Below are 57,671 nucleotides of genomic sequence, written 5' to 3'. Positions count from 1 at the left end.
ATGGAACCCGGTGGAATGAATTCCTTTATGAGCTTCTCCGCCAAAAAGGGATTCACGTTGTCACCGAACAGGTTTATGAAGACGAACTTCTTTCCTCTGAAGAATCTGGTCACATAGTTTAAAAGGTCCATTCTGACCCTATCCACTTCCTCCCTGAAGAAGATCGTTTCATCCGGGTAATCGAAGAACCTCAGATCTTTGATCAAAACGTGTTCCATACTCCTCCCCCTTCAAGGGTTTTTCAAGAAGATTTAAGAAGTTCTTCTCTGGTGATTCAAGCTGGCGTTACAGCGATAAGTTAAATTCTGAATTGCGTGTCCCTCATCCCCCCGATCCCCCCTAGACCCGATCAAGACAAAAGGAAGTATGGGAGGGACGATCGTCCCTCCTTTGTTTTTATCTTGGTATGTAGAGGTTCAGATCTTCCGCTATGTTCTCAAGGCGAGTTTGAGTGACCTGCACGATCTTCGTGGGATGATGGGAGGTTCCTACGCCGAAGACAAGCAAAAAGACTCTCTTTGGGATGCCAACAATCAGTGTTGCATCTCTGGGAATTATAATGTCGTACTCCGTAGCGATTTTTGGTTCCTTGTAGTAGAAGAACCTGTAAGGAGAAAGTCCGGGCTTTACGTCCCTCGAGAAGATGATCTTTTCTCCATCCTTGATGGTGATCCATACGGGGTCGTTTCCCACAACAAAGATGCGGATGTAGCCGGTTGTCGGATCGTCCTCTATCTCGGAGAAAATCCTCTCGAAGTCCACACTGGATTTTTCAAAGTACTCGTAGGCAGTGATGTAACGACTGATTATGGAGTTCGGTTTCAACAACTCCTCCAGCGTCTTCAACCGGTTTTCATAACTGTTGAATCTCGACTGAAACTTCCTTTCAAGCTCTGAGACCCGAGCATCCAATTTTTTGAGAAAAAAGAAGTTGAAAACCGAAAGAACGAAGAAGAGTAAAATAGCCACTACGATCAGAGAAGCAAAAAAAGAGACGAGAAAATCTTTCTTCATCATATCACCCTAGTTCGGAAATCATTCTCTTCACCTTTTGAATCGTATTGTCTACCTTCTTCGGTGAAACCCGAAGTTCCTTTGCTATCTCTTTGTAGGAGTACCCGTCCAGCCATTTGAGAAAGATACTTCTTTCCAACTCTTTCAAATCCTCCAGAACCTTCTCTAGAATTATATCAGAAAAAGCACTCTGAGCGATATCTCGTTCAGTATCTGGTACTTCGAACGGTGAATCGTCCTCTTCCTTTTCCATCGCCTCCACCTTCACAGCATCGGAGAGCATCTTATTTTTCTTCCTGTTCATGTAGGTGAGAAAGGATTTTATTTCAGATTCCACACTTCTCCAGGCAAAAGATGTGAAAGAGCTCTTAGAGCTGTCGTAATAGAAAATGGCCTTTATAAGACCCACCAACCCGTTTTGTATCACATCTTCCTGTTCTGCCCAGCTGGCGAAGTATCGGGAAGATATCTTCACAACCATGGGGTAGTACTTTTCAATGATGAGATCTATCGCCTCTTTGAACCCTGCTTGTGCGTACTCCACCAGCTCTTCCACCCTTTTTCCCCTCAACCTGTACTTCAACATCCTATCCGAGAGACCTCGGATCCAGAGCGTCTCTCAAAGCGTCTCCAACGAAGTTGAACGAGAGTACCGTGATGAAGATGAACAGACCTGGTATGAGGAGCCATGGGTACTTAGTCATGTAGGTGACATTCTGCGCCTGGGCGAGCATCAATCCCCAGCTTGCATCGGGTTCCCTTATACCGAGTCCCAGAAAACTGAGAGCCGCTTCTCCCAGTATGTAACCGGGTATCGCCAGCGTGGCGGCGACTATCAAATAACTCGTCGTGTTGGGTAGAACGTGTCGAAAGAGAATTCTCGTGTCCGGGAAGCCTAGGGCTCTTGCTGCTTCCACGAATTCCCGTTGCTTTATAGAAAGCACCATTCCCCTTATTACCCTGGCTCTGCCTGCCCACCCGATGAAGGAGAGTATGAAAACAAGCAGTATATAGACCTGAGTAGATGGAATGTCCAGAGGAAGCAAAGATCTCAGGAGAATCAGGAGGTAAAAGCCCGGAAGCGACATAATGATCTCGGAGAACCTCATCATGAGTTCGTCAACGAGTCCCCCGTAGTACCCGGATATCCCACCAAAGATCAACGAAAGCACAAAGGTGATGAACATTCCTATGAAGCCGATGGAAAGCGAAATTCTGGAGGCAAACACGAGCCTGCTCCAGATGTCTCTACCGTACTGATCCGCACCCATCAGGTAGAACCTTACATATTCGTTGTTATCGTAGTTGTCCACGCCAAAAAGGTGATACTTGAATGGTATGAGCCAAAAGAGGTAGCCGAGCCTGTGCTTTTTGTCTCCACCCCACGATTCGATGAACCACTTTATCGGGTATATCTTGTAGTCGTAATCGAGAATTTTTCCCATGACCATCTCAATGCCTTCTCCTTTTTTCACGAGCACGGTATTGATCTTTTCTTTGATCACAACCTTCTCTATGTCATCAGAAGAGGACAGTCCCAATCTGAAGCCATATTTCCCAAAGTAGGTGTCCTTTGCAACCGCCGAAGTGGTTTCTATCTCTGCTTCACCCCTCGTTAAGACATCGTCGTCGTATCCGAAAAGGAAGTAATCCACTACCTTAGTGGTGGAGCCAGCGTATTTTCTGGTGCCATCTTTCAAAACAAGATAGTACTCTTCATCCACCATGAAAGAAAAGCCGGTGACACCATCCTTTCCTATCTCGTAACTGATCTGCGATCCAAAAACATCCAGAACGACCCTCTTTGGAAAAAGCATCTCGTAGAACTTTCTTTCGAAAGTGGCTTTGTCCACATAACTTACAGTCGGAAGCACATAAGCCCCAACGCGTTTTCCTTTGTACTCCCTGTGCACCTTGGTCAGCGGGGCAAAGGAATGCTTCAGTGACTGCTCATAGGGGTGGTAAGGAGAGAGAAAATCGGCAAACAAAGCCATGAGGTAGAGAGCTATAAGGACGTAGAGTCCAAACATACCGAGTCTGTTTCTTTTGAAAGCCCTCCAGATGAGCTCTCTTCTGGTCAGTACTTTTTCCTTAAACTCTATTTCACTGTTTTCAACAGGGATCGCTTTCTCTTCGGCCATGACGATTCCTCCTTCACTCGAATCTAACTCTTGGATCCACCGCGGCAAGAAGTATGTCGGCGATGAGATTTCCCACGACCAGCATGATAGCACTGATCACAGCAGATGCCATGACTATGTAGATATCCTGCTGAAGAAGAGCCTGATAGATGAGCCTACCCATACCGGGCCATGCAAATATGTTCTCTATGATGACCGCTCCTCCAAGGACGTTGGAAATACTGAAACCAAGAAAGGTGATCATAGGGTTGATGGCGTTCCTCAAGGCGTGCTTGTATATGACCACACGTTCTGGCATTCCTTTCGCACGGGCAAATTCCACGTAGTCTTCGTTCAACACGTCTAGGAGACTTCCTCTCATGTACCTCATCAAAGAAGCAAAACCACCAAAACCAAGGGCGATCGTAGGAAGTACCAGGTGCGATGCGATATCTTTGAATCTTTCCCAAGTTGTCATCTCGCTGTGGTTCACCGACACCATACCGGCGATCGGGAACCACCCTGTCTTCGCTGCTATGTAGAGAAGGAGTATGGCAAGAAAGAACCCAGGAAGAGCGATTCCACTGAAGGCAATAACGGTGAGAATCTTGTCCCAGATGGAGTATTTCTTCAACGCAGAAAAAACACCAACTATTATACCCAGCACCCACTGGAAGGCAAGCGAAGAAACAGACAGTATTACCGTGGCAAAGACCCTCTCCCAGATCAGAGTAGAAACGGGTCTTCTGTAGTAAAAGGAATATCCAAAGTCACCTTTCAGAACATTCTTCAACCATATCCCGTACTGAACGATCCAAGGTTTGTCCAGACCAAGCTCTTTTTCCATCTTCTCAAGGAACTGTTGCGAGACGGAAGGATCCAGACGATACATGTCTAAGAAGTTTCCCGGTGCCGCCTGCATGATGATGAAGACGAGAAAGGAAATGATCAGAAGCTCCGGTAACATGATGATCAATCTGCGAGCGATGTACTTGAGCAAGCAAGATCACCTCTTCGCCCGGGATTTGGAAAAGGAGGGGGAACCCCCTCCGCAACAGATCACTGTTCTTTCCAGATACAATCGTGGTTCCAACCCCACATTCCACCGAATGCGGTGGGTTCGAGGTTGTGAAGCTTGTTGCTGTACGCATACAGATATAGCTGCTGGGTGGTGTAGATGAGCGGCAGGTGTTCAGAAACCAGTCTCTGGAACTCCCTGAACATGTCCACAACTTTCTGCTGGTCGAGGACTTTCACATTCTCCTCGAAGATCCTGTCGATTTCCTTTTCCCAATCGGGCAAGTAATAGTCGTTCGGATCTACGAAGTTTTTGACATCGGGATGGTAGTTCCAGAAGTGAAGCGCTCCCTTTATTTTCCACACGTTTGCTCCGCTCTGTGGTTCGTCAGATCCCGTGAGTCCTATTATGACGGCCTCCCAATCACCGTTCACAACGAGTTTCTGAACGAGTGTGTTGAAGTCTATAGGAGCAAACGTCACATCCATTCCGAGTTTCTTAAGCGCTTCTGTTATGATGTTGCCCATTCCCTCGCGGATCTGGTTTCCGGCGTTAGTCATGATGATGAACTTCACTGGATTTCCTTCGCTGTCAAGGAGCTGGCCGTTTTCGTCCCACTTGAATCCACCGAGTTTGAGCATCGTTCTTGCAAGATCGAGGTTGTACGGATACTTTCTGAGAACGGACTCATCGTAGTAGACGGTTGCCGCCTGGCTGATCGGGCCCCACTGCTCAACGGCGAGGCCGTTGTAGAGCGTGTCAATCATAGATTGTTTGTCGATGGCGTAAGCCACTGCCCTTCTGAAAAACTCGTTTCTGAACCACTTTCTCTTCACGGGATCTGGAGTGTTCCAGTTGAAGGTAATGAAGGTGGTACCGAAGTTGGGACCTCCTACACCAACAACCCAACCTTTCTCCTGGGCCATGGCCTTGAGTTCGGCGTACTCCGTTCCGCGCGGGCCATACACGTCGACTTCTCCATTCTCGAATGCAAGTCTCTGAGCATCCTGAGTTGGGATGATCTTGAAGATGATACCGTCGAGGTACGGAAGCTGCTTTCCATCTTTGTCGTGTTTCCAATAATAGGGGTTCTTCACGAATTTTACGTACTGATCTGGTACATATTCAACCGGGATGAACGGACCGAGTCCCACGATTTCCCCCTTGTTTATAGCATCAACTGTCCAGAACTCTTTGAACTTTCCTTCCTTCACATAAGATTCTGCGAGGTGTTTTGGGAAAATGGGTATTCCTCCAATGTACCTCACGGCAAGTCTATATGGTTCTTTTAGAGTTGTTTTTACCGTGTAATCATCAATTTTTTCTGCAACGGGCCAGTTATCGCCAAAAGCGTCTTGTGTGTCGTTTGGAATATCTGGGTTGAAATATATGTCGTTGATTGTAAACACCACATCTTCTGCTGTGAACGGTGTTCCGTCGCTCCATTTGACCCCTTTTCTCAGATGCCAGATGATTTCCATGCTACCGTCTTCATTTTGCTTGAGCTCCCAGCTTTCTGCAAGAGCAGGATGTATCCTCGCGTGGTTGTCGAGTTCTATCATGGAAGCCATGAATCTTCCAATAACATCTGTGGAACTTGTCTCCTGCGCTACCACATCGTTACACGTTCTGGGACCGGAGAGTGTTGGCACGACGAGAAATCCCCCGTACTGTCCTGTGGCTTCTGCTCCAATGTAGGTTTCGAACTGAGCGAACGGCGAAAGTTTTGCAAACAGTGCAACAGCAAAAATCAGCACGAAAACACCAAAGAGTTTACGCATGTACACACACCTCCTTTATGATGAGTGTAAATGACAAGCTACCCAGTGGTTCGGTGAGACCTCTTTCATGACAGGATACTCTCTTTCGCACACAGGCATCTTGTAAGGGCACCTTGGATGGAAGAAGCATCCCGTAGGTCTGTTTATGGGACTGGGTACGCTTCCCCTGAGTATGATTCGTTTTCTTGTGCGCTCGACCTTTGGATCTGGTACCGGAACAGCAGATAACAGTGCCTGGGTATAAGGATGCAGGGGATTGTCGAAGATTTCGTCCGTGTCACCCATTTCCACGATCCTTCCAAGGTACATGATACCCACTTCGTGGCTTATGAATCTCACAAGTCCAAGGTCGTGTGATATGAAGAGGTAGGTAAAGCCGTTCTCGTCCTGGAGCTTGAGAAACAAGTTTATGACCTGTGCCTGAACGGAAACGTCCAGAGAGGCTGTTGGTTCGTCGAGAATCACTATTTCTGGGTTTATAGAGATAGCCCTCGCGATGGCGATCCTCTGTCTCTGCCCGCCGCTGAACTGGTGAGGATACCTTTCCAGATGGTAGTCCTTGAGGCCGACACTGAGAAGAAGTTCTCTTGCCATGTCAATGGCTTCTTCGCGTGTCTTCGCAAGACCGTGGAAGAGGATGGGTTCTGTCAGTATGTCTCCAACCGTCATCCTGGGATTCAAAGAGCTCATGGGATCCTGAAAGACGATCTGTATCTTCCTTCTGAATTTCATTCTCTTCTCCTCTAGGTCTTCGAGCAGGGCTCGATAAAATCTATTCTCGTCTTCTTTTGCCTTTTTGAAAAAGATCTCCGCATACCTTTTGTCAACATCCTCCAGAGTGTTTATTATCTCATCGGGCGAAAGGGAAATTTTCATCTTACGAAATATATCGACGTAGGTCGTCTTCAAATAAGAAATTGCCTCTTTCGTGTTCATGAAGTAGTAAGTGGTATCATCACCGTCGACGATAACACGACCGGCGGTTGGATTTGTGAGACGGAGCACCGTCTTTGCGGTGGTTGTCTTTCCACAGCCAGACTCACCAACAAGGGCGAAGGTCTTTCCTTTCTCTACGGCAAAAGAAACATCATCAACCGCCTTCACATAGTTGACGATTCTTTTCACTAAAAAACCCTTTCTGATCGGGAAATATTTCTTCAAGCTCAACACTTCCAGTGTTTTCACCTTGAACAACTCCTTTTCACACGATGAGTGTATAGCCCAAACTGTCAACCACCGCTTTTATCTGTTCCTTGGAAATCGTTTCATCATCGTAATCCACACCAACAACCTCAGCCGCCATCTCGTAATCTACTTTGAACACTCCGTCGAGCTCTTCGATGGCGTTCTTTACTTTTCTGTAGTCCTCTTCTGTCCTTGCTCCTTTCAGCATGAAGTAATTCAATCTTCTCAACTCCCATACCTCCCTTCCAGCTTCATACCTTCCTCTATCAACCTTCCGTTCTTGAGTTCCCAGAAAGTGAGTTTCCTTTTCCCGGGAAGTTGCAGGTACTTTACCTTCACTCTTCCCCTGGCGGTTCCTATCCAGGCACCTTCTCTATCTATATAGTGTATCAAACCTGGTTCATCATCCGAACAATCTACAGCCATCGCTCCAAATAATTTTACTTCTTTTTCATTCAAAAAAGCCCTTGCCCCGGGTTTGGAATCGTATGCTCTGATCTTGTTTTTCACCATTTCGGCATCCTTTGAAAAATCGATAACCAGGTCTTCTTTCTTTATGAGAGGAGCGTAGGTTGCCCGTACGTGATCCTGTTCTTTCAGATCTACTTTGCCCTTTTCTAGCTTTTCGAGAAACTCGAGCACCATCTCTTTCGAAAGCTCTATCAGCTTCTTCTCCAGTTGGTCGAACGTTTCAAAAGGATCTATGTCCACTTCCCTCTGAAGAGCTATGGGACCTGCGTCGAGTTCTTTCACCATTCTGTAGATGGTAACACCTGTTTTCTTTTCACCGTTTTCGAGAACTCTCTGTATCGGAGAAGCTCCCCTGTACTTTGGTAGAAGAGAGGGATGAACGTTGTAGCAACCGCGTTTTGGTAGCGAAAGCACCCTCCCACCCAGCATCTTCCCGTAGGAAGCGACCACCAGGACATCCGGATTCACAGAGCGGAGAAACTCCAGAGATTCTTCTCTGTTTATCGACTCCGGCTGAATGCAAGGAAGCTCCAGCTTTTTCGCAGCGACCTTAACCGGGGTGGGAAGTGTTTTTCTTCCACGCCCTTTCGGTTTGTCTGGTTGTGTTATGACACCGACGATGTTAATGCCACTCTCCACCATGTGTTTCAAGATCTCCGCTGCGAATTCCGGTGTCCCTACGAAAACCACCTTCAAGATGCCACCTTCCCTTTCAACAGCTCAAGGATTTCTTTGTCGGCTTTCACTGTGACAAGAACGTACTCATCCCGATAGTCCTCGCCCAATATCTCCAATCTATCCTTCAGGGCGTAAACCAGTCCTATCTTTTCTATGGGAATTTTCAGGGTCTCTTGAACATCTCTCTGACTCAAGATCTCCTCCAGCTTCTCCAAAAGATGATCGAGTCCTGCTTTTTTCTCTGCCGAGATGAACAGGGCCTCAGGATGTTTCCTTTTCAACATTTCTATTCTGTCTCTGGGACAAAGATCGATCTTGTTGAAAGCAAGGATCCTCGGCATTCTGTCTGCTCCGATCTCTTCCAGCACTTTCTCTGAGGCCTTCATTTTCTCTTCGGCATACGGATCGGATGCGTCTACAAGGTGTACCAGAACATCCGAGTATTTCACCTCTTCCAGAGTTGCCCTGAACGCGCTCACAATTGTGTGGGGAAGTTTCTTTATGAATCCCACAGTGTCACTCATCAGGATGAGTCTTCCACTTTTCAGTCTCAAACGTCTCGTCACCGGTTCGAGTGTAGCAAAGAGCTTGTCCGCAATGTAGACATCGCTCTCTGTGAGTGATTTGAGGAGGGTGGATTTTCCCGCGTTGGTGTAACCTACAATGGACACGTGGGGAATTTTCTTTTCCAGTCTCTGTTTTCTTTGAATCTCCCTCTCTTTTTCTATCTCCCTCAGTCTCTTTCTCAGCTGTGAAATGCGGTTTTTAATGTGTCTTCTCAAAACTTCGAGCAAGGGTTCACCGGGACCCCTCGTTCCAATACCACCACCAAGTCTCGAGAGTTCCTCACCTTTCCCAACCAGTCTTGGTAACTCGTAGAGAAGACTTGCCATCTCCACTTGAAGCTTTCCTTCCTCGCTGGTTGCATGACGTGCGAAGATCTCGAGGATCACCTGGGTTCTATCCAGCACTTCCATTTCCAAGTATTCCCGTACGTTTTTCGACTGAACCGGCGTGATCTCATCGTCTACCACAACGAGATCTGCCTCACAAAACTTCATTATCTCTTTGAGTTTCCGCAATTTTCCCTTCCCAAAGTAGGTGGCAGGGTCAGGTTTTGCTCTCTTTTGCCACAACCATTCGACAACCTCCACTCCAAGAGTGCGGCACAACCCTTTCATTTCTTCGAGGGATTCTTTTATTCTCTCCTCGTCCCTCCCAACGGCAACGACGATCGCTTTTTTTCCTTCAAGATCCCTGGTTTTCAGAGGTTTCAGCCTCCTTCGTTGGTTCCTGTTTTCTGGGCATCAACATAACATAGGATGAAGGTATGATAGTACTGATGGCATGTTTGTAGATGAGACTCTGCTGGTTTCCACTCTCCAGAAGAACCGTGTAGCTGTCAAAAGATCTGATGAACCCCTTTGTTTGAAAACCGTTCACCAAGTATACCTTCACCTCGATTTTGTTGACCCTGAGGTGGTTCAGAAATCTGTCTTGAAGGTTGAACTTTTCTGCCAAGGTGAACTCCCCCCTCAATGTGAGATTCAAATATAGATTATTATAGATTATACCGAAAAGTTCTTCATTATCAGCTCTTTGAGAGTCCTCTTTAACTCTTCTCTGTTCATGAAAGTTAAATTGTACCACACGGCACTTTCGTACCTCTTAAACCAGATAATCTGTCTTCTTGCAAAATGCCTCGTGTTCCTCTTTATAAGATGAACCATCTTTTCGAAATCGTACTTTCCCTCCAGGTATTCGATCACCTCTTTGTAGCCTATGGTCTTCATCGAATTGAGGTTCTTCGAGTATCCCATTTCCAGAAGTTTCTTCACCTCGTCTATGAAACCTATTTCAATCATCTTGTCCACCCTTTTGTTTATCCTGTCGTAAAGATCGTATCTTTCCCTTGTCAACACTATTATGAAGAACCTGTCGTCTCCCCTCGCCTCTTTTTGAAGCTCGGATATCCTCTTTCCCGTTTTCATGTAAACCTCGAGCGCTCTGATGGTCCTTTTGAGATCGTTCGGATGAATGCGCGTTGCCGCTTCCGGGTCGAATTCTTCGAGCATCTTCCTCAGGATCCCTGGTTCTCTCTTTTCAAGCTCCCTCAGTTCCTTTCTTATGTTCTCGTCTGCAGGCACCCCTTCGAATATACCCCTCACGAGGGCATCTGCATAAAGCCCCGTCCCACCCACGTAGACAGGTATCTTTCCACGCCTGAGGATATCCTCCACAGTTTTCAACGAGTCTTCTCTGTAAAGAAACGCGTTGTAGTACTTATCGGGATCCAGTATGTCGATCATGTGGTGATGTACCCTTTCTCTCTGCTCCGGTGTTGGCTTGGCCGTTCCTATGTCCATGTAGCGGTAGATTTGCCTTGAGTCCATCGATACAATCTCCGCGTTTATCTCCTCACACACTTCTACCATAAGGTCCGTTTTCCCAACGGCGGTGGGGCCTCCTATTATGGCTATCTTCATTGCTTGTAGATCACCCCGTACATAACACCACTTTTTCTGGAACCCTTCAGTTCGTCCATACTGATCCTTTTGAAGAGGGAGTCCTTGATGTGGCTCTTCAAAATGACCTTCTTCCTGGCAATTCTGAGCATCTCTTTCACATCATCCTCGTTCACCGTGCCGTACACTGCAAAGGGCCTGAGGGGATTCATAGCGGAAGACGCATACACCGGATTCTCGAACATGGGATCACAATACACCACGTCGAAAGAGTTATCGGGTTGTTCTTTGACGTATCTCTTGAAATCCGTGTGGTAGAGTTCTATTCTCTTCAGAGCCTCTTTCAACCATTTTATGTCTGTTTCAAAATGCTTCATACCGTACTTCACCACGGTGTATATGTGAACAGATCCCTCCAGACCAATCACTTTCCCTTTGGGAAGGAAAGCGGCCATGAGGATCGCCTCACTTCCAAGACCGAATGTTGTGTCCAGAACCACCTCGTTTCCTTCCGGCTGGAGGGTCTCTATCAGGTAGTCTCTCTGTCCGTTTCTTATATTTCTCATGCGAAGGATGGCAGCGGATGGATGAAAGAAAAACTCGCCGCCAGGCCATTTTATCGAAAGTCTGCTCTTTTCCACCACGTAATAGAAGTCTACCTCAATTTCCTTCAGGCGTCTTCTTGGAATGTAATCCGTTCCGAGCTTCTCAGCGAGCTCTCTGGCCTGTATCACCTGATCTTTGCTTGGTTTGTGGGACGTTGTGACTACGAACCGCTTCATCCTCTATCACCTCTAGAAGCCTTTCGTTCAGATCTCGCTGTTCTTCGATCTTTTCCTTCAAAGTCTCGTATTCTTTTAAGAGTTGTTGGTGCTTTGCCACCACTACCTGGTAGTTGTGATAACTCATAAAGAAGACGAACATCATGAAGAACAAAAGTGTCAGAAGCCCCAGATTCAGTTTTAACGTTCTTTTTCTTCGAGGCCTTATCTTAGAACGTGACCTCGTAATTTTCCCTCCCTTCCTCTATGGTGAGAGAGGTTGGCTCACTGTTGAAAGAAACATCCACACCATAACTTCCATCTGGCCGAGGTAGATAGAAAAGAAACTCTCCGTCGCAAACAGGAACCTTCATCACGTAGTCTTCGAAGCTTAAAGTCACGACGCTTCCTTCGTTGCTGAGTTCCCCATACACTTCCACAGGATCTTCCACGGCGAACGCCCTTTTGTTTTCAAGATCCAAGAGAAGATAAGCGTTGTCTTCGAGAATTGTAGAGGTGGAAAGTCCCGCACTTTCATGAAAAAGCACCATCGGGGTTGTCGTAAAACTGACCATCTCTTCGTCGATCGTTGCTTCCACGGTGAGAACGAGACTCGCTGTGTCAAAGGGTATATCCACCGTGGTGAAATAAGCACCTTTTTCTCCCAGAATTCTTTCCAGCGTATTCTCTTTTCCGTTCACAGACACAATGCTTTTCAGATCCACAGTGTCATCAGTTCCCACGTTGAACAGGTAAAGGTACAGATCTGCCTTGCTCGGGCCGATGAGGCTGCAGCCTGTAACGAGCAGGAGGATCAGCAGAAAAGGAAGAACCCTCAACTTTTCCCTCCTCACAGTATGTAAGCACTCAGATCTTCATCCTGAACAATTCTCTCAAGCCTTCTTCTCACATATTCTGCGTCTATGATCACCTTTTTTTCTGGGATGTCCGGTGCTTCAAAGGATACCTCCTCGAGGACTTTCTCTGCAACGGTGTACAGTCTTCTTGCACCGATATTTTCGAGCCTCTGGTTGAGCTGGTAGGCAATCCTTGCCATCTCTCTAACGCCGTCGTCGGTGAAAGTAAGTTCCACACCCTCCGTCGAAAGGAGTGCCTGATACTGTTTTATAATGGCATTCTCCGGTTCTTTCAGTATCCTCACGAAGTCTTCCTCGGTGAGTGGTGAGAGTTCCACACGTATCGGAAAACGCCCCTGGAGTTCTGGTATGAGGTCGGATGGTCTTGAGACATGAAAAGCTCCCGCTGCTATGAAGAGAATGTAGTCCGTCCTCACAGGTCCGTACTTCGTCATGATCGTGGTACCTTCAACGATCGGCAACAAATCTCTCTGAACGCCCTGTCTGGAGACATCAGGACCGGAAGCACCCTCTTTTCCTGCTATCTTGTCTATCTCATCTATGAAGATAATACCCCTGTTCTGCGCTCTGTCCAGTGCCTCTTGGATTACCTTGTCCATGTCTATGAGCTTTTCCGCTTCCATGGGAAGAAGGACTTTCCTCGCCTCCGAAACTTTCATTCTCCTCTTTTTCTTTTTCTTCGGGAACATTCCGCTGAACATGTTCGATATTTCTATTCCCAGATCTTCCATGCCGGGTCCGAAGATACCCATGAAGGGGGAAACCGTTTCTTCGATCTCCACCTCTATTTCTTCGTCTTCCAGCTCGCCTCTTCGGAGTCTCTCCCGCATTTCTTCTCTTTTTACTCTGAACCTTCGTCTGTCTTCCGGTGTAAATTGTTGCTGCTGACCACCTGTGATTAGATTTATGAAGGGGTTGGTAATCACTGGTGTGGTTTTCGACTCGGGAACAAGGGCGTCCAGTATCCTCTCTTCCACCAACTCTTCCGCCTGTTTTTCCACTTCTCTTATCTTCTCCTGCTTTACCATGTTGACGCTGATCTCGACCAGATCCCTTATCATGGAGTCCACGTTTTTCCCCACGTATCCTACTTCTGTGAATCTTGTGGCCTCAACTTTCAGGAATGGAGAACCCGAGAGCTGAGCCAGCCTTCGAGCGATCTCCGTTTTCCCAACACCTGTGGGTCCGATCATCAGTATATTCTTCGGCAGGACTTCCTTTCTCCATTCTTCGGGAAGCTTTTGTCTTCTTATTCTGTTTCGAACGGCAATTGCGACTGCTTTTTTCGCCTCCTGCTGACCAACGATGTATTTATCGAGCTCCCGAACAATTTCTTTTGGGGTCATCTCGTCGAAACTCTTCATAAGAACACCTCCTAGATTTCTTCTATCACGATGTTCTGGTTCGTGTAAATGCAGATCTCCCCAGCTATCATCATGGCCTTTTCTACGATCTCCCTTGCGGAGAGATCTGTGTTTCTGAGCAGGGCCTTCGCAGCGGCGAGTGCATAAGGCCCTCCGGAGCCTATGGCGGCTGCGTCGTCATCAGGTTGAATGACCTCACCGTTCCCAGAGATGATGAAGGTGTTATCCCTGTCGGCTACAAGAAGGAGTGCTTCGAGTCTCCTCAAAACTCTATCGGTTCTCCAGTCCTTTGCAAGTTCAACCGCCGCTTTCATGAGGTTTCCACTCCACTCTCTCAGCTTCGCCTCAAATCTATCGAATAACGTCATGGCATCCGCCACTGATCCTGCAAACCCGGCGAGCACCTTCCCTTCACCGAGCTTTCTCACCTTTCTTGCGTTTCCCTTCAAAACAGTGGAACCGAGTGTCACCTGTCCATCCCCGCCCATTACGACCTTTCCATTTCTTTTCACTACGAGAATCGTTGTACCGTGGAATTTCATGTTCTGCACCTCCTCAAGTTATTTTAACTCAATTCTTTGAATAAAGGAAATGGTATCATTTTAAATAAGGGGGTGCGAACTTGAAGGTAGGCATTGCACTGAGTGGTGGTGTGGACAGCGCAGTGGCCCTCTACCTTTTGCTCAAAGAAGGGCACGAGGTGAAGGCATTTCACATGAAAACGAAAGATGATGAGTTCTTCATAAGAAAAGAAATAAAAAAGAAGGTGTGCTGCAGTCCCTCGGACACAGCGGACGCAATCAGGATCGCTCACTCTCTGGGGGTGGAGATAGAGATCGTCGACGTGAGGGAAATTTTCAGGGAAAAGGTGATCAAACCCTTCAAAGCAGACCTGCTCAGGGGACTCACCCCCAATCCCTGTGTCCACTGCAACAGGTACGTGAAATTCGGCTATTTCATGGACTACGTTCTGTCGCAGGGATTCGATGCTTTTGCAAGCGGGCACTACGTACGTGTTGAGTTCAGTGACAGGTACGGAAAAAAGGTTCTAAAGAAAGGCATAGATAAGAAGAAAGACCAGTCGTATTTTCTTGCCAGGATAGAACCCTGGAGAATAGAAAAACTCCTCTTTCCGAATGGCAACCACACGAAGGAAGAGATAAGAAAAATCGCCGAAGAAGCAGGGATTCACGTGGCGAAAAAACAGGAAAGTCAGGACGTATGTTTCATACCCGATGGGAATCTGGAGAACTTTCTAGAAGAGGAAGGAATTAAGCTCACAGAAGGAAGGGTCATCACGATGGGTGAAGAGATCGTCGGAACTCATCTGGGTTATCCACTCTATACGATCGGACAGAGAAGGGGGATGAAGATAGAAAAGTTTGGCAGAAGATTCTATGTGAAGGAAAAGATACCAGAGGAAAACCTTCTGGTGGTATCGGAACTTGAAGGTGTCTTCTTCTCCGGACTGGTTGCCATCGATCCTGTCTGGCACGTTGATGTTCCAGAGAAGTTCAGGTGTGTCTGCAGGGTGAGAAAGAAGGCGGAAGAAGCTCCTGCAATCGTCAAGGTGAAAGATGGTGAGGTGGAGGTCAGTTTCGAGAAGAAGGTCTTCGCGGTGACTCCCGGACAGATCGCTGCTTTCTACGATGAAGACACACTTCTTGGAGGAGCGATCATAAAGGAGGGAATTTCATGAGAAGCATCGTACAGAACAAGGTCGAAGAGTGCCTCGAGATCCTGAGATGGGACAGGACGAAATGGGCTGATTTCTGGGAGAGTTTGAGAAAAAAGTTCGGCCCCATCGTACCGAACTACGAAAAGGTCCTCAGACTCAGTGACGAGGAGGTCAAAAAGATTCTCTGGAACACGGAGAGGCGGGAGCTGGACAGGTTCAAATGGGAATGGCTCGATGTTTCTCGAAACAAGAAAGTGGAGTGTGCGGAGTCTCTCTCCGAAAGAGCAGAATTCCTCGAGCTGAAAAGAGAGGACTTTTCCGTGTTTCTGATGGCGCTCCTTGGAAAAACAGATTGGATGGTCGTTGATGGAGAAAAAGAGAAGATCGTTTTGATAGACGTCTTTTCTCTCTGGAGAAAGGGGCTGCTCAAAGAGCTTTCGCTAGCAACCCTTCAGGCGGCGATCGGCTTCAGGAAGGGGGAAAACGTGGGAAACTACGGAGGAAAGAAAGCGTACTTCAACTCACTTCTGAAAAAGGTGGAAGAGATCCTGAGTGAAGGAAAAGAGACCCTTAAGGATCTGTGTGAATTTTTGAGAAATCACGTTTCTTACTACGACTGGGTTGGGTTCTACTTTGTTGAGGATGGTAAACTGAAGCTCGGACCCTTCGTGGGTGAACCCACAGAGCATGTGGAGATTCCGTTCGGAATAGGTGTATGCGGACAGGCCGCAGAGAGAAAGGAAACGTTCGTTGTCCAAGATGTGACCAGGGAGACGAACTATTTGTCCTGCAGTCCGAAAACAAAGGCGGAGATAGTGGTACCCGTGTTCAAAAACGGAGAGATTGTGGGAGAACTGGACATAGACTCGTACAGTCCCTCTCCATTCTCCGAGGAGGACAGAAGGTTTCTCGAGAGGATATGTGAACTCGTATCCAAAGTGGTGTGAGGGGAGCTCTCACACCACTCTCTTGAAATGCTCGATCGATCTGTCCCAGGTCTTTTCCGCATCGTTCGGGAAGTAACATGCTGGAAGTTCACCACGCTGCCTGTGGTAGTGCATACACTCACAACAAATTCCCTTCCTTGGACAACCCGGGTAGGAACAGTTACAGTAGGACAGGTTCCTTTCTTTGTTCGGACAGGTTTTCACGGTTTCACCTCCAGATTCTTCGTGATTCGATCGTCTGTGTCGAGGAATTCGTTGATTTCCTTCGAAAGTCTGATAACCAGGTACAACCAGTACACACCGAGCGTGAACATAGTCAGTAAAAGGACAAAAAGGACGTTTCTCTCCCTGATGATGGGTCGGTATTCCACACCGAACAGCGTGCGGTAGAGGTACGCCTTCTCTTCTTGAAGTTTCTTGATCGCCTCGAAGAGAAAGTGCAAAAAGACTACAAAGAGTACCACCTGAAACAACGAAAACATCCACATTCCTGGGAAAAGAAAGTTGAGAAACCAGCAGGCAACAAAGGCAAAATATGTCCAGTCTGGAACGATCGGTTTTCCTTTCAAATCAAGAGCATGGCTTTCTGCCAACTTCTGCGTTTTCAAGGCATTTTCATTCAGCAAAGCAGCCCATTGCCTGTAGACTACAAGGAGAGAAAAAGAAGAGACAATTGAGAAAAAGAATACCGTGATACCAAGGGCATGGCTTGGCCTTCCAGCGGCGATCCCTCTGTAATATTTTATCAACAGCATGGTGCTTGCAATCGAGAAGATCACGCCGATCCAAGCGAGGTTCACGTTCACCCTTTTCAATTTTTATCCCTCCAGTACAGAATGAAATCATCCCAGCTGCTATCTCTTGTAAAATCACTCAGGGCGGAAAAGTCGTCCCAGTATTCTGGATTCTTCACATTTTCCGGCAGATACACGAGAAGATCTGTGTAGTCTTCCGGTGTTCCAAAGACTCTGGCAGAAACAACAGCATCATAGAGCTTTTCTCCGTAATCTCTGAGTGTTCCATCTGAAGACTCCCGAAGTGCCGTCGCGAAACTTCCAAACTCTATGAGCTCGGTGCTGGAACTTCCTGCTGTTCTCCTTTCGACGCTGAAACTCCACGGTGATACTTCATTATCCATCATATATTGAGAAATACTATTCAACCAGTACATGACTTCCTCTAGCTTCGAAGTGTCCCAGACACTCAAAGAGAAATCTTCCCCGTACATCTCGTGGTACTTTTGAACGATTCTGTAAAGCAACAAAGAAAGATCTTTCACTCCTCTCAACGCCGTGTAATTCCAGCCCGCCGCTGGCACTTCTTTGGAGGAAACTACGATGTAGTCTGCACAATCCTTGAGCACCCAGAGAATCTCAAAGGTTCCCATCAGGCAGGCATCAAAACCAAGGACCGTGACAGGAGAATTTCTTAAAACACTCTTTATCTCTCCTACCGAGAGAAAAGCTCTGTTCGTTTCGTCGTAAGCCACACCCTTTGTTCTCGCCTGCGCTTCGCCACGCCACCAGTCTCCATGATTCCAGATCACGAGGAAGGAAAGGTCGCTCCCCTGGTATTTGTTCAAGAACGAGGAGAGAGCACCTGGATCCCCAGAGTTTATCTCATTGAACGTTTTCAAAGGGATCAGATCACCTTCCACACGATAGAGGGTATCCGGAGAAGATGCAAAGTCCACCATCGCAAAAACATCTATCCATGATGGATTTTCCTTCATCTCTTCCAGATCTTGACCTATGTAATCCTCCAGATTGTTGTCTGCGGCCATCCAGACGAGAAAAGAGAGCGTGCGGTTGGGAACAAAGACACAGCTGAAGAGCAGAAGAAACAGACTACCAGTTAAGATAATCGAACTTCTTCCCTTGATATGTATCTCTCCTTTCAAGTTCTTTCTCTATCATGTTGATGGTCTCTATTTTACTCTTTCCCCAGTTTCCAAATATTGTGCCTTCTTTCGGCGGATCGGCGACCAGTCTGTGAATGACCACCTTCGGTGATAGATATTCAAGAAATGTGATCACCCTTTCCACGTACTCTTCCTGACTGCAGATCTTTACCTCCCCCTTTCTGTACATCTCCGCAAGTTTCGTTCCTTCCACCACGTACAGGGAATGAAGTTTCACACCGTCCACGTCCAGGGCAGAAAGTACCTTCGCCGTTTCCACTACATCTTCCATATCATCCCAGGGCAGGTTCAGTATCACGTGGACGACGAGTTCAAACCCTCTTTTTTTCACTCGCACAGCCGCGTCGATGAACTCCGCAAGTGTGTGACCTCTGTTTATTCTCTTCAGGGTCCTGTAGTTCACCGTCTGAAGCCCGAGCTCAACGGAAACATCCACACGCTTTTTGAACTCTTCGAGGAGATCCAGCACCTCTTCGGGGACAAGATCGGGCCTTGTAGAGATGGAAAGCTGAACTATGCTATCGTCCACCAGCGCTTCTTCGTATTTCTTTCTGAGTTCCTCGGTGGGTGCGTACGTGTTGCTGAACGCCTGGAAGTAGGCTATGAACTTTTTGATACCTCTCTTTTCGAATCGCTCCTTCATTCTGAGTACCTGCTCTCTGATGGGAAGATTCATGAGCGTAGTGAACCCACTCCCGGTGGCGTCGCAGTAGATACAGCCACCTTTTCCCTTCGTTCCGTCTCTGTTTGGACAGGAAAATCCTCCGAAGATCACGATCCTCTGAACTCTTTCTCCGTATCTTTCTTTCAGATACTCGCTGAGCTTCCTGTAGCGCACAACCTTCCCTCCTCAGTTCTTATGATACAATAGTTTCAAAAGAACCAGCGCTCGAGGAGGAGATCGGCCTTGCGAATGAAACAGCTGTACGCTCCTACACTCAAAGAAACCCCGTCCGACGTGGAAACGGTGAGTCATGAGTACCTTCTGCGGGGAGGATTCATCAGAAAGGTGGCCGCCGGAATATACACCTACCTCCCTCTTGGAAGAAGGGTACTTCTCAAGATAGAAAATATCGTCCGTGAAGAGATGAACAGGATAGGGGCACAGGAGATCCTGATGCCCATACTCCAACCTGCTGAGTTGTGGAAGAAATCGGGAAGATGGGACGATTATGGCCCGGAGATGATGAAGCTCAAGGACAGACACGACAGGGATTTCACGCTTGGACCTACGCACGAAGAAATCGTGACAGACCTTGTGAAAAACGAGCTTCGCTCTTACAGACAACTCCCTCTCGTCGTCTACCAGATAGCGAATAAGTACAGAGACGAGATAAGGCCCAGGTTCGGACTCCTCAGGGCCAGAGAGTTCATCATGAAAGACGCTTACAGTTTTCATTCGAGCTGGGAATCACTCGACGAGACTTATGAGCGTTTCAAAGAGGCTTACTCGAGGATCATGGAGAGACTTGGTGTGAGGTACATGGTCATAGAGGCGGAAACAGGTACCATAGGAGGAAACGCTTCACACGAGTTCGTTGTCCCCGCGAAGATAGGTGAGACGAACGTGCTCTATTGTGAAAAGTGCGGATATCAGGTGAGCGACGAAAAAGCCGAGTACAAAGGCGAGTATCCCCAGGATGACGAACCGGAAAAGGCACTCGAAAAAGTTTCTACACCCGACGTGAAGAGAATAGAAGAAGTATCCGAATTTCTCGGTATATCCCCCACCAGGATAGTCAAATCCCTTCTTTTCAAGGGAAGAGACGGATACGTGATGGCTCTTATAAGGGGCGACCTGGAGTTGAACGAAGCGAAACTCAAGGCTCATCTGAGAGACCAGTCGCTGAGGCTCGCTACACCTGAAGAAGTTCTGAAGGATTTCGGTGTTTCCATCGGGTTCATCGGACCCATCGGTGCGAATGTCAGGAAAGTAGCAGATTTCAGCGTCAGGGGAATGAAAAACTTCGTTGTGGGAGGAATGGAAGAGGACTCTCATTACATCAACGCAAATCACCCAAGAGACTTCAAGATAAACGAGTGGTACGATCTGAGAACGGTTGTGGAGGGAGACCCCTGCCCCGTATGTGGTGAACCCCTCAGGGGCACGAAAGGAATAGAACTCGGTCATATCTTCAAGCTAGGAACGAAATATTCTGAGGTGATGGGAGCCTACTTCATGGACGAAAACGGGGAAACAAAGCCCTTCATCATGGGATGCTATGGCTGGGGCGTGTCCAGAACAATGGCAGCGGTTGTGGAGCACTTCCACGACGAAAACGGTATGATCTGGCCCCTGTCCATAGCACCGTACACGGTCATAGTCGATATTCTGAACGTGAACGATCCGGATCAGAAGCGCGTTGGGGAAGAGATCTACAGAGCACTTATGGAAAAAGGTGAGGAGGTTGTTCTGGACGATCGAGAAGTCTCACCAGGCTTCAAGTTCAAAGATGCCGATCTGATCGGTTTCCCCATAAGGATAAACGTGGGAAGATCCCTCAAAAACGGTGTCGTGGAATTGAAAAAGCGATACTCGAGCGAGCTTGTAAGGGTGAATGTCCAGAACGGCCTTAATTTGCTCTTCGAAACTCTGGACAGAATGAAAGCAGAATACGATCCCAGGGAGGTCGTCGGGTGAACTACAGCCGTCTTTCTTCCGCTACTCTGCAGGGTATAGAGGCGATGAGGATAGATGTGGAGGTGGATTTCGACAACAGAAGTGTCTTCAACGATATCGACGTGGTGGGACTCGGGGACACTGCTGTGAAAGAAAGCAGAAAGAGGGTGAAGAGCGCCATACTGAACAGTGGTTTCTCCCTGCCCCACGGAAAGTTCGTTGTGAATCTTGCACCCGGAGACCTGAAGAAGGAAGGTTCTATGCTCGATCTTCCGATAGCCCTGTGTATTCTTGCCTCGACAGGCATCGTTCAGGTGAGTGAAAACATCCTCGCTGTTGGAGAACTGTCCTTGAACGGTGAGGTGAAGCGTGTAAACGGCATTCTACCCGTTCTTCTGTCTCTTTCAGGGCATTTCAAAGGAACCGTCGTGATACCAAAGGAAAACGAAGAAGAAGCAACATGTGTGAAGGATCTTCACGTCTACACGGTGGAGTCCCTTAGAGAGTGTGTGGAGTTCTTGAGAGGAGACAAGATGTTAGAAGAGGTCGAATACGTCGGAATAAGAGAGAGCGTGCCAGATTACTCCGTCGATTTTTCGGACGTTCGAGACCATGAGATGGTGAAAAGGGCTGTTGAGATAGCGGTCGCAGGGTTTCACAACATCCTCATGGTGGGAAATCCTGGTTCTGGAAAGACCATGATCGCAAAGAGGATCCCCACCATTTTCCCTCCGATGTCAGAAGAGGAAATCATCGAGACAAGCAAGGTGTACAGTGCTGCTGGCTGTCTCGGTCTTGTTCGAAAACGACCGTTTCGTTCACCGCACCACACGGCTTCGACTGTTTCCATCATTGGTGGCGGTACAACGCCAAAACCCGGGGAGATCTCCCTGGCACACAACGGTGTTCTCTTCCTCGACGAACTTCCGGAGTTCAAAAGGGACGTACTCGAAGCCCTGAGACAACCGCTCGAGGAACAATGCGTCACCATCTCGAGAGCGAAGTTCTCCGTAACCTATCCCGCCCGTTTCATGATGGTTGGAGCGATGAACCCATGCCCCTGCGGGAATCTCGGGGATCCGAAACAGCCCTGTGTCTGTTCCCCAAGGGACATCCTGAGATACAAAAAGAAGATATCAGGACCTCTTCTGGACAGAATAGACATCGTTGTGAACGTTCCAAAACTCTCCTTCGAAGAGATGATGAAAAAACCCGAAGGGGAAAAGAGTGCATCCATAAGAGAGCGAGTCATGAGGGCAAGGGAGATACAGCTCCAACGTTTCCAGAACACACCCATCTCTTACAACTCTCAGATGACACACAGGATGTTGAGAGAACATGTAAAGCTGGATGATAAAAGTGAAGATTTGCTGGAAAAGTACGTGGAAAGATACGGACTTTCCGGTAGGAGGATCGACAAGGTATTGAGGCTTTCGAGAACGATAGCCGATCTAGATGGCGAAAAAAGAGTGAGAATGAGACATTTAGCAGAGGCACTGCAGTACAGGTTCAGAGACGACTAACTCCACCAGAATTTTCTCTCGGCGATTTCGTCCATCTTTCTTCTTTCCCTCAGGTTCTCTTCCGTCAGATACTCTCTGAATCTTCTCTCTCTCAACTTCTCAAGCATCTTTCTCTCTTTCATCTTCTCCAAAAGATTTTCCCTGATTCTTTCCTGTTCTTTCAGCAGCTTCTGCAGTTCTTCCCGATACTTTTCTATCTCCACTTCGTAAAAAGTTATCTCACATTCGAGTTCGAGTAAATCTTTCTTCGAGAGCTGTCCTTTCTGAAGAAAGTTGCTTTCTATTTGTTTCTTTTTTCTGGTCAATTGTTGTATAATGTCTCTGAGATTTTCGATTTTTTCAGAGATCTTTGAGAGATCACTTTTTAAAGTTTCTTCTTCCTTTCTTCGAACTTCGTATATCCTCTGGAGTCTAAACTTAAAGGCCACAACAATCACCTCGTTTTGGAGATTTGCGAAAACCGTATGAGGAATGATAGAATTAAGTAAGGTTCCGTTAATTCTCGATAATATTTTACCAGAATTTGGAGGAGAAAGTTTTGTTCACCAAGGAAGAACTCATGGAGATAGTGGTAGAAAGGGTTAGAGAATGCACCATGTGTCCGCTGCACCTTACAAGAACTAATGTCGTCGTGGGGGAAGGAAGCTTGGACACGAAGATCGTCTTCGTCGGTGAGGGTCCTGGGGAAGAAGAAGACAGGACGGGAAGGCCGTTCGTTGGAAGAGCAGGCATGCTCCTGACTGAGCTTTTGAACGAGGTGGGAATCAAACGAGAAGATGTCTACATCTGTAATGTTGTGAAATGCAGACCTCCTAACAACCGTACCCCAACATTGGAAGAAATGTTTGCATGTGGACATTTTTTGCTCGCACAGCTTGAAATCATAAACCCGAGTGTCGTAGTTGCTCTGGGAGCCACTGCCCTGTCCTTTTTCATGGATGGAAAGAAGGTGTCCATAACCAGGGTGCGTGGAAATCCCATAGATTGGCTGGGGGGAAAGAAAATTGTCCCAACGTTTCATCCGAGTTATCTTCTGAGGAACAGGAGTAAAGAACTGAGGAAGATCGTCCTGGAAGATCTGGAGAAAGCAAAAAGTTTCATAAAGGAGGGTCGATAAAATGCCTAGAGGAAGAAAGAAAACGTTGACACCGGCACTCGAGGACTACCTTTCTGTGATTCAGGAAATACTTCAGAAGCAACCTGCAGCGAGGGTGAGTGTTGTAGCGAAGAAGATGGGCGTTAGTCTTCCCAGTGTGACGAACGCCATGAAAAGACTCTCAGAACTCGGGTACGTAGAGTACGAAAAGTACGGTTACATCACACTCACCGAGAAGGGAAAGAGGAAGGCAAGATCCCTCAGAGGATCACAGAACAGACTGAGGAACTTTTTCTTCTACGTCATGGGAATCCCTTCTCCGACGGCTGAGAAACTGGCACGTCACTTTTCTCACTTCTTGGATTCACGTACCAGGAGCAGGTTCAAAAAGTTCTACGATATCATGGTGAACTTCGGCGAGAGCAAAGTGCAGGAATTGAAAGAGTTCCTCGAAGAAAGCAAGAAGATCGTGAACGTTCAAGAGATTCCGGAGGAGGCAAAGAAAATCGAGGAGGAAGAAGAGGAGGAAGCGTGATATGAATGTTCTGGTAACGGGTGGCGCGGGATTCATCGGCTCACATGTGGTCGACAGATTGATAGAGAAGGGTTACGGCGTCATTGTAATCGACAACCTATCCTCTGGAAAGGTCGAGAATCTTAACAGGAACGCTCTGTTCTACGAGCAGAGCATAGAAGATGAAGAGATGATGGAACGCATCTTTTCCCTGCATAGACCCGAATACGTGTTTCATCTTGCAGCCCAGGCGAGTGTGTCTGTTTCGGTAAGGGAACCCGCAAGGGACGCGAAAACGAATATTTTAGGATCTCTTGTCTTACTCGAAAAATCGATCAAACATGGTGTGAAGAAGTTCATATTCTCCTCCACCGGTGGAGCGATCTACGGTGAGAACGTGAGGATCTTTCCCACACCGGAAACAGAAATTCCCCATCCCATATCACCCTACGGCATAGCGAAGTACAGTGTGGAGATGTATCTGGATTTCTTCGCGAAAGAGTACGGGTTGAAATACACCGTTCTCAGGTATGCCAACGTTTACGGTCCAAGACAAGATCCACACGGTGAAGCTGGTGTTGTGGCTATTTTCACTGAGAGGATGCTGAAGGGAGAAGAAGTCCACATATTCGGCGATGGAGAGTATGTGAGAGACTACGTCTACGTTGATGATGTGGCCGAGTCGAATCTTCTCGCTATGGAGAGAGGAGACAACGACGTGTTCAACATTGGAACGGGAAAGGGTATCACCGTGAACGAACTCTTCAGGATGCTGAAAGAAATCACTGGCTACGACAGAGAGCCTGTCTACAAACCTCCGAGGAAAGGCGACGTGAGAAAAAGCATCCTCGACTGGACGAAAGCGAAGGAAAAGCTCGGATGGGAACCGAAAATTCCTCTTGAGGAGGGGTTGAGGCTCACCGTTGAGTATTTCAGAAAGACCCTTGACTGAACTGTTACGTCCCAAAGATTTCGATGATTTCGTTGGTCAAGATCACCTGTTCGGTGAAGACGGCATTTTGAAGAAAACTCTGAAGACGGGAAACATGTTCTCTGCCGTACTGTATGGACCACCGGGGTCTGGAAAGACCTCGGTTCTTTCGTTACTGGAAAGGTACTTCAAAGGAGAAGTCGTCTATCTGAGCTCCACTGTTCATGGTGTTTCTGAGATAAAGAACGTGCTCAAAAGAGGAGAGCAACTGAAAAGGTACGGAAAGAAACTGCTTTTGTTTCTCGATGAGATACACAGGTTGAACAGAAATCAACAGACGGTCCTGGTAACACACGTGGAGAGAGGAGATGTCGTGCTTGTTGCAACCACAACAGAAAATCCTAGTTTTGCCGTTATTCCTGCTCTTCTCTCAAGGTGCAAAATCCTTTACTTCAAACAACTCTCAGAGAATGATCTATTGAAGATCATCGAGAAAGCAGTAGAAAGGCTCGATATGAAACTGAATCATGATGTGAAGAAAGCGCTCGTAAGAAATGCTGAGGGAGACGCAAGAAGGTTACTGAACACCCTCGAGATCGTCCACCAGGTGTTCAAAAACGAGAAGGTAACCATAGAAGATCTGACAGGTCTTTTTGGAAAAAGTGTGAGTTATTCGAAAGAAGAGCACTACGATTTTGCATCCGCGTTCATAAAGAGCATGAGAGGGAGCGATCCGAATGCAGCGATCTACTATCTCGTAAAGATGATAGACATGGGGGAAGATCCCAGATTCATAGCCAGAAGGATGATCATATTTGCAAGCGAAGATGTTGGACTGGCCGATCCAAACGCCCTGAACCTGGCCGTTTCCACAGCACTCGCCGTCGAACACGTGGGACTTCCAGAATGTTTGATGAATTTGATAGAGTGTGCTGTTTACCTTTCCCTTGCTCCAAAGAGCAACTCGGTCTACCTCGCTATGAAAAAGGCGCAGGTGCTTCCAGTAGAAGAAGTCCCACTCCTTTTGAGAAATCCTGTGACAAAAGAGATGGAGAAAAGGGGATACGGAAAGGGGTATCTCTACCCCCACGACTTCGGAGGATTTGTCAGTATGAACTACCTTCCAGAAAGACTGAAAAACGAGGTGATCTTTTCCCCAAAGGGTGTTGGATTTGAAGAAGAACTACTCGAAAGATTAAAACACCTTTGGCCGGAGAAGTATGGGGGTGATGGTATGTCCGAAATCAGGAAAGAGCAGCAGTACAAAGGCAGAAAGATAAAGATCGTGAAGGGAGATATCACAAGAGAGGAGGTCGACGCGATAGTGAACGCCGCCAACGAATATTTGAAGCACGGCGGAGGGGTTGCAGGTGCGATTGTAAGGGCAGGCGGCAGCGTAATACAGGAGGAAAGCGACAGAATAGTGAGAGAACGCGGCAGAATACCCACAGGAGAAGCCGTGGTAACGGGTTCGGGAAACCTCAAGGCTAGATACGTGATCCATGCAGTAGGGCCAGTCTGGAGGGGCGGAAATTACGGAGAAGACGAACTTCTGTACAGGGCAGTCTACAACGCTCTGCTCAGGGCTCATGAACTGAATTTGAAAAGCGTTACAATGCCAGCCATCAGTACCGGTATTTTCGGGTTTCCAAAAGAAAGAGCAGCTGCTATCTTCGCCAGAGTAATTAAAGACTTCATCGATCATCATCCGGACACCTTACTGGAGGAGATTCGCATATGTAACATCGACGAAGAGACAACCAGAGTGTTCGAAGAGAATCTGAAGCTTTGAAACACAAAAGGGACCCTAGTGGTCCCCTTTGTTTTAAAAACCTCAGAGGAAGTATTGAACCAACTCGAACGATTTCTTGGGAAGTTTCCATACCCGTGAGGAATTATTGACGTTCGGACCCATTGTACCACATCTCCCAAAAAAGACAGGGGGCCATCGGCCCCCTGATATTCATCAGTACTCCTCAGGTACAGACGGTGTTTCCTTCTTTTCCTCGGGTTTTTCGACGACCAGCACTTCCGTTGTCAGGAGCATTCCAGCGATGGATGCTGCATTTTGGAGCGCACTCCTCGTAACCTTCGCAGGATCTATGATACCCCTTTCAAACATGTCTCCAAATTCGCCTCTCAGTGCATCGAAACCGTAAGCTGGATCGCCGTTAGTAAGAACCTTCTCTATGATCACAGCTCCATCATAACCGGCGTTTTCAGCGATCTGTTTGATCGGCGCGGAGAGTGCCTTGTAGACAATCTGTGCTCCGATTTTCTCATCGCCGTCGAGCTCTTCGAAGAGCTTTTCGACTGCTTTCCTGGCCCTCAGGAGAGTGGTTCCTCCACCGGGAACGATTCCTTCCTCAACGGCCGCCCTCGTTGCACTCAAAGCGTCTTCGATTCTGTGTTTTTTCTCCTTGAGCTCTGTTTCAGTGGCGGCTCCGACCTTTATGACGGCCACTCCACCAGCGAGCTTGGCCATTCTCTCCTGGAGAGTTTCTTTTTCGTACTCGGAAGTAGTCTCCTCTATCTGTGCCTTGATCTGGGCAATTCTCTTTTTGATGGCCTCGGGGTCACCTTTTCCGCCGATTATGATAGTTTCGTCTTTTTTAACCCTCACGAGGTCGGCCTTTCCAAGATCCTCGAGCGTGAGGTCTTCAAGATTGATACCGAGTTCTTCGCTCGCCACTTGCCCTCCTGTGAGTATCGCTATATCCTGGAGCATCGCCTTTCTTCTTTCGCCGAATCCAGGTGCCTTCACTGCACAGGACTGAAGAGTTCCCTTGAGTTTGTTGAGAACGAGCGTGGTCAACGCTTCCCCTTCGACATCCTCGGCGATGACGAGAAGTGGTTTGCCTGTCTGAGCAACCTTCTCGAGGACCGGTATCAGAGGTTTCACGGCGCTGAGTTTTCTATCGGTGATGAGAATGAATGGCTCTTTCAGAACGACTTCCATCTTCTCTGCGTCCGTTACAAAGTACGGTGAGATGTATCCCCTGTCGAACTGCATTCCTTCGGTGAATTCTACGTAAGTCTCAAGTGTCTTGGAGTCTTCCACGGTGATGACACCATCTTCTCCCACTTTGTCCATGGCCTCGGCGATGAGCTCTCCTACTTCAGGACTGTTGGCAGAAATTGCCGCCACATGAGCGATGTCTTCCCTTCCAGAGAGCTTCTTCGAGAGTTTTTTGATCTCCTCAACAGCCTTCTCAACTGCTTTGTCTATACCCCTTTTGAGCAAGATTGGGTTTGCTCCCGCCGCAACGTTCTTGAGACCTTCCTTGATCATCGCCTGTGCGAGAACCGTCGCTGTTGTCGTTCCATCTCCAGCAACATCGTTGGTCTTGGAGGCAACCTCCTTCACAAGCTGGGCTCCAAGATTTTCGAATTTATCCTCGAGCTCGATTTCCTTTGCTATGGAAACACCGTCGTTCGTTATAGTCGGAGAGCCCCAGGATTTCTCGATGACAACGTTCTTGCCTTTTGGGCCAAGAGTTATTTTCACCGCATTTGCAACCTTATCTACTCCTCTTTCCAGCGCTCTTCTGGCTTCCTCGTCGAACTTCAGAAGTTTCGGCATATCTCACACCTCCCTCACTCTTCGATTTTCGCGAGTATATCGTTCACATCGATGATGATGTAGTCCTCGTCATCGATCTTTATCTCTGTACCAGCGTACTTGGAGAAAATCACTTTATCCCCAGCCTTAATGTCGAACTTCTCGTCATCATCGATCTTTCCTACCGCAACGACCTCAGCTTTCATGGGTTTCTCTTTTGCTGAATCCGGAAGCACAATTCCTCCTTCGGTCTTCTTTTCCTCCTTGATGGGTTTAATCAGCAATCTTTCGCCGAGAGGTATCACCTTCATGCTTCATCCCTCCTCTGGAAAATTTTTAGCACTCTCGATGCATGACTGCTAATATAAATATACAACTTTTTCCATGCGACTTCAAGCACAACAATTTAAGAGAGAATGACAGAAAAATTACGATATAATTAAACGCGGGCTAACGATGTTTAAAACCACATTCCAAAAACGTAAGGGGTGCTTAAAGCACCCCCGTTTCTTCTGGTGGAGGCGGGGGGATTCGAACCCCCGTCCGAAGATGGAAGCCCCTGGGCTTCTCCGAGCGCAGCCCGTGTTTTCTGTCTCGGGAAGGACCCCCCACGGGCAGGGTGTCTCTTCCCACAGCCTTCCTGTACCTTCCCAATCTGGGCCGGAAGGCGGAACCCAGATCGGTAGGCTGGTTCTCTCACGCCCTCTTCCAAGGCCCAGCCAACCTTGGAGAGGACGGCCGCCTATCTACTAGGCGGCAACAGCAACAGGTTCGTTGGCACTTATTCGAACTCCCACCTTTTTTACGAGGAGGTGGGGACCTCGGCTCGCTTCCCAGGGGACTCCATCCCCGTCGAACCCATTCGCCCCCTGGTTCTGCCATAATAATTATACCACTTTCCTTGACTTCATTCTCCCCGGGAAGGTTCAGAGTATTGTATAATCATATGAAGGTACAAGAAAATCGACCAGGAGGTGTACTTTGTGACAGCATACGTTATACGAAGATTGCTTCTTCTTCCCCTGATACTCCTCGGTGTAACGTTCATTGTGTTCTCGATGATCCAGTCACTTGGACCCGACAAACTGCTGGCCGCTTACGTGAATCCGAACATGCTGGACAAACTGACACCAGAACAGATGGATGCCTTGAAGGAAAAGTACGGTTTGAACGATTTCTTCGTGGTTCGGTATGGCAAATGGCTTTTCAACACCCTGAGAGGAGACCTCGGATGGTCACTCGTTGGGAAAGAACCTGTGAAAGACGCTCTTTTGAAGAGACTTCCATATACGGTTGAACTCGCGCTCTATGCCATATTCCCGGTTATATTCGTTGGTATCTGGTTAGGTGTGAAGGCTGCCGTGCACAGAGGAAAATTTCTGGATCACTTCATCAGAATATTCGCCGTTGTGGGCTGGTCTTTTCCGGATTTTGTGTTCGGCCTACTCGTTTTGATGATATTCTACAGCATTCTAAACTGGCTCCCTCCTGGAAATCTCAGCATATGGGCTGAGGAGGTGATCAGATCCCCCGAATTCCACCGTTACACGAAACTCATCACAATTGACGCTCTGTTGAACGGAAGGTTCGACGTTTTTTGGGACGGTTTGAAGCACCTCATCGGTCCCATCCTGACTCTTTCCTGGCTCTGGTGGGCGTATCTTTTGAGGATCACAAGATCCAGTATGCTTGAAGTCTTGAACAAAGAATACGTGAGGACAGCCAGGGCAAAGGGACTTTCAGAAGATGTGGTCATAAACAAGCACGCCAAAAGAAACGCCCTCATTCCCGTTACCACGGTGGCAGGTGGTATGGTAATTGGGCTGTTCTCTGGAACGGTGATCGTGGAGACCGTCTTCAATAGAACAGGGATAGGAAGTTTCACGGCACAGGCAGCTCTTCAGCTCGACTACGCGTCCGTCATGGCCTCAGCTCTATTCTTCTCCACGATCCTAGTGATAGGAAATCTCATCATAGATATACTCTACGCTCTCATAGATCCCAGAATAAGACTCGGATGAGAGGTGAAATGACGTGAATCAGGAGTTGAAGAGGATCTTGAAGAGATTTTTTAAGGACCCATCTGCGGTTATAGGACTTTCCCTGGTTCTTTTTTTCACGGTGGTGGCTATCCTCGCCCCCATTATCGCACCTCCCGTTCATCCACTCACGAGGATGAAACTACCAGATCCTTACTTGATGCCTGTTGTAAGCTGGAATCAGAGTCCACAGCCTCCCACCCATAAAACGGACGCTATCACGAAGAATCCCAACAGAGAACCAATACGTGGAGTGGATTACCATCCGTTTGGTGTCATAGGTGGAAGAGACATATTCTACGGTGTTGTCTGGGGAACAAGGACCGCCTTCAAAATAGGAATAATAGTAACTCTGGCGAGGCTTCTAATAGGGATTCTGATAGGATCCATCTCTGGTTATTTCGGAGGATGGGTAGACGAACTCCTCATGAGGATCACCGATATATTCCTCTCCATCCCGTTCCTGATAGCCGCTGTTGTTCTGACGACAGTTCTTGGAACGGGTCTGGACAAAGTCATGATAGCAATGATCATATTCGGCTGGATGGGAGCAGCGAGGCTCATAAGAGGAAACATCTTGCAAGTGAGGGAAGAGCAGTTCGTCCTCGCGGCAAAGGCGATCGGTGTGCCAGACTTTCTCATCATACTAAAACACGTGCTCCCAAACTCCATTTTCCCCGTTCTGATTTGGGCGTCCATGAACATGGGATCTCTGGTGATAACGGCTGCTGTGCTCAGCTTTCTCGGTCTTGGGGCTCCCCAGGGATACGCGGACTGGGGATCCATCCTCAGCTACTCCAGAGATTGGATGATGGAGATCGGAAAACACTGGTACGCTCTCGTTTATCCGGGAACCGCCATGGTCTTGTTCGTCCTCGGATGGAATCTACTGGGAGATGCCCTCAGGGATGCCTTCGATCCAAGGCTCAAACTCTAAGGAGGGATCGAGTTGAAAGAACCCTTGCTTCAAGTAGAAAATCTCAAGACATACTTCTATACAGAAGACGGCGTTGTGAAGGCCGTTGATGGCGTTTCGTTTGACGTGTTCGAAGGAGAAACCCTTGGAATCGTTGGAGAATCTGGGAGTGGAAAGAGCGTGACCTCGCTTTCCATAATGAGACTTCTCGATCAAAACGGGAGAATCGTCGACGGAAAGATCGTCTTCAAGGGGAAAAATCTCCTCGAGCTCTCGGAGAGTGAGATGAGGAAGATTCGAGGAAAAGAGATCGCCATGATCTTCCAGGAACCCATGGTGGCGCTGAACCCCGTCTTTACCATCGGAGACCAAATTATGGAAGCGATCATGCTTCATCAGAACGTTTCCGAGAGAGAAGCGAGGAAGATGGCGATAGACATGTTGAAAAAAGTTGGGATTCCAGAGTCCGAGAAGAGAGTCGACGAGTATCCTCACCAGTTGTCTGGTGGCATGAGGCAGCGTGCCATGATTGCCATGGCACTTTCATGCAGGCCGAGTCTTCTGATAGCGGACGAACCCACGACAGCTCTGGACGTCACCATCCAAGCACAGATCCTTGAACTCATGAAGGAACTTCAAAAAGAGTATGGGATGGCCATCATTCTCATCACTCACGATATGGGAGTCATCGCGGAAGTGTCGGACAAAGTGGCTGTCATGTACGCAGGGAAAGTGGTGGAATATGGAGACGTGAAGACCATCTTCAACGAACCGAAACATCCCTACACTTATGCGCTCCTCGAATCCACTCCGAGGATCGATATAGATCATGAAAGGTTGAAGAGTATACCCGGAAACGTCCCCGATCCCCTCAACTTTCCCAGGGGGTGCAAATTCCATCCGAGATGTGAGTTCTTCATGAAAGGAAAGTGTGATGTTGAAGAACCTGAACTGGAAGACCTCGGAGGCCACAAGGTCAGGTGCTTCTTCTGGCAGAAACTCGATGAGATCAGACGCACAAAAAGTGAGGTGTGAGATGTGAGCAAGGAAATCGTGAGAGTGGAAAATCTCGTGAAATATTTTCCCATAAGAGCTGGAGTTTTCAAGAGGATCGTCGGATGGGTCAAAGCAGTGGACGGCGTGAGTTTCAGCATAAACGAGGGTGAAACTTTCGGATTGGTGGGAGAATCGGGATGCGGCAAAACCACCGTTGGAATGACTCTCTTAAGGTTATACGAACCAACGGCAGGACGAATAATCGTGAGCGGAGAAGACACGACCTATTACTTCATGCCCCGATCCAAGGCGAAAGATTATATAAGAAGAACGTATGTGAACAGGTTCAAGAAGATGAAAAAAGAAGACATAGAAAAGCTCGATGGAGTGGATAGAAAGTACGCTCGTCTTTTCTTCGAAGAAGCGAAGGCCTCACCGAAGAAGTTCATGTTTATCCTCCTCAACGATCTGAAGGAAAAAAGAAAAAAGTTCAGGAGAGAAATGCAGATAGTTTTCCAAGATCCGTATAGTTCTCTAAACCCCAGGCTGAGAGTGAGGAGTATAGTGAGAGAAGGTATTGTCACGCACAAGCTCGCACGTGGTGAAGAGGTTGAAGAGAGGGTCAAAGAGATCCTCGAGGACGTTGGTATCCCTTCTGCCTACATCTACAGATTTCCCCATGAGTTCTCCGGAGGGCAGAGACAGAGAATAGGCATCGCAAGAGCCCTTGCACTGGAGCCGAAGCTTGTCGTGGCAGACGAGGCAGTGGCCGCCCTCGACGTTTCGATAAGGAGTCAAATCATAAACCTCATGGAAGATCTCCAGAGGGAGCACAAGCTCACCTACATCTTCATTTCGCATGACCTGGCCGTCGTGAAACACATCAGCGACCGAATCGGTGTGATGTACCTCGGAAAGATGGTGGAACTCGCTCCGAAGAAAATCCTGTTCGAAAATCCTCTGCACCCTTACACCGTAGCTCTGATGTCGGCGATACCGGTGCCGGATCCGAACAAGAAGAGGAAAAGAATAATACTGAAAGGAGACGTGCCGAGTCCCGTAAATCCGCCTTCTGGATGCCGGTTTCATCCAAGATGTCCCATAGCAAAGGATGTATGTGCCAAGGAGGAACCTCCCCTTCGGGAGATCGAGGACGGGCATTTCGTTGCCTGTCACTTTCCGGGTGAGCTGAGATGAAAAGGCACTGGCTCCTGTTACCTTTAATAGTGAGTGTCATATTGTTTTTCAGAATCAAGTGGGATGTGAAGAAGATCTACGTGAAAGATCTAGAACTCAAAGAGGTGGTGAAGAAGATCCTCGTCGAAAAGCACTACAGGTTTTCCTTTGTTGACAGCGAGAAGAACGCTCTAGTGATTGAAGAAGACAGAGTAATTCTGCCACCGAACGGTGTGGTCCTTCGTTTAGACTGGAGTAACGAAGAAAAGGAAAAGGTGAAAAAACTGGCCGAATCCTTATTCCAAAAAAGAGTGATACTCTCGGCCACAGAAACCGAGATCGCCACCAGGGATGTGATGCTGGAGAAAGCGTTAGATAGCTTTTTTAAAGGAGATAGCTCTTTTTTCGAGAACGAATACTACTGTGGAGACATCTACCTGTTTTCTGAAAGTAAGTGCGTTGCAAGGTACGATCCCAGAACGGAAGAACTCGTCTTTTTCGGTCCGTAGGAGGTGAACACTTTGGCAGCACTTCTCGAAGTGAAAAACCTGAGCACATGGTTTTACATGGAAGAAGGTGTGGTGAAAGCGGTAAACGACGTGAGTTTTACTTTGAATTCCAATGAGGTGCTCGGGATCGTAGGAGAAACGGGCTCCGGAAAGAGTGTGACAGTGAAATCCATTATGCGTCTCATAAAACCCCCAGGAAAGATCGTGGACGGTCAGGTCATGTACAAAGGACAAGATATTCTGAAAATACCAGAAAGGGACATGCACAGGATTCGTGGAAAAGAGATATCAATGATCTTTCAGGATCCGATGATGTCTCTGAACCCCCTGTACACGATCGGCGATCAGCTCATGGAAACTATCAGACACCACCTGGGTTACGACAAAAGAAGGGCCTACCTCAGGGCTGTTGAAATGTTAGAGCTCGTCGGAATCCCTGAACCGGAAAAGAGAATGAACAACTATCCCTTTGAGTTCTCGGGGGGAATGAGACAGAGGGTGGTCATAGCGATCGCACTTTCCTGTAATCCTAGCGTGTTGATAGCGGACGAACCCACGACAGCTCTGGACGTCACCATCCAAGCACAGATCCTCGAACTCATGAAGGAACTTCAGAAAGAGTTCAAAACGGGTCTTCTGTTCATAACACACGACCTCGGAGTGATCGCGTCCATGGCGGACAGGATCATGGTGATGTACGGTGGAAGACAGATGGAGATTGGAACGTCTGATCAGATCTTTTATTCCCCACGCCACCCGTACACGAAGATGCTTCTGAGAAGCGTACCAAGAGTTGACAAGAGATTAGAAAAGCTCGAATCCATACCTGGCCAGCCCCCCAGGATGGTGGACATACCACCTGTGTGTCCTTTCTTACCACGCTGCCCCAGAAGGATCGACAGATGTTTAACCGAGATGCCGGAACTCGTTGAGATAGAAGAAAATCATTTTGTGAGGTGCTTCAACCCTATTGAGGAGGAAGTGAGCGTTGAGAGAAATACTTGAGTTTCAAAGGAAAAAAATCGCAGAGTACTACGTTTACGGAAGATTGGCCAAGAAAGGTTCTAGGAAGAACATCAAGATCTTTCTTTCTATAGCTGAAGATGAAAAAAGACACTACGAAATCTTCAGGAAGATCACAGGAAAAGAAGCCAAGCCTTCGATGTTTCTGGCTTTCTGGTACATGCTCTTCGCCACTTTGTTCGGTCTCACTTTTGCCCTGAAGCTCATGGGAGGAAACGAGAGAAATGCTGGGAAAGCCTATGAAAAGATAGACCTTCCCGAAGTGGTTAAAATCATGAAAGACGAGGAAAGGCACGAAGAGGAGATCCTGAACATGCTCGATGAGGAACGTTTGAACTATGTCAGCTCCACGGTTTTTGGCCTTAACGACGCCCTGGTTGAGTTGACGGGAGTACTTGTGGGTCTCACCTTCGCCTTCCAGAACTCCAAGATAGTAGGGCTTCCCGGACTGATAACAAGCATAGCGGAGGAACAAGCCGAAAGAACTAACCCTTTACGAGGCAGCACTGTACACGGGTCTTGCTTACACAGTTACCGTTGCAATACTTGTGAACCCCTTCCTCGTTCTCGGGAATCCTTTCGTGGCCCTGGTGTTCACACTGACTGGAGCCATTCTGGTTGTTCTTTTCTTCACCTTCTTCGCTTCTGTGGTCAAGGAGTTCAGTAGCTACTTTTTGGAGATGTTCCTCTTCAGCTTCGGTGTGGCTGCTTTCTCTTTCCTCGTCGGAGTGATCGCTCGAAGGATCTTTGGAATCGAAATATAAGGAGTGTCGAAAATGATATGGAACGATACCGTTTTTTGCGTCGTGGACACAGAAACCACCGGAACCGACCCTTTGGGTGGAGATCGCATAATTGAAATAGCCGCTGTCCCCGTGTTCAAAGGGAAAATTTTCTTGGACAGGGCGTTCCACTCCCTGGTGAATCCCCATGTTAGAATACCCGCTTTGATTCAAAAAGTACACGGAATCAGCAATGAAGAAGTGGAAGAAGCTCCTGACATGGGAACAGTTTATGAACTCTTCAGAGATTACGTGAAGGGGACTGTTCTTGTTTTCCACAATGCCAACTTCGATCTCACGTTCCTGGACATGATGGCAAAGGAAACCAGAAACTTCCCGCTAGCGAATGCTTACATAGACACGCTGGACATCTCTGAAGAGATCTTCGGAAGACCGCATTCGCTGAAATGGCTCTGTGAGAAACTCGGTGTGAAGGACAAAATAGAGCACCGGGCACTCTCCGATGCAGTGGTAACCGCGAAGGTCTTCGTGAGACTGGTGAAACTGCTTGGGGAACACAAGGTGGACGACTTCATACGAAAGAAGTGGAGGTAAAACCATGGTGAAGAACTACGTTCTTGACACGAATGTTCTGATTCACGATCCAGATTCCATATTTTCTTTCGAGGACAACAACGTCATCATTCCTCTACCGGTTCTGGAGGAACTGGATAAGTTGAAGAGAGAACACGGCAGCGTGGGTAGGAACGCACGTGAGGTGATAAGACGCCTGGATGCACTCAGAAAAAAGGGAAATCTCAGAAAGGGTATCCCTTTGGAGAACGGGGGAACACTGCGTGTTCAGGTGCTGGACAGGGAAGTGGAAGGAGTACCGCGCTTTCTTCATGAAAGATACATGGACAACATCATTCTCGCTTACGTGATAGACATCATGAACAAAGAGAACATTCCCACCATACTCGTCAGTAAAGATATAAACCTTCGTGTGAAGGCAGATTCACTTGGAATACCCGCCCAGGACTATCTCACGGACAGATCAGAACTCGAAACCATGCCGAAAGGCTATGTGGAGCTCCAGGACGAAGAACTCAAAAGAGCGCTGGAGAATGAAGAGGTGGTCGAAAAGAAACTGGATCTTCTTGACAACTTCTACATCGATCTGGGAGAAGTTTACGGCAGATACAGAAGGGGAAAGATCGTTCGCGTAGAATCTTCCGAGATAATGGGGATATTCCCCAGAAACAGGGAGCAGATCTTTTCCATGGATGCACTCCTGGACGATGAAATTCCTCTTGTGTTCCTCGTAGGAATAGCGGGAACGGGAAAGACTCTTCTGGCTCTCGCAACCGGTCTTTACAAAGTGCTGGTGGAAAAACACTACAGAAAACTGATTGTGACACGGCCCACCGTTCCGGTGGGCCGTGATATAGGATACCTTCCAGGGGAGTTGGAAAAGAAGATGAAACCGTGGCTTCAACCGATAATGGACAATCTCGAGTTGATCTCATCTCTCTCTGGGTTGAAAATCAAGGAACTGGAGAAACAGGATCTTCTGGAGATAGAAGCTCTTTCCTTCATCAGAGGAAGAACGATACCGAAACAGTTCATCATCATAGATGAGGCACAGAACCTCACTCCGCACGAAGTGAAGACAATACTTACACGCGTTGGTGAGGACACAAAGATCGTGCTGGTCGGCGATCCATATCAAATAGACACACCGTACCTGGACAAGGACACAAACGGACTGGTCTACGCCGCTCTGAGACTCCTCGAATCGGATCTTTCTGCCGTTATAAAACTGGAGAAAGGAGAGAGATCAAGGCTGGCTACCATTGCCGCCGAGCTTCTGTGAAACATCTCTCAACATCTCGTCCAACATGGTACTCTCGACGAAAGAGGGAGAAAGCTGATAGAGGAATCCCCTTCCGTGTCTTTTCTTGCGAACCACTCCCATCTTTTGAAGAGAAGACAGAACGGTCGACGAATCCTTCCCCCTGAACGCGTCTATCTCGCTCTTCGGCAGTGGCCCAGAGAGAAGAAGCAACGCCACGATTTCCATCTGGGTTTCGGTGAGATTCTTATACTTTCGTCTGGTTATTTTGGAAACGAGATCCGCGTACTCAGGCTTTGTGTAAAATCGATACTTACCCGCGACTTCTCTCAAGATAACTCCGTGCTCCGACCTTTTGTATTCTTTGACCAGCTCCTCGAGAACCTCCTTCACCTTCTCTTCGTCCACTTCGAGCACCCTTGCCAATCTCTCCGATGATATGCCATTTGAGGCGAACAGAAGAGCTTCGATAGCGGCCTTAAGGTGCATGGGCGAACCTCCTGATCCTCATATCTTCGAGAAGGACGAGCTTTCCGATCTTCACAAGTTCCAAAATGGCGAGTAACCTCACTATGAGCTCGTAGACGCTCTTCGCACGAGAGAGCAAAGAGAAGATTTCCACTTCTCCATCGATCTCCTCGAGGATCTTTTCCATCATATCTTCCACAGAGAGGATCTCACCCCTCACACGGTGGACAGATTCGCGGAGAGCCTCTTCTTTCCAGATACGCTCCAGAATCTCTCTGAACTTCTCCAGCCTTTCGGCCTTTCCGAAAAAAGGGGTCTTCAACCGAACGGGTTTCCTCTTCAAAAGAGACGCCTCTTTCCTCAACCTCTGGACGATCTCCTTCACTTTCGTATATTCTTCCAATCTCCTGTACAGCTCTTCTTGTTTCCTTTCTATCTCTTCTCTCTCTTTCTCCCTTACTCTCGGGATGAGAAGTTTAGACTTCAGCTCCATCAGCGTAGACGCCATCTCCAGAAAATCGGACGTGATCTTCATATCCAGCCTTTTCATGTGCTCCAGGTACTCGACGAATTCGTCTGCAAGCTGAGATATAGGAATTTGCCTGATGTCCACCTTCTTCTTTTTCACAAGATACAGCAGAAGGTCAAGAGGTCCTTCGAAAACTGGAAGCTTGAAAACGAGTTCCATCTTCTCACCTCAGAACATGAGATTCATGGCCCTTCTCACTTCTTCCATAGTCTGGCCAGCTGCTTCCCTGGCTTTCTTCGTTCCCTCGAGAATCACGTCATCCACATAATGTGGATCTTCGTCTATTTTGGAAAAGTTTTCCCAAATCGGTGCCAGTTTTTTCTTCATGTTCTTCAAAAGAAGCTTTTTACAGTCGACACATCCGATCCTAGCCGCTGTACATCCTTCCCAGACCCATTTGCTCTCTTCTTCGCTTATATCGAAAGCCTGATGATATTTCCAGACAGGACAGTTTTCCGGATTTCCAGGATCTGTCCTCCTCACTCTAGCTGGATCCGTCATCATTTTCAGAATGGTCCTCTCCAGCTCACTCTCCGAAATTTCAAGATTTATGATGTTCCCATAACTTTTGCTCATTTTCCTCCCATCCGTCCCCGGGAGCTTGGGTACCCTAGAGAGTATGGCATCCGGTTCGGGAAACACTTCCGCGTACAGATGGTTGAACCTTCTGGCAATTTCCCTAGTGAGCTCTATATGGTAGACCTGATCCTCACCAACGGGTACTCCTTCCGCTTTATATATCAGAATGTCTGCAGCCTGAAGGACGGGATATATGAGAAACCCCGCGGTGGACAGATCCTTGTAGTTTAGCTCTTTCTTTATCTCCTTGTAGGTGGGAACCCTTTCGAGGCGCGATACGGAAACTATCATACTGAACAGGAGTGCCAGCTCCGCATGTTCCTTCACACCGGACTGAACAAACACCACGGACTTTTCAGGATCAATTCCACAGGCGAGGAACCCCCTCACCAGATCTCGTGTGTACTCTTTCAACTGAGAAACATCGTCGTAGTGGGTCGTCAAAGCGTGCCAGTCGGCTACGAAGTAGAAACACTCGTTTCCCTCTTCTTGAAGCTTCACCCAGTTCTCCAGAGCCCCCACCAGATGGCCTATGTGAAGTTTCCCCGTTGGTCTCATACCGCTCAAAATTCTCAACTTCTATCCCTCCGTTTTCTGTGGTAACATTAATTAAAAAAAGGAGAGTGAGAACGTTGAGTTCAAAAACCATCTACATATTACTCGTCATCATGGTAGTCTTCATGCTCGTGGAGTTTCTGTTTTTCCTGCTGGGAGGGCGAGCTCCCTTTGAAATAGTATACTACAAGAGCACGATGGAGTACGATTATTCTGGGAACGCAACGTTTACCACAAATGCGAAATTGTATTTCAAGGATGAGAAAAAAAAGGAGGAATACAAGGCAAACTACGCTTCCGCCTCCAAGAAGGGACTGAACGAGTACTTCTCACAGGTCAGTCAAGAGGTCGGAAGAGAAATAATCCCACTGGACTACAAGGTGAGCGTGAGCGACTCTGGTGGCATGCTTGAGGTCACAGAAACAACCCTTCTGAAAGGTGCCGCCCAGGTGAATGGTGATGTCCTGGACACGAGCATGGGAAGCCTCACGTTGAACGTGGCGGGCGAAACTGAAATTGTCCTCAAACTACCGAAAGATGCCACTGTGCTTTCTGTCACTCCAACACCAATGGAGTGGAGAAATAACACGTTGATCTGGAAACCAAGGGAACCAATGAGGTTCCCAAGCGTCATCTTCAAGAGGGTGACAGAGAATGAAGGAGTTTCTAAAACTGCTGAATGAATCCAGATTGACAGTGGTACTCACAGGGGCCGGGATAAGTACACCCAGTGGAATACCTGATTTCAGAGGGCCACAGGGGATATACAAAAAGTACCCGCAGAATGTCTTCGATGTAGACTTCTTTTACTCTCATCCCGGGAAGTTCTACGAGTTCGCAAAAGAGGGCATCTTCCCAATGCTGGACGCGAAACCGAATCTTGCACACATTCTGCTGGCAAAACTGGAAGAGCGAGGGTTCATAGAAGCGGTTATCACACAGAACATCGACAGACTCCATCAGAAAGCGGGAAGCAAAAAGGTCATAGAGCTCCACGGAAACGTCGAAGAATATTACTGCGTGAAATGTGGAAGGGAATACACGGTGGAAGATGTCATGAAAAAGCTTGAAAAGGACTGTGTTCCCAGGTGTGACGCTTGCTCGAGTTTGATCAGGCCGAACATCGTGTTCTTCGGAGAAACTTTGCCCCAGAACGCCCTGAATGAGGCAATTCGTCTCTCCTCAAGGGCAGATTTGATGATCGTGATGGGATCCTCTCTGGTCGTGTATCCAGCTGCCGAACTGCCTCTCATGACCGTTCGAAGCGGTGGAAGGCTCGTCATCGTGAACATGGGTGATACCCCCCTTGATGATCTTGCAACGTTGAGGTACAATGCAGACGTTGTGGATTTTGCCAACAATGTGATGAAAAAGGGAGGAATCTCATGAACTTTCTCGATTACCTTGTGGTCATATCGACACTGGGCACGGTGATCTTCTCATGGACATATCTTCTTCTTGGAAGAGAAAACAGCCAGAGGGAGCTGGACAGAGAGGAGCTTGAAGAGAGAATAATGGAGCTCATGGGAAAGTTCCGCTACATGTCGGCAAACAGATTGGAACTCCTCGAGAGAAAAACCCAGGAGATCAGAAGGTTGATCTCTGAGGCGAACACTGTCATGTCAAAACTGATGGTGAAGATGTCGGAGATGGAACGGCTGGAATCTTCTAAAACAGAAAACACCGAAAAGAAAGTTGTGAAAGAGGAGCAAAAAACGAAAAAAGAATTCGAGGACGATACGGAGAAGGATTTCGGGATAGAGAAAAAGATCGTCTCCATGTACGACAGGGGATTTTCGGAGATAGATATTGCGAAAAAACTCGGTGTCACGGTGGGAGAAGTCAGGCTGATCCTGCAACTTTTCAAGAGAAACGTCGGTTGATGTAGAGAAATCGATACTTGCCCGATGTGTCTTTCAGAAAAGATGCCTGTGGCACTATCTTTTTCAACCCTTCTACCTGATATTCTCCTATCTCCATGAGGACTATCTTCCCCTCTGTACTGTACTTTTCAAAAAATGCTCTGTAAAAGTCAAGACCGTCCTCACCAGCAAAAAGGGCTTCTGGAGGCTCGAAAAGAACGTCTCTGGGAAGTCTGTCGTTCTTTTTCACATAGGGTGGATTGGAAAGGATCATCTCTATCTTCCCGTAATCTTCTTTGAACGGCTCCAGGAACCTTCCGTGTTTCACCACAAACCGATCCAAGACACCGTGTCTTTTCGCGTTTTTCAGGGACACTTCCACTGCCTTCTCGGAAACGTCCGTCGCAAAAACAATCACTTCAGAAAATTTCGCAACACTCACTCCGATCGCTCCACTTCCAGTCCCCACATCGGCAACCATCATCACACCGTATCTGTTGATCAGATCGAGCGCTATCTCAACGAGCTCTTCCGTTTCTGGCCTTGGGATGAACACCCCCTCCTCCACAAAAAAAGGAAGTCCCATGAACTCCTTTTCGCCGAGTATGTAATGGAGAGGGTAACCACTTGCTCTTCTCTCCACCAGCTTCACGATACTGTTCTCCACTTCCGGCGAAACGACGATATCTTTTGAAATGATGTCTTCCTTTCGCACCCCAAGAACTTTTGTTGCTAACAGAACAGTTTCCAGAACCGGGTTGCTAGTTATATCTTTCAACTTATGGGAAAGCTCTCTGATCAGATCCCAAACTTTTCTCTCAACTCCGGGGACATTCTCTCTGGTGTCCATGGTGGGTCGAAGGTGAGCTCCACCTCCACGTTTCCAACGCCTTCTATCTTCTTTATAGCTTCTTCCGCGTCGGAAAGGATCATACCAGCCAGGGGGCACATCGGAGTCGTCATTGTCATGAGCACCTTCACGTTGTTCTGATCGTCGACCTGGATGTCGTACACCAGCCCCAGACTCACCACGTCCACTCCTAGCTCGAAGTCTATCACGTTTTTTAAAGAGTTCAACACGTCCTCTTTTGTCACCCTTTTTGGCATATCCATCCCTCCCAGTTTCATTATACTATGATACAATTAAAATTAGAAGAACCGAATTGGAGGTGATCGTATGCCGAAGGTTACAGTTTCTATAAAAGTAGTACCTGCTGTAGAGGATGGAAAACTCCACGAAGTAATTGACAGAGCAATAGAAAAGATCGCATCGTGGGGTATGAAGTACGAAGTGGGACCTTCCAACACCACGGTGGAGGGAGACTTCGATGAGATCATGGATCGGGTGAAGGAGCTCGCCAGGTATCTCCAGGGATTTGTAAGAAGATTTGTTCTCCAGCTCGATGTGGACTACAGGTCTGGAGGTATCACCATTGAAGAGAAAGTATCAAAGTATCGCTAAGTGGTGCTTTCTGCTTGCTCTACTGACCATCTGGGAGCTTTCAAGTGTTCCACAGTACCTCCTTCCAAAGCCGTCTTCCATTGTCTCAGAGATGATCTCACAGTGGAGGATCCTGCTTGCGCACAGTCTTTACACCATTGCTGAGTCCCTCTCCGGGCTAGCAATCGGTCTTGTGATCGGTGTGGGGCTTGCTATTTTGATGGATCTCCTTCAGGTGATCAGGGAGATACTCTATCCCATCCTGATCGTTTCACAGGCGATTCCCATAGTCGCTGTGGCACCACTCGTTGTCATCTGGTTTGGACTTGGAATTGGAACGAAGGTCGGTGTCGTGGCCTTTGTGACACTTTTCCCCGTGGCGCTCAACACCCTAGAAGGCTTCAGAACGATAGACCCGGACGCGCTGGATCTTTTCAGGGTGATGAAAGCATCCAAAGTCCAGATCTACAGGCACCTGGTAATTCCCCACACACTTCCGTACGTCTTTTCTGGTCTGAAAATATCCGCAACGTACGCCGTGGTCTCTGCCGTTATAGGTGAGTGGCTTGGAGCAGAGAAAGGACTTGGAATCTACATGATCAGAGCAATGAACACATTCAGAGCAGACAGACTCTTCGTTTCCATCGTGATAGTGGTAGTTCTGAGCGTGGCTGTGTTCAAAATGGTAGATCTGCTCTCGAGAAGGTTCACATCGTGGTTTGAGGAAAGGAGGCTGGTATCGTGAAAAAGATCTTGGCGCTCCTTTTTTTGATCCCCCTTGTATTCTTCGCGAAGGAAGTGACAGTTGTTCTGGACTGGTATCCAAACACGAATCACACAGGGCTCTACGTTGCCAAGGATCTCGGGTATTACGAAGAAGAAGGCCTAAACGTGGAGATCGTTCAACCTTCCAGACTCACAGCGGAACAACTCGTGGCCAGTGGTAAGGCGGATTTTGGCGTCAGCTACCAGGAGGCGGTAACGCTCGCTCGAGGAGAAGGACTACCTATCGTCTCGATAGCCGCTATCATACAGCACAACACATCAGGATTTGCATGGTTGAAGAGTGAAGGTATAAAGAGCGTGAAAGACTGGGAGGGGAAAAGATACGGAACCTGGGGATCTCCCATAGAGAGAGAGCGACAATAGAATACATTATGAAGAAGTGCGGTGCCGATCCTTCGAAGGTGATCTTCGTGAACGTCGGACAGATGGACTTCTTCGCCGGGACCTTGAACGATGTATTCGACTTCGCTTGGATCTTCTACGGCTGGGATGGTGTTGCAAGTAAGGTGAAAGGAATAGAAATAGAATTTCTTCCGCTTCGAGAGATAGACGAAATCTTTGATTACTATACCCCAGTTCTCATAACGAGTGAATCTCTGATAGAGAAGGATCCGGATCTTGTGAGGAGATTTCTCAGGGCGACGGCGAAGGGTTACGAATACGCTGTACAACATCCCCTTGAGGCAGCCAGGATACTTTTGAAATACGCTCCAGAACTCGACGAGAAGATAGTCGTGGAATCTCAGAAGTACCTTGCCAGTCAATACAAAGCAGACACCAAAAAGTGGGGATACCAGAAAGAAGAGGTGTGGAGGAGATACGCAGAATGGCTTCATTCGACGGGTTTTCTGAAGGAAATAATAGATGTGACGAAGGCGTTCACAAACGAGTTTCTCCCGTGATCTCGGTAAAGAACCTGAGGGTTCGATACGATGATATACCGGTGGTGGAGGATCTCTCCCTGGACCTTTTCGAGGGGGAGATCCTCTCTCTCGTGGGGCCTTCCGGCTGTGGTAAGACAACCATCGTGAAGGCCATTCTCGGACTTATTCCACACGAAGGAAGTGTGGTGCTCTCTACATCCAGTGTGGGGTATTGCCCTCAAAAGGATGTACTCTTCGACTGGATGTCGGTCTACGAGAACGCCATTCTTCCACTCATTTTGAGGAAGGAAAAAGCCACAGAGAACGTGAAGGAACTGATTGAAAGGTTTGGACTCTCAGGGTTCGAAAACAAGCGCCCCTACCAGTTGAGCGGAGGTATGAGGCAAAGGCTTTCAGTCCTGAGAGCCGTTCTGTCCGGAAAAGATCTTTTGATACTCGACGAACCTTTTTCCTCGGTCGATGCGTACACGAGGAAAAAGCTTCAGATATGGCTCTCAGAGGAAATACACAGGATGGGAAGTTCCGCTATCCTAATCACACACGACGTGGAGGAAGCTGTATTTCTCTCCGACAGAATTCTGGTTCTTTCTCCGCGACCCACAAAGGTGTTGAAAGAAATTTCAGTACCGTTTCCAAAACCGAGGATGCTCGAAGTACTCTCGGATCCACGTTTCTCCAAGATAGAAAAGGATACTTTGAAAATTCTTATGAATCAACCCTGATCTCTTCCGAAGCGCTCTCCGGACATTCTTCCACAACACCTGAGCCATTGAGCACACCGTTGAGGTAGTTTCTCAAACGCCTCACCTGGAACATGAAAGCTTCCAGCTTGCTCTGGACAGTTGGTGTGAAGGGATTTCCATCGGACTCTATGTGGATCACCGGAAGGTCTCCGAATTCCTCCAGTACCTTTTTTATCCTTCCTTTTACTTTGCGTTTTTGCTCTTCCAATCCTTTCTTCACGATCGCCTCTGCTATTCTACTTGGCATACATCCAAAAGGTCCTATGGAGATGACACCATCGTAATGAGCCACTATCTCGTGGAGAATGGTACCAATCGTGAGAATCGCTTCGCCCGTGAGCCTTGGGTTCAGGTAGTTTCTGGCAGACTCGACGATCTCCTTCACGTTCACAACATGTCTCTTGTAAAAACCTGTTTTTTCCATAATCCTCTTCACTCTTTTTTCTATGTACCTTTTGACCAGCACTTCCACACGCTTTTTCAGCCTGTCCATCGTCGTGGAGTTGGGTGAAATCAACCTGTTCAGGAAAAGATAATCTGTGTAGTAAATCCACTCGTGCACAGGAGAAATGTGCATGATGATTCCGTTCTTTTCCATGAGTTCTTCGAGGTTCTTTCTGGAGAACTCGTCTCTTCGGACATATATCTCCCCCGTCAAGAGCACTTTGGGAGCACTTTCGTAATTCATCTTTCTTTCGATGCTGGAGAGTATCTCGGCAACCTCTTCCAGCGTTTTGAAAAATTTCCCCAGGGGGTCGTTCGCCAGACTGAGCAATATTTTCTCTCTACAACCCTCCACCACCTTTCTTGCTTCTTCTTTGTCCTTTGCAAGCGTCATTACACCTCGTTCCACGTCGAAAAAGACGTCTGACACGACCACAGCAAGCCACGCTCTTATTCTGAAAGCCACTCCCAGACCAGCGTAGGCGTTTTCGGAGTTCAGCCCAAAGAGCGCGACGTTCTTCACACTGTTTCTGTCCAGCCACAGGTTCATGAAAACACTGTACTGTCCGAATCTGCACGGACCCATCGTCTCCGGCATGAAGTAAAGAACGATCTCGTCCTGGTTCATCTTCTCCCTCACGTACTTTATGAGACTTCCGAGTGTGAGTTGGAGTGGAAGACACTCTTTCGACAGGGAATTTCCTCTTCCGAGCTTGAACTCCTCCACATCCGGTGGTGGGCACACATCGGACCTGACGTTGTAGTATCTGAACGCTGCAGAAAGGCACTGAGAACCGAACTGCCCCATCGAAGGAAAGACAACCTTCACCTGTTCATCATCAAGCGTCTTCCTTTTCCCGTCCGGCGTGATGACGTAGAGCTTGCCTTTCTCCAGAATGGTGTAAGGTCTCTTTATTTCTTTTCTTTCTTCGTCCTTCTTCTTCAACTTGAGATAGCTCCTGACTATGTCAATAAACGCTTCCACTCTCGTTTCCACGCCGGCATCCGCTGTGTGGCTGTCCAGCTCCAGTATCAAAGAAGGCTTCTTCCCCATGATGTCTCTGAAGTAAGAAATGATGAAAGAATCTGGCCCACAACTGAAATTGGTGATGTAGACACCGAAGAGTTTGGGATGCTTTTTCACAAAACGCGCCGCCTTCAATATCATCTCGCCCCACGACCAGTACATGTTTCTGTAACCATCTTCTTTCTCGAAGGGAAGAGAGTCGAAATTTATGATAGGTATTCCACGGGTGGCAAACTTCTCGGGGATCCCCATGTTCGCATCGGAAGAAAACGCATTGTAGGACCTTCCAAAGAGAACAACCCCGAATTCTGCATCTTCAAGGGTTCTCAAGAAATCATTCCACTGTTTTTTTATCGACTCGAATCTCTCGTGGAAGATCTCCAGAGCCCTTTCAAAAGCTTTTTCTCCTTCTTCACGGGATTTTCCAAGTTTTTCTGCCAGTTTGAGGAATTGCTCCCTTTCGTCTCCACGTGAAAAATCAAAGTATTCTGTCACAAGCTTCCCTTTCAAAGACGGAAAGGCCGAGGAAAGCCAGTCCACCTCACTTTGCACGAAAGGACAGAATACGTTGTAGTTTTCTGAATTCTCCACTTTTATTCCGCGTATCCTGGGAATGAAAACCAAATCTGGATTTTTCGAGAGTAAGTCGTACATGTATCCGTGGGAGAGTTCAACCGGGAAACAGAACTCGGAGTTCTTCATCTCCCAACCGCGCCTGTCGGATTTTTCAGGAACGACCACATCGAACCCCAGCTCCTCTAGGAACGTATAGAATAGAGGAAACAGGTTGTTCATCGCAAGAGATTTGCTCAGGCCGATCGTCTTTCTTGACCTACTCGAGCGCTCAAAACCGAATATGAACCTCTCCCTTCTCTTCACGAAGTTGTACTTTGTGCTGTCAACGTTCAGGTGCCTCACAACGTTCTCGTACATGTTACAGGCACCACCGAACGGAAATCTCTTCCCATCAATTTCTATGATCCTGATCTCGCACTTTCTGTCACACCTTTCTTTCCCACCGGGACAGATGAACGTTCCTCTGTACTTGACCTCCCTGGATATCAATTTTTTCAGATCGAACTCCCTTTCCTTCAGAAATCCAAGTTCCAGATTCTCTTTGGTGAGTAGTGCCACTCCATAGGCTCCCATCAAACCAGGATGCGGAGGCACGACTATTCGCTTCCCGACCAGTGCGGCCATGGCGATGGGGACCGCTTTGTTGTAACAAACCCCACCCTGCATGAAGATCTTCTTTCCGATGGGTCTGTTCCCCTTGACCCGATTCAGATAATTCATGCACACGGAATACACGAGACCCGCACAAATATCTTCCTTGGAGATGCCCTCGTTCACGGCTGTTTTGACATCGCTTCCTATGAAGGCAGCGCACTGGTCACTGAAGTTCGGTGGATTTTCACCCTTCATAGCAAGATCTCCGATCTCCGTGTAATGAACCCTCAGGGATTCTCCAGCCGCTTCTTCGAGGAAAGAGCCAGTTCCAGCAGAACATGCCTCGTTCATAGCATAATCGGTGGGTACACCGTTCACCAGGTAGGTATACTTCGCATCCTGGCCTCCTATTTCGAATATGGTGTCTACCTCCGGGTCGAAGTAGGCCGCCGCTTTGGCGTGAGCCATGATCTCGTTGTAGACAGCGTCCGTTTGAGAGTAGAGTCCCACTATCTTCCTTCCGGAGCCTGTCACACCCAGTCCAATTATCCTCACCTTGGTTCCGTTCAGCTGTTCGAGAATCGATGTGTAGCACTGACGGGCTGCTTTTATGGGATCTCCCAGCGTCCTCAGGTACACTCCCGCCAGTATCGCGTTGTCCTCGTACCTCATCAGGATTGCCTTCGTGGTGGTCGATCCAACGTCTATTCCCAGGACACAAACGTCACCATCCCGGGCTTCCTGGAAAGGCATTTCTTTGAATTCCACCAGATGAGCGTATTTCCTCAAGGGTTCGTGTGTAGGAAAGCTGGTTCTTTTCTCCTTCTTCACCACGAAAGTGCGCTTCGTTTCGACTCCACTTGCAATTCCCCAGAGGTACGCCCCGTACGCCTCGAAGAACAGGGCTTCTTCCGGGACAACGATCTCAAGGAGTTTTTTCAGGTGCTTCAACATGAGCTTGTTTCTGGTCGTGCCCCCGACCAGAAGAATCTTTCTCACACTCGCCTTGTGTGCGAGTTCGACTATCTTATCGGCCATCACCTTTCCCAATCCGTTTAGAACGAGTTCTTTGGGCACTCCCTTGTTCAGCGCGTGTGTACAATCACTCTTACAAAAAACCGTGCATCTTGAAGAAAGTTCGTAGTAGTCCTCTACGTTCACCTTGTTCGCCTCTTCCAGAGAGACTCCCATCCTTTGAAGCTGCTGCAGGAAGAACTCACCCGTGCCCGAGGCACACTTATTACCTGTGTATATACCTGTTATGATTCCCTTCTCGTTCACCCTGTAGAGTACGGTGTTCTCCCCGCCTGCGCTGACTATGGCCTCCACCTGTCCGTATTTCTTCATGAGATGTCTGTAGGCGATCTCGGTCGCTTCGGCCTCAGAAATCTGAGGAAGGTCTATCGCTTCTCTCGTCTTGCGTCCAGTGAGGACAACGGGGCCTCTTTCGAGAAAGGTGGGTATCATCGAAGAAAGGAGTGCAAGCGGGTCTCCGTTGTGGGGAAGATTCCCCTTCTCATTTTCGTTGTAAAAAGAAACGCTCGAGGACCCAATGCACACACCGGTCATTGGTATCACCTCTTTGTTGCATATTTTAACACCAAAAAGTTTCATCCTCAACTTTTCCCTCTTGAAATCCTCTGCAGTCTATGATATCATTTGTACCGGCGACCCGGTAGCTCAGCAGGCAGAGCACCTGACTTTTAATCAGGGGGCCGTGGGTTCGAATCCCACCCGGGTCACCAGCGGTGCGAGAGTGGCGGAACTGGCAGACGCGCTGGACTTAGAATCCAGTGGGCTGATGCCCGTGTGGGTTCAAGTCCCACCTCTCGCACCAGGATGGTGTTAGGCGGGTGTAGCTCAGTGGTAGAGCACCAGCTTGCCAAGCTGGGGGTCGCGGGTTCGAATCCCGTCGCCCGCTCCAGAAAAGAGAAGGGGGAAACCCCTTCTTCTTTTTCTTTATTGGAGGTCGATGGAATTGTACACCCTCTCCGTAGTAGTTTCATTGATAACGATCGTGATCGTTCAGAGAACCTTGAAAAAACTTTCCCTGTCCCTTTTGTCCGGAGTGATAGTTTTGTTTCTCATGCTGAGAATTCCCGATGTGACGGAGATCGCCCTACGTGTGTTGACATCCTCTTCGTTCTGGACTCTCCTATCGACAGTGTTTTTGATTTATCTCCTTTCTAGTATGATGGAGGCGTCCGGTGACTACAGAAAATTTTCAGAAGAGATGCGCAACGTCTTTTCTGAAAATGTGGACTCGTTCGTTCCTGCCATCATCGGACTCATGCCGATGCCCGGTGGTGCGTTGTTCACCGCTCCAATGGTGAAGAACTCCCTTCCAGGCGAAAATCCTCTCAGACTTGCTGTCAAAAACTACTGGTTCAGGCACACGGTAGAATTTTTCTGGCCCATGTACCCTGCAGTGGTGCTCGTGTCGGAACTTTCCGACATTCGCGTGGGTAGCATTTCTTCAAAACTGCTTCCTATCTTCGCCATCGCCTTTATAACGGGCTGGCTGTTTTTCAACGGAAGACAGACACCCCGTCTGTCAAGGCCACGTTTCATTTCCAACCTTGTTGTGTTGCTTCCCATCGCTGGAACCGGTGTGATGATTCTTGTGTTCAGGATACCGGGGTGGTTTGCCCTCCTTTTGAACACGTCAGGGTACATTGTTTTCAGAAGGAAATTCTTTCTGAGTGCTTTGAAGGGTACTCTCAAGAAGTGGGATGTTCTCATCGTGCTCTTTCTCGTTTACTGGTACAAGGTAGCGATCGACACTATGGGTGTGGGTGAAGGGATCGCCAGGGAATTCGTCAAGTGGAACCTCTCTCCGTGGCTTCTTCTTGTTTTTCTGCCTTTCATATCCGGTATCTCCACAGGGATTACACAGGCAGCGGTTGGAATCTCTCTGCCTGTCGTTCTCAGCATGTTCAGCAAGGAGTACGCCATATACACCTACATGTTCGCCGTCGGTGGTGTGATACTGTCTCCGGTTCATCTCTGTGTGGTTCTGTCAGCGGATTTTTTCGGGGTAGAGGTGTTCGAAATCCTGAAAAAGATTCTTTTTCCACTGGTTCTCACGTTACTTCTTGGGACTCTGGTCCTGGGGGTGGTTTTGTGAACGAAATTGTGATCAGGGGAGCCAGAGTTCACAATCTGAAGAACATAACGGTGAGAATTCCAAAGAACAAGTTCATCGTCATAACAGGAATCTCCGGCTCGGGTAAATCTTCCCTTGCCATGGACACCATATACGCGGAAGGACAGAGAAGGTATCTGGAGTCTCTCTCTACATACGCAAGACAGTTTCTCGGCGAGCTCAAAAGACCGGATGTGGATGAAATAGAAGGCCTCTCCCCCGCCATCGCTATAGATCAGAAGACGGTCTCCCACAACCCCAGATCCACAGTGGGAACTGTCACAGAAATATACGACTATCTGCGGGTTCTTTATGCACGAATAGGAAAGGCACATTGTCCTCAGTGTGGAAGACCTCTCGAGAAGAAAAGCATCGACGAAATCCTCAACGATCTATTTCACTCCTTCAGGGAGAAAAATCGCATATACATCCTCGCCCCGATCGCAACAGAGAGGAAGGGAAGTTTCAAGAAAGAACTGGAGGAGTTTGCTTCAAAGGGTTTCACAAGGATCGAGATAGACGGGGAAATGTACAGACTCGAAGAGGTGCCGGAACTCGACAAAAACAGAAGACACACGGTGAAACTGGTGGTTGACAGGTTGACCCTCGAAAGCAAGAACGAACACAGAATACTGGACAGTCTGGAACTTGCGATGAGGGAAGGAAAGGGATTCGTGGAGGTTAGAAACGTCGATACTGGAGAAACCAAACTCTTCAGTGAGAACCTCATGTGTCCAGTCTGTGGGATCGGATTCCCGGAGATCACTCCAAAGCTGTTCTCGTTCAACAGCCCGTACGGGGCGTGCCCGAACTGTCACGGGCTCGGTTTCACCTTCGAGGTAGATCCTTCTCTGGTGATAGAGGAAGATAGAAGTATTCTCGAAGGTGCGATCGTGCCTTACCGATGGGATAGAAGACTCACCAGACGTGTGGCAAGAGAGGTAGAAAAACGTGGTGGTTCTCCCAGCGTTCCTTTCAGGGAACTTCCAGAGAAGATAAAAGAGTTCGTTCTGTATGGCGATGAACACTTCGAGGGGATTGTTCCAAAGGTACAGAGATGGCACAGAGAAACGGATTCCGTGGAGATGAAAGAGTGGCTGGAGAGGAATTTCATCGTGCAGAGAACGTGTTCTGCCTGCGGTGGAAAGAGACTCAACAGAGAGGCCCTTTCGGTCAGAATAAACGGCCTGAATATACACGAGTTTACCGATCTTTCTGTTGAAGAGGAACTCGAGTTCTTGAGGAATCTAAAACTCACAGAGAGGGAGCAGAGGATCGTCGGAGAACTCCTGAACGAGATCGAAAAGAGACTGGAGTTCCTGATGGACGTTGGCCTCGGGTATCTGACACTCTCCAGATCTGCCACCACGCTCTCAGGAGGAGAGTCCCAGAGGATAAGGCTCGCAACACAGATAGGATCTGGTCTCACAGGAGTCATATATGTTCTCGATGAACCCACGATTGGGCTCCATCCCCGGGACACGGAAAGACTCGTGAAGACCCTGAAAAAGCTGAGAGACCTTGGGAACACAGTGATAGTGGTGGAGCATGATGAAGAGGTGATAAGAAGCTCCGATTACGTGATAGACATCGGACCTGGAGGGGGAACAAACGGTGGTCATGTTGTGTTCCAGGGTAGCGTGGAGGACCTGATAAAAAATCCAAATGGTTCTCTGACCGGAGAGTATCTCTCTGGAAAGAAAAAAATCCCATACAGAAAAGTGAGACGGCGTCCTTACGGATTCCTGAAGCTGAAAGGGGTCCGCCACAACAATCTGAAGAATATAGACGTCGAGATTCCCCTCGGTGTGTTCGTCTGTGTCACGGGAGTATCAGGTTCCGGTAAATCCTCGCTCATCATGGAGACCCTGTACCCTGCTCTCATGAACATTCTTCACAAGACAAAGCTTCCAACCGGTGAGTTCGATTCAATAGAAGGCCATGAGAACGTGGACAAGGTGATAGCGATAGATCAGTCACCGATCGGGAGAACCCCGAGGAGCAATCCGGCAACTTACACGAAGGTCTTTGATGAAATACGCACTCTTTTCGCCATGATTCCGGCGGCAAAAGCGCGCGGTTACACAAAAAGCAGATTCAGCTTCAACCTGAAAGGTGGTAGATGTGAAGCGTGTCAGGGGCAGGGATATGTGAAGATAGAGATGCTCTTCCTGCCCGATGTGTACGTGGAATGCGACGTCTGTAAAGGAAAAAGGTACAACAGAGAAACTCTGGAGGTGACGTACAAAGGGAAGAACATTTCTGATATACTCGAAATGACGGTGGATGAGGCTCTGGAGTTTTTCAAAAACGTTCCTTCTATAAGAAGGACTCTGCAGGTTCTTCACGACGTGGGACTCGGTTACATAAAACTCGGTCAGCCCGCAACCACTCTCTCAGGTGGTGAGGCCCAGAGGATAAAGCTCGCGTCCGAACTGAGAAAAAGAGATACGGGAAGGACTCTCTATATATTGGACGAACCCACTGTGGGGCTACATTTCGAGGATGTGAGAAAACTGGTGGAGGTTCTCCACAGACTGGTCGACAGGGGTAACACGGTCGTCGTCATAGAACACAATCTGGACGTTGTAAAAAACGCCGACTACATCATAGACCTCGGTCCAGAAGGGGGAAAAGAAGGGGGATTCGTTGTCGCAACAGGAACCCCGGAAGAAGTAGCAAGGAATCCACTTTCGTACACCGGAAGATTCCTGAAGAGTGTGTTATAATGCCTGGGGAGGTGTAGCGGATGAAGACGCTCTTTCTCATCGTTCACACCATCGTAAGTGTGGCCCTCATCTACATGGTCCAGGTGCAGATGTCGAAGTTCTCGGAACTCGGCGGTGCCTTTGGGAGCGGTGGTCTCCACACGGTCTTCGGGAGAAAGAGAGGTCTCGACACTGGAGGAAAGATAACACTCGTTCTCTCCATACTTTTCTTCGTGTCCTGCATAGCAACAGCATTTGTTCTGACGAGGTGATGAGATGGCACCGGAAGAACAGGTGAAGATCCTGAAGAGAAACGTTGTCGATCTTGTCAACGAGGAAGAACTCCTCGACAGGATAAGAAGAAAGGGAAAACTTCGAGTGAAACTCGGTGTGGATCCCTCAAGACCAGATCTTCACCTGGGGCACGCCGTCGTGCTCAGAAAACTCAGAGAATTCCAGGATCTCGGTCACACAGTCGTCCTCATAATAGGAGACTTCACCGCGCGAATCGGTGATCCATCGGGAAGAAACGAGACACGTCCCATGCTGACGAAAGAAGAGGTGCTGGAGAACGCAAGGACCTACCAAGAACAGGCTTTCAAGATACTGGATCCCGAGAGAACAGAGCTCAGGTTCAACGGTGAGTGGCTTGATCGAATGACGTTCGCCGATGTTATAGTTCTCGCCTCCAAGTACACGGTGGCGAGGATGCTGGAGAGGGACGATTTCGCCAGGAGATACAAAGAGGGCATTCCCATCACCATAGCGGAATTTCTTTACCCTCTCGCCCAAGCTTACGATTCCGTTGCGATCCAGGCGGACGTGGAGCTCGGTGGAACCGACCAACTCTTCAATCTTCTCGTAGGAAGAGAAATACAGGAAGAATACGGGCAGGAACCTCAGGTCGTCATGACGATGCCAATCATAGAAGGAACGGACGGAAAACTCAAGATGAGCAAAAGCTACGGAAACTACATCGCATTCAACGATACGCCAGAAGACATGTACGGAAAACTCATGTCCATTCCCGACGAGCTCATCGTAAAGTACATGAGACTCCTCACGGACATTCCAGAGGAGCAGGTCAGTGAGTACGAAAGAAAGATGAAAGAAGGAAAGATCAATCCAAGAGACGTGAAGATGATCCTTGCCTACGAAATCACACGCTTTTTCCACGGAGAAGAGAACGCAAAAAAGGCTCAGGAGCATTTCGTGAAGGTCTTTCAAAGGAAAGAACTCCCGGATGAGATGCCCGTCGTTGAGCTCTCCCAGGAGACGAACATCGTTGACCTCCTGGTGAGGATAGGAGCGGCTTCCAGCAGAAGCGAGGCGAAAAGATTCATTTCTCAGGGTGGCGTTTACTTGGATGGAAAAAGGATAGGAGACATAAAATTCGTTGTAAAACCTGACGGAGAGCGAGTTCTGAGGGTTGGAAAGAGGAAATTCTACAGAATCTCCTGAAATGGAGACAAAAAAACTTTAGAAAACTCTTGAATTTCTTTTGGGCGTGATGGTATAATCACCACAGGATTTAGTGTAATCAATGTGAAGGGAGGTTTGTCCCATGAAGAGAGTTCTTCTTGCCATTATTGTGATTTCAGTCTTTTTCTCAGCAGCGTTTGCGTTCTTCCCGGACGTTCCAAAAGACCACTGGGCTTACGAGTACGTCTGGAAGCTCTGGCAAAGGGGTATCTTCATAGGTTATCCTGATGGCGAATTCAAAGGGGACAGGTACATCACGAGGTACGAAGCCGCCACGGCCGTGAGCAGGCTCCTCGATTTCATCGAACAGAAGATGCTTGCGGGAGTCTCTGGTAATCTCACCCAGGTCGTTGGAAACCTCTCCGACAAGTACATGGCTCTTGAAGAGAAGGTGAACAGCTTAACAAGTGTTCTCGATACCCTTGCAGCCCAGATAGGTAACACCCAGGTTAACTTCAAAGATGCAAACAGGAAGGTCCTCGAAAAGATCGATTCTGTGAAAGAAGAGCTCGAGCAGAAACTTACGCAGGAGATTTCTCTGAACAGAGAAGTGATAAATAACATCGGTCTCAGGCTCGGGAATCTCTCCAGAAATTACGAAAGATACAAGGAGAGTGTGGACACAAAGATCTCGGAAGTGAACAACAAGCTTGCAAATCTTGAAAAAGAGCTCAGCAACAAGATAGCAGACCTCGAAGGAGTGGTCAACCTCCACGAGAAGGACATCATCAACATCTACAACAAGATCGCTTCCGTGAACGAAGAACTGAACAAGAAGATCGCTGCAACGGAGGAAAAACTCTCCGGGAAAGATGAAGAGATCTCCGCAATGGTGGAACTCCACGAAAAGGACATCATAAACCTCTACAACAAGATCTCCGCACTCAACGAAGATCTCAACAAGAAAATACTTGACACGAAGGCCGAACTTTCTGCTAAAATAGAGTCACAGGAAAAGACGCTGAACATGGTCTACACGAAACTCCTTGACGTGGAAAGCAAACTGAGCGGTGAGATCGATGCTCTCAAAGAAAAAGATGCAGAGATCCAGAGGACGGTCGATCTTCACGAACAGGACATCATCAATCTGTACGGTAAAACATCTTCTCTCGAGGAAGATCTCAATCTGAAGTACAACGAGACCAACGAGAAGATCGATCAGGTGAAGGCGGAACTCGAAAGTAAGATCGAAAGTGTGAAGGCTTACAACAGAAACCTCAGCATACTCACAGGTGCCTTCTTTGGAATCCTTGGTCTCATTCTGCTTGCAATCAGTGGTAAATAACTCAAAATTTTATTTTGAGGGGAGGTAAGATGTTATGAGGAAGTTGCTCGCTCTTTTCCTGGTACTTGGTCTTTTAGCCGCAGCAGCATTCGCGTACGAAGATGTGGTGAAGGTTAACGTTTCTGGTACCGCTTACTTCAAAGCGATACTTGATGAAGAAGGTATCGACCTCCAAGGCGGTATTAACGATCTTTCTGTCAGCCTCTCACCAAGCTCTGGAAGTGTGACAGCACCTGCTACCATCACAGCGGAATTTTCTATTGATGTTCTTGGTACAACTGCTTCTCTTAACAAAATTTCTGTTGAAACTGATCTCTTCGATCTTGTTTACAACAACTCCGATATTTATGGGGATGGCTACGTGTTCTACTACGTAGGTGAAAGAACTCTTGAATTCACACCGGAACTAGGTTTTGAAGGAATCTCCCTGACAGCCTACTTTGCCGATATCGTTTCCGAAACAGACCTTGATAATGCCACAAACGACACCAACAACTACTTCGACGACGCGATCGCTTTGAAAGTAGGAGTCACAAACCTTGACCTTCTTGATGCAACACTCTTTGCGGCTCTCTATGACACCGACACAGATCCTTCTACAAGTGCTTATGGCTATGCAGCTCACCTGAATCTTACTGGAAAAGACATTCTTGACGGCCTTGAAGTGAACCTTGCTTATGCTTACGAAGCAACAAATCTTTACCTGGTTGAAGCAGAGTATGAATATTCCTTTGTAGTGGAGCCTGCTACTCTGACAGTCAGCCCGCACTTCGTCTACTCTTCTGAAGGTACTCCTGCAT

Annotated in this window: 57 protein-coding genes, 3 tRNA genes, 1 other RNA gene and 2 pseudogenes (1 of these 63 running past the window's edge); 33 read left to right on the top strand and 30 right to left on the bottom strand. The window is 47.9% G+C overall.

All coding sequences use genetic code 11. From position 1 onward, the window contains the following. The 16 genes from J7K79_RS01295 to hslV all read right to left on the bottom strand — a co-directional run. Positions 1-218, bottom strand: the 5' portion of a protein-coding gene (locus J7K79_RS01295; protein ID WP_296904298.1) for a hypothetical protein. The gene continues 370 nt to the left of window position 1, outside the view; 218 of the gene's 588 nt are visible here — the first part of the coding sequence; the start codon lies at positions 216-218; the stop codon falls past the left edge of the window. Between the two features lie 178 nt (positions 219-396). Then, entirely contained in the window at positions 397-1,014 is a 618-nt protein-coding gene (locus J7K79_RS01290) for a hypothetical protein (protein WP_296904296.1), read from the bottom strand. Between the two features lie 4 nt (positions 1,015-1,018). Continuing rightward, positions 1,019-1,600, bottom strand: coding sequence for a sigma-70 family RNA polymerase sigma factor (locus tag J7K79_RS01285; protein ID WP_296904294.1), 582 nt, complete (start codon positions 1,598-1,600; stop codon positions 1,019-1,021). A gap of 1 nt (position 1,601) precedes the next feature. Then, positions 1,602-3,155 (bottom strand): ABC transporter permease, encoded by a 1,554-nt coding sequence (locus J7K79_RS01280; protein ID WP_296904292.1) that lies wholly within the window; start codon positions 3,153-3,155, stop codon positions 1,602-1,604. 13 nt (positions 3,156-3,168) lie between these two features. Further along, complete coding sequence (locus J7K79_RS01275; RefSeq protein ID WP_296904290.1) at positions 3,169-4,134, bottom strand: ABC transporter permease; 966 nt, start codon at positions 4,132-4,134, stop codon at positions 3,169-3,171. Positions 4,135-4,193: 59 nt separating this feature from the next. After that, positions 4,194-5,933 carry an ABC transporter substrate-binding protein gene (locus J7K79_RS01270; RefSeq protein WP_296904288.1) on the bottom strand — a complete coding sequence of 580 codons (1,740 nt, stop codon included), beginning with the start codon at positions 5,931-5,933 and terminating at the stop codon, positions 4,194-4,196. A gap of 15 nt (positions 5,934-5,948) precedes the next feature. Then, positions 5,949-7,118 (bottom strand): oligopeptide/dipeptide ABC transporter ATP-binding protein, encoded by a 1,170-nt coding sequence (locus J7K79_RS01265; RefSeq protein ID WP_296904286.1) that lies wholly within the window; start codon positions 7,116-7,118, stop codon positions 5,949-5,951. Positions 7,119-7,134: 16 nt separating this feature from the next. Further along, complete coding sequence (locus J7K79_RS01260; protein WP_296904284.1) at positions 7,135-7,347, bottom strand: heavy-metal-associated domain-containing protein; 213 nt, start codon at positions 7,345-7,347, stop codon at positions 7,135-7,137. Further along, complete coding sequence (gene fmt / locus J7K79_RS01255) at positions 7,344-8,285, bottom strand: methionyl-tRNA formyltransferase (protein WP_296904282.1); 942 nt, start codon at positions 8,283-8,285, stop codon at positions 7,344-7,346. The genes J7K79_RS01260 and fmt overlap by 4 nt, the downstream gene beginning before the upstream one ends. Beyond that, positions 8,282-9,502: a GTPase HflX gene (gene hflX, locus J7K79_RS01250; RefSeq protein ID WP_296904383.1), complete on the bottom strand. Its 1,221-nt coding sequence runs from the start codon at positions 9,500-9,502 to the stop codon at positions 8,282-8,284. Before hflX ends, fmt begins: the two co-directional genes overlap by 4 nt. A gap of 13 nt (positions 9,503-9,515) precedes the next feature. Further along, a complete protein-coding gene (gene hfq / locus J7K79_RS01245) occupies positions 9,516-9,788 on the bottom strand; it encodes an RNA chaperone Hfq (RefSeq protein ID WP_296904280.1) in 273 nt (90 codons plus the stop codon). 47 nt (positions 9,789-9,835) lie between these two features. Further along, the gene (gene miaA, locus J7K79_RS01240; protein WP_296904278.1) at positions 9,836-10,753 is read right to left on the bottom strand and encodes a tRNA (adenosine(37)-N6)-dimethylallyltransferase MiaA; all 918 of its coding nucleotides are present in this window, start codon (positions 10,751-10,753) and stop codon (positions 9,836-9,838) included. Next, a complete protein-coding gene (locus J7K79_RS01235; protein WP_296904276.1) occupies positions 10,750-11,514 on the bottom strand; it encodes a class I SAM-dependent methyltransferase in 765 nt (254 codons plus the stop codon). Before J7K79_RS01235 ends, miaA begins: the two co-directional genes overlap by 4 nt. A gap of 209 nt (positions 11,515-11,723) precedes the next feature. Then, the gene (locus J7K79_RS01230; protein WP_296904274.1) at positions 11,724-12,332 is read right to left on the bottom strand and encodes a hypothetical protein; all 609 of its coding nucleotides are present in this window, start codon (positions 12,330-12,332) and stop codon (positions 11,724-11,726) included. An 11-nt stretch (positions 12,333-12,343) separates the two neighbouring features. Next, positions 12,344-13,735, bottom strand: a complete 1,392-nt coding sequence (gene hslU, locus J7K79_RS01225) for an ATP-dependent protease ATPase subunit HslU (RefSeq protein ID WP_296904272.1) — start codon at positions 13,733-13,735, stop codon at positions 12,344-12,346. A gap of 11 nt (positions 13,736-13,746) precedes the next feature. After that, positions 13,747-14,277: an ATP-dependent protease subunit HslV gene (gene hslV, locus J7K79_RS01220; protein ID WP_296904270.1), complete on the bottom strand. Its 531-nt coding sequence runs from the start codon at positions 14,275-14,277 to the stop codon at positions 13,747-13,749. 80 nt (positions 14,278-14,357) lie between these two features. Between hslV and mnmA the strand changes: the two genes are divergently transcribed. Both mnmA and J7K79_RS01210 read left to right on the top strand, forming a co-directional pair. Continuing rightward, positions 14,358-15,434 carry a tRNA 2-thiouridine(34) synthase MnmA gene (gene mnmA, locus J7K79_RS01215; protein ID WP_296904268.1) on the top strand — a complete coding sequence of 359 codons (1,077 nt, stop codon included), beginning with the start codon at positions 14,358-14,360 and terminating at the stop codon, positions 15,432-15,434. After that, complete coding sequence (locus J7K79_RS01210; protein WP_296904266.1) at positions 15,431-16,360, top strand: GAF domain-containing protein; 930 nt, start codon at positions 15,431-15,433, stop codon at positions 16,358-16,360. The genes mnmA and J7K79_RS01210 overlap by 4 nt, the downstream gene beginning before the upstream one ends. Before the next feature lie 9 nt (positions 16,361-16,369). On the opposite strand, the gene J7K79_RS01205 is transcribed toward J7K79_RS01210, so the two are convergent. The 4 genes from J7K79_RS01205 to J7K79_RS01190 are packed head-to-tail and all read right to left on the bottom strand — an operon-like array spanning position 16,370 to position 19,119. After that, complete coding sequence (locus tag J7K79_RS01205) at positions 16,370-16,564, bottom strand: DUF6485 family protein (protein WP_296904264.1); 195 nt, start codon at positions 16,562-16,564, stop codon at positions 16,370-16,372. Then, positions 16,561-17,166, bottom strand: a complete 606-nt coding sequence (locus J7K79_RS01200) for a DUF4234 domain-containing protein (protein ID WP_296904382.1) — start codon at positions 17,164-17,166, stop codon at positions 16,561-16,563. The genes J7K79_RS01205 and J7K79_RS01200 overlap by 4 nt, the downstream gene beginning before the upstream one ends. Positions 17,167-17,171: 5 nt before the next feature. Further along, on the bottom strand, positions 17,172-18,260 hold the full coding sequence (locus J7K79_RS01195; protein ID WP_296904262.1) for a clostripain-related cysteine peptidase: 1,089 nt from the start codon (positions 18,258-18,260) through the stop codon (positions 17,172-17,174). Next, the gene (locus J7K79_RS01190) at positions 18,208-19,119 is read right to left on the bottom strand and encodes a TIGR01212 family radical SAM protein (RefSeq protein WP_296904260.1); all 912 of its coding nucleotides are present in this window, start codon (positions 19,117-19,119) and stop codon (positions 18,208-18,210) included. Before J7K79_RS01190 ends, J7K79_RS01195 begins: the two co-directional genes overlap by 53 nt. 69 nt (positions 19,120-19,188) lie before the next feature. On the opposite strand from J7K79_RS01190, the gene J7K79_RS01185 reads away from it, so the two are divergent. Then, the gene (locus J7K79_RS01185; RefSeq protein ID WP_296904258.1) at positions 19,189-20,922 is read left to right on the top strand and encodes a proline--tRNA ligase; all 1,734 of its coding nucleotides are present in this window, start codon (positions 19,189-19,191) and stop codon (positions 20,920-20,922) included. Further along, complete coding sequence (locus J7K79_RS01180; protein WP_296904256.1) at positions 20,919-22,424, top strand: YifB family Mg chelatase-like AAA ATPase; 1,506 nt, start codon at positions 20,919-20,921, stop codon at positions 22,422-22,424. The genes J7K79_RS01185 and J7K79_RS01180 overlap by 4 nt, the downstream gene beginning before the upstream one ends. Here J7K79_RS01180 and fliJ read toward each other — a convergent pair. Then, on the bottom strand, positions 22,421-22,852 hold the full coding sequence (fliJ, locus tag J7K79_RS01175; protein ID WP_296904254.1) for a flagellar export protein FliJ: 432 nt from the start codon (positions 22,850-22,852) through the stop codon (positions 22,421-22,423). The genes J7K79_RS01180 and fliJ overlap by 4 nt on opposite strands. Positions 22,853-22,962: 110 nt before the next feature. On the opposite strand from fliJ, the gene tmung reads away from it, so the two are divergent. From tmung to J7K79_RS01155, 4 genes are read left to right on the top strand one after another with little or no spacing between them, the layout of a single operon-like run. After that, a complete protein-coding gene (gene tmung, locus J7K79_RS01170; protein WP_296904251.1) occupies positions 22,963-23,541 on the top strand; it encodes a type-4 uracil-DNA glycosylase in 579 nt (192 codons plus the stop codon). Position 23,542: 1 nt separating this feature from the next. Further along, the gene (locus J7K79_RS01165) at positions 23,543-24,055 is read left to right on the top strand and encodes a metal-dependent transcriptional regulator (RefSeq protein WP_296904249.1); all 513 of its coding nucleotides are present in this window, start codon (positions 23,543-23,545) and stop codon (positions 24,053-24,055) included. Position 24,056: 1 nt separating this feature from the next. Then, a complete protein-coding gene (locus J7K79_RS01160) occupies positions 24,057-24,986 on the top strand; it encodes an SDR family oxidoreductase (RefSeq protein WP_296904247.1) in 930 nt (309 codons plus the stop codon). Beyond that, positions 24,958-26,757: an AAA family ATPase gene (locus J7K79_RS01155; protein WP_296904245.1), complete on the top strand. Its 1,800-nt coding sequence runs from the start codon at positions 24,958-24,960 to the stop codon at positions 26,755-26,757. Before J7K79_RS01160 ends, J7K79_RS01155 begins: the two co-directional genes overlap by 29 nt. A gap of 174 nt (positions 26,758-26,931) precedes the next feature. Here J7K79_RS01155 and groL read toward each other — a convergent pair whose 3' ends face one another. From groL to ssrA, 3 genes are all read right to left on the bottom strand, one after another. Then, positions 26,932-28,548, bottom strand: coding sequence for a chaperonin GroEL (groL, locus tag J7K79_RS01150; RefSeq protein ID WP_296904244.1), 1,617 nt, complete (start codon positions 28,546-28,548; stop codon positions 26,932-26,934). Between the two features lie 14 nt (positions 28,549-28,562). Next, the gene (groES, locus tag J7K79_RS01145; protein WP_296904241.1) at positions 28,563-28,838 is read right to left on the bottom strand and encodes a co-chaperone GroES; all 276 of its coding nucleotides are present in this window, start codon (positions 28,836-28,838) and stop codon (positions 28,563-28,565) included. 202 nt (positions 28,839-29,040) lie between these two features. Beyond that, positions 29,041-29,397: a transfer-messenger RNA gene (gene ssrA, locus J7K79_RS01140) on the bottom strand. A gap of 113 nt (positions 29,398-29,510) precedes the next feature. Between ssrA and J7K79_RS01135 the strand changes: the two genes are divergently transcribed. From J7K79_RS01135 to J7K79_RS01095, 9 genes are all read left to right on the top strand, one after another. After that, on the top strand, positions 29,511-30,548 hold the full coding sequence (locus tag J7K79_RS01135) for an ABC transporter permease (RefSeq protein WP_296904239.1): 1,038 nt from the start codon (positions 29,511-29,513) through the stop codon (positions 30,546-30,548). A gap of 13 nt (positions 30,549-30,561) precedes the next feature. Further along, the gene (locus tag J7K79_RS01130; RefSeq protein ID WP_296904236.1) at positions 30,562-31,503 is read left to right on the top strand and encodes an ABC transporter permease; all 942 of its coding nucleotides are present in this window, start codon (positions 30,562-30,564) and stop codon (positions 31,501-31,503) included. A 12-nt stretch (positions 31,504-31,515) separates the two neighbouring features. Continuing rightward, positions 31,516-32,517 (top strand): ABC transporter ATP-binding protein, encoded by a 1,002-nt coding sequence (locus J7K79_RS01125; protein ID WP_296904234.1) that lies wholly within the window; start codon positions 31,516-31,518, stop codon positions 32,515-32,517. 3 nt (positions 32,518-32,520) lie between these two features. After that, complete coding sequence (locus J7K79_RS01120) at positions 32,521-33,675, top strand: ABC transporter ATP-binding protein (RefSeq protein WP_296904232.1); 1,155 nt, start codon at positions 32,521-32,523, stop codon at positions 33,673-33,675. Next, a complete protein-coding gene (locus J7K79_RS01115) occupies positions 33,672-34,163 on the top strand; it encodes a hypothetical protein (RefSeq protein WP_296904230.1) in 492 nt (163 codons plus the stop codon). The genes J7K79_RS01120 and J7K79_RS01115 overlap by 4 nt, the downstream gene beginning before the upstream one ends. Positions 34,164-34,175: 12 nt before the next feature. Beyond that, a complete protein-coding gene (locus J7K79_RS01110; RefSeq protein ID WP_296904228.1) occupies positions 34,176-35,168 on the top strand; it encodes an ABC transporter ATP-binding protein in 993 nt (330 codons plus the stop codon). Beyond that, positions 35,152-35,853, top strand: coding sequence for a VIT1/CCC1 family protein (locus J7K79_RS01105; RefSeq protein WP_296904226.1), 702 nt, complete (start codon positions 35,152-35,154; stop codon positions 35,851-35,853). Before J7K79_RS01110 ends, J7K79_RS01105 begins: the two co-directional genes overlap by 17 nt. A 109-nt stretch (positions 35,854-35,962) precedes the next feature. Next, positions 35,963-36,523 (top strand): 3'-5' exonuclease, encoded by a 561-nt coding sequence (locus J7K79_RS01100; RefSeq protein ID WP_296904224.1) that lies wholly within the window; start codon positions 35,963-35,965, stop codon positions 36,521-36,523. A 4-nt stretch (positions 36,524-36,527) separates the two neighbouring features. Continuing rightward, on the top strand, positions 36,528-37,784 hold the full coding sequence (locus J7K79_RS01095; protein ID WP_296904222.1) for a PhoH family protein: 1,257 nt from the start codon (positions 36,528-36,530) through the stop codon (positions 37,782-37,784). Here J7K79_RS01095 and scpB read toward each other — a convergent pair. The 3 genes from scpB to trpS are packed head-to-tail and all read right to left on the bottom strand — an operon-like array spanning position 37,749 to position 39,915. Next, positions 37,749-38,252 carry an SMC-Scp complex subunit ScpB gene (gene scpB, locus J7K79_RS01090; RefSeq protein ID WP_296904220.1) on the bottom strand — a complete coding sequence of 168 codons (504 nt, stop codon included), beginning with the start codon at positions 38,250-38,252 and terminating at the stop codon, positions 37,749-37,751. The genes J7K79_RS01095 and scpB overlap by 36 nt on opposite strands. Next, positions 38,242-38,919: a ScpA family protein gene (locus J7K79_RS01085; protein ID WP_296904218.1), complete on the bottom strand. Its 678-nt coding sequence runs from the start codon at positions 38,917-38,919 to the stop codon at positions 38,242-38,244. Before J7K79_RS01085 ends, scpB begins: the two co-directional genes overlap by 11 nt. 9 nt (positions 38,920-38,928) lie before the next feature. After that, positions 38,929-39,915: a tryptophan--tRNA ligase gene (trpS, locus tag J7K79_RS01080; protein WP_296904216.1), complete on the bottom strand. Its 987-nt coding sequence runs from the start codon at positions 39,913-39,915 to the stop codon at positions 38,929-38,931. A 56-nt stretch (positions 39,916-39,971) separates the two neighbouring features. On the opposite strand from trpS, the gene J7K79_RS01075 reads away from it, so the two are divergent. The 3 genes from J7K79_RS01075 to J7K79_RS01065 are packed head-to-tail and all read left to right on the top strand — an operon-like array spanning position 39,972 to position 41,777. Next, positions 39,972-40,577: a DUF4897 domain-containing protein gene (locus J7K79_RS01075; protein WP_366932567.1), complete on the top strand. Its 606-nt coding sequence runs from the start codon at positions 39,972-39,974 to the stop codon at positions 40,575-40,577. Beyond that, a complete protein-coding gene (locus tag J7K79_RS01070) occupies positions 40,549-41,283 on the top strand; it encodes an NAD-dependent protein deacylase (protein ID WP_296904212.1) in 735 nt (244 codons plus the stop codon). Before J7K79_RS01075 ends, J7K79_RS01070 begins: the two co-directional genes overlap by 29 nt. Beyond that, positions 41,280-41,777 (top strand): DUF6115 domain-containing protein, encoded by a 498-nt coding sequence (locus tag J7K79_RS01065; protein ID WP_296904210.1) that lies wholly within the window; start codon positions 41,280-41,282, stop codon positions 41,775-41,777. Before J7K79_RS01070 ends, J7K79_RS01065 begins: the two co-directional genes overlap by 4 nt. On the opposite strand, the gene prmC is transcribed toward J7K79_RS01065, so the two are convergent. Then, on the bottom strand, positions 41,758-42,606 hold the full coding sequence (gene prmC / locus J7K79_RS01060) for a peptide chain release factor N(5)-glutamine methyltransferase (protein ID WP_366932566.1): 849 nt from the start codon (positions 42,604-42,606) through the stop codon (positions 41,758-41,760). The two genes, J7K79_RS01065 and prmC, sit on opposite strands and share 20 nt — an antisense overlap. Next, the gene (locus J7K79_RS01055) at positions 42,555-42,863 is read right to left on the bottom strand and encodes a metal-sulfur cluster assembly factor (protein WP_296904206.1); all 309 of its coding nucleotides are present in this window, start codon (positions 42,861-42,863) and stop codon (positions 42,555-42,557) included. Before J7K79_RS01055 ends, prmC begins: the two co-directional genes overlap by 52 nt. 70 nt (positions 42,864-42,933) lie before the next feature. Here J7K79_RS01055 and J7K79_RS01050 point away from each other — a divergent pair, with 70 nt between their 5' ends. From J7K79_RS01050 to J7K79_RS01030, 4 genes and pseudogenes are all read left to right on the top strand, one after another. Beyond that, positions 42,934-43,218, top strand: a complete 285-nt coding sequence (locus J7K79_RS01050; RefSeq protein ID WP_296904204.1) for an MTH1187 family thiamine-binding protein — start codon at positions 42,934-42,936, stop codon at positions 43,216-43,218. Further along, a complete protein-coding gene (locus J7K79_RS01045; RefSeq protein ID WP_296904202.1) occupies positions 43,190-43,942 on the top strand; it encodes an ABC transporter permease in 753 nt (250 codons plus the stop codon). Before J7K79_RS01050 ends, J7K79_RS01045 begins: the two co-directional genes overlap by 29 nt. Next, positions 43,939-44,885 (top strand): annotated as a pseudogene (locus J7K79_RS09420) (ABC transporter substrate-binding protein). The gene J7K79_RS01045 and the pseudogene J7K79_RS09420 overlap by 4 nt, the downstream one beginning before the upstream one ends. Beyond that, the gene (locus J7K79_RS01030) at positions 44,810-45,589 is read left to right on the top strand and encodes an ABC transporter ATP-binding protein (protein ID WP_296904196.1); all 780 of its coding nucleotides are present in this window, start codon (positions 44,810-44,812) and stop codon (positions 45,587-45,589) included. The pseudogene J7K79_RS09420 and the gene J7K79_RS01030 overlap by 76 nt, the downstream one beginning before the upstream one ends. On the opposite strand, the gene J7K79_RS01025 is transcribed toward J7K79_RS01030, so the two are convergent. Next, positions 45,573-49,820, bottom strand: a complete 4,248-nt coding sequence (locus tag J7K79_RS01025) for an acyl-CoA dehydratase activase (protein WP_366932570.1) — start codon at positions 49,818-49,820, stop codon at positions 45,573-45,575. The two genes, J7K79_RS01030 and J7K79_RS01025, sit on opposite strands and share 17 nt — an antisense overlap. A 100-nt stretch (positions 49,821-49,920) precedes the next feature. Here J7K79_RS01025 and J7K79_RS01020 point away from each other — a divergent pair. From J7K79_RS01020 to J7K79_RS00980, 9 genes and pseudogenes are all read left to right on the top strand, one after another. After that, a tRNA-Lys gene (locus tag J7K79_RS01020) sits at positions 49,921-49,996 on the top strand. A 5-nt stretch (positions 49,997-50,001) separates the two neighbouring features. After that, positions 50,002-50,088: transfer RNA gene (locus J7K79_RS01015), tRNA-Leu, on the top strand. A 12-nt stretch (positions 50,089-50,100) separates the two neighbouring features. Beyond that, a tRNA-Gly gene (locus tag J7K79_RS01010) sits at positions 50,101-50,175 on the top strand. Positions 50,176-50,223: 48 nt separating this feature from the next. Beyond that, entirely contained in the window at positions 50,224-51,378 is a 1,155-nt protein-coding gene (locus J7K79_RS01005) for a TIGR00529 family membrane protein (protein WP_296904194.1), read from the top strand. Then, entirely contained in the window at positions 51,375-54,125 is a 2,751-nt protein-coding gene (gene uvrA / locus J7K79_RS01000; protein WP_296904192.1) for an excinuclease ABC subunit UvrA, read from the top strand. Before J7K79_RS01005 ends, uvrA begins: the two co-directional genes overlap by 4 nt. Before the next feature lie 20 nt (positions 54,126-54,145). Further along, on the top strand, positions 54,146-54,376 hold the full coding sequence (secG, locus tag J7K79_RS00995; protein WP_296904190.1) for a preprotein translocase subunit SecG: 231 nt from the start codon (positions 54,146-54,148) through the stop codon (positions 54,374-54,376). Between the two features lie 4 nt (positions 54,377-54,380). Beyond that, positions 54,381-55,565, top strand: a complete 1,185-nt coding sequence (gene tyrS / locus J7K79_RS00990; RefSeq protein ID WP_296904188.1) for a tyrosine--tRNA ligase — start codon at positions 54,381-54,383, stop codon at positions 55,563-55,565. A gap of 103 nt (positions 55,566-55,668) precedes the next feature. After that, positions 55,669-56,871 (top strand): S-layer homology domain-containing protein, encoded by a 1,203-nt coding sequence (locus J7K79_RS00985; protein WP_296904186.1) that lies wholly within the window; start codon positions 55,669-55,671, stop codon positions 56,869-56,871. A 34-nt stretch (positions 56,872-56,905) separates the two neighbouring features. Further along, positions 56,906-57,671 (top strand): annotated as a pseudogene (locus J7K79_RS00980) (hypothetical protein); the annotation flags it as partial.

The sequence above is a fragment of the Thermotoga sp. genome (assembly GCF_021162145.1).
Lineage (GTDB): Bacteria > Thermotogota > Thermotogae > Thermotogales > Thermotogaceae > Thermotoga.
This window is presented reverse-complemented; position numbering and strand designations above follow the sequence as displayed.

What these genes read in the sequence shown, in the direction of transcription:
- J7K79_RS01065 (WP_296904210.1), top strand. Translation starts at nt 41,280, where the DNA reads ATGAACTTTCTCGATTACCTTGTGGTCATATCGACACTGGGCACGGTG.
- J7K79_RS00985 (WP_296904186.1), top strand. Translation starts at nt 55,669, where the DNA reads ATGAAGAGAGTTCTTCTTGCCATTATTGTGATTTCAGTCTTTTTCTCA.
- J7K79_RS01005 (WP_296904194.1), top strand. Translation starts at nt 50,224, where the DNA reads ATGGAATTGTACACCCTCTCCGTAGTAGTTTCATTGATAACGATCGTG.
- J7K79_RS01235 (WP_296904276.1), bottom strand. Translation starts at nt 11,514, where the DNA reads ATGAAGCGGTTCGTAGTCACAACGTCCCACAAACCAAGCAAAGATCAG.
- miaA (WP_296904278.1), bottom strand. Translation starts at nt 10,753, where the DNA reads ATGAAGATAGCCATAATAGGAGGCCCCACCGCCGTTGGGAAAACGGAC.
- groL (WP_296904244.1), bottom strand. Translation starts at nt 28,548, where the DNA reads ATGCCGAAACTTCTGAAGTTCGACGAGGAAGCCAGAAGAGCGCTGGAA.
- J7K79_RS01280 (WP_296904292.1), bottom strand. Translation starts at nt 3,155, where the DNA reads ATGGCCGAAGAGAAAGCGATCCCTGTTGAAAACAGTGAAATAGAGTTT.
- J7K79_RS01270 (WP_296904288.1), bottom strand. Translation starts at nt 5,933, where the DNA reads ATGCGTAAACTCTTTGGTGTTTTCGTGCTGATTTTTGCTGTTGCACTG.
- J7K79_RS01050 (WP_296904204.1), top strand. Translation starts at nt 42,934, where the DNA reads ATGCCGAAGGTTACAGTTTCTATAAAAGTAGTACCTGCTGTAGAGGAT.
- groES (WP_296904241.1), bottom strand. Translation starts at nt 28,838, where the DNA reads ATGAAGGTGATACCTCTCGGCGAAAGATTGCTGATTAAACCCATCAAG.
- J7K79_RS01115 (WP_296904230.1), top strand. Translation starts at nt 33,672, where the DNA reads ATGAAAAGGCACTGGCTCCTGTTACCTTTAATAGTGAGTGTCATATTG.
- J7K79_RS01100 (WP_296904224.1), top strand. Translation starts at nt 35,963, where the DNA reads ATGATATGGAACGATACCGTTTTTTGCGTCGTGGACACAGAAACCACC.
- tyrS (WP_296904188.1), top strand. Translation starts at nt 54,381, where the DNA reads ATGGCACCGGAAGAACAGGTGAAGATCCTGAAGAGAAACGTTGTCGAT.
- J7K79_RS01210 (WP_296904266.1), top strand. Translation starts at nt 15,431, where the DNA reads ATGAGAAGCATCGTACAGAACAAGGTCGAAGAGTGCCTCGAGATCCTG.
- J7K79_RS01025 (WP_366932570.1), bottom strand. Translation starts at nt 49,820, where the DNA reads ATGACCGGTGTGTGCATTGGGTCCTCGAGCGTTTCTTTTTACAACGAA.
- J7K79_RS01070 (WP_296904212.1), top strand. Translation starts at nt 40,549, where the DNA reads ATGAAGGAGTTTCTAAAACTGCTGAATGAATCCAGATTGACAGTGGTA.
- J7K79_RS01285 (WP_296904294.1), bottom strand. Translation starts at nt 1,600, where the DNA reads ATGTTGAAGTACAGGTTGAGGGGAAAAAGGGTGGAAGAGCTGGTGGAG.
- scpB (WP_296904220.1), bottom strand. Translation starts at nt 38,252, where the DNA reads ATGCACCTTAAGGCCGCTATCGAAGCTCTTCTGTTCGCCTCAAATGGC.
- J7K79_RS01160 (WP_296904247.1), top strand. Translation starts at nt 24,057, where the DNA reads ATGAATGTTCTGGTAACGGGTGGCGCGGGATTCATCGGCTCACATGTG.
- J7K79_RS01055 (WP_296904206.1), bottom strand. Translation starts at nt 42,863, where the DNA reads ATGCCAAAAAGGGTGACAAAAGAGGACGTGTTGAACTCTTTAAAAAAC.
- prmC (WP_366932566.1), bottom strand. Translation starts at nt 42,606, where the DNA reads ATGGACACCAGAGAGAATGTCCCCGGAGTTGAGAGAAAAGTTTGGGAT.
- hslU (WP_296904272.1), bottom strand. Translation starts at nt 13,735, where the DNA reads ATGAAGAGTTTCGACGAGATGACCCCAAAAGAAATTGTTCGGGAGCTC.
- hslV (WP_296904270.1), bottom strand. Translation starts at nt 14,277, where the DNA reads ATGAAATTCCACGGTACAACGATTCTCGTAGTGAAAAGAAATGGAAAG.
- J7K79_RS01030 (WP_296904196.1), top strand. Translation starts at nt 44,810, where the DNA reads ATGGCTTCATTCGACGGGTTTTCTGAAGGAAATAATAGATGTGACGAA.
- J7K79_RS01165 (WP_296904249.1), top strand. Translation starts at nt 23,543, where the DNA reads ATGCCTAGAGGAAGAAAGAAAACGTTGACACCGGCACTCGAGGACTAC.
- secG (WP_296904190.1), top strand. Translation starts at nt 54,146, where the DNA reads ATGAAGACGCTCTTTCTCATCGTTCACACCATCGTAAGTGTGGCCCTC.
- J7K79_RS01085 (WP_296904218.1), bottom strand. Translation starts at nt 38,919, where the DNA reads ATGGAACTCGTTTTCAAGCTTCCAGTTTTCGAAGGACCTCTTGACCTT.
- J7K79_RS01095 (WP_296904222.1), top strand. Translation starts at nt 36,528, where the DNA reads ATGGTGAAGAACTACGTTCTTGACACGAATGTTCTGATTCACGATCCA.
- J7K79_RS01290 (WP_296904296.1), bottom strand. Translation starts at nt 1,014, where the DNA reads ATGAAGAAAGATTTTCTCGTCTCTTTTTTTGCTTCTCTGATCGTAGTG.